54 protein-coding genes (1 of these 54 running past the window's edge) are annotated in these 57,671 nt (G+C 46.5%); 20 read left to right on the top strand and 34 right to left on the bottom strand.

Features of this window, described 5'->3' with window-relative positions:
* Window positions 1-562, bottom strand: the start of a protein-coding gene (locus tag R8N28_RS17425) for a YifB family Mg chelatase-like AAA ATPase (RefSeq protein ID WP_005383862.1). 962 nt of this gene lie to the left of the window's left edge; the window shows 562 of its 1,524 coding nt (coding positions 1-562); the start codon lies at window positions 560-562; the stop codon falls past the left edge of the window.
* 465 nt (window positions 563-1,027) lie between these two features.
* Between R8N28_RS17425 and ilvG the strand changes: the two genes are divergently transcribed.
* Genes ilvG through ilvA form a run of 5 tightly spaced genes read left to right on the top strand, consistent with a single transcriptional unit; the run spans window position 1,028 to window position 7,326 of the window.
* Window positions 1,028-2,674 carry an acetolactate synthase 2 catalytic subunit gene (gene ilvG / locus R8N28_RS17420; RefSeq protein ID WP_005378960.1) on the top strand — a complete coding sequence of 549 codons (1,647 nt, stop codon included), beginning with the start codon at window positions 1,028-1,030 and terminating at the stop codon, window positions 2,672-2,674.
* A gap of 11 nt (window positions 2,675-2,685) precedes the next feature.
* Window positions 2,686-2,970, top strand: coding sequence for an acetolactate synthase 2 small subunit (gene ilvM / locus R8N28_RS17415; RefSeq protein WP_005378958.1), 285 nt, complete (start codon window positions 2,686-2,688; stop codon window positions 2,968-2,970).
* A 12-nt stretch (window positions 2,971-2,982) separates the two neighbouring features.
* A complete protein-coding gene (gene ilvE / locus R8N28_RS17410; protein ID WP_213874944.1) occupies window positions 2,983-3,921 on the top strand; it encodes a branched-chain-amino-acid transaminase in 939 nt (312 codons plus the stop codon).
* 13 nt (window positions 3,922-3,934) lie between these two features.
* Window positions 3,935-5,776: a dihydroxy-acid dehydratase gene (ilvD, locus tag R8N28_RS17405; protein WP_005383859.1), complete on the top strand. Its 1,842-nt coding sequence runs from the start codon at window positions 3,935-3,937 to the stop codon at window positions 5,774-5,776.
* A gap of 2 nt (window positions 5,777-5,778) precedes the next feature.
* Complete coding sequence (ilvA, locus tag R8N28_RS17400) at window positions 5,779-7,326, top strand: threonine ammonia-lyase, biosynthetic (protein ID WP_262635476.1); 1,548 nt, start codon at window positions 5,779-5,781, stop codon at window positions 7,324-7,326.
* A 54-nt stretch (window positions 7,327-7,380) separates the two neighbouring features.
* On the opposite strand, the gene punR is transcribed toward ilvA, so the two are convergent.
* A complete protein-coding gene (punR, locus tag R8N28_RS17395; protein WP_005378948.1) occupies window positions 7,381-8,283 on the bottom strand; it encodes a DNA-binding transcriptional activator PunR in 903 nt (300 codons plus the stop codon).
* A gap of 152 nt (window positions 8,284-8,435) precedes the next feature.
* On the opposite strand from punR, the gene punC reads away from it, so the two are divergent.
* Window positions 8,436-9,641 (top strand): purine nucleoside transporter PunC, encoded by a 1,206-nt coding sequence (gene punC, locus R8N28_RS17390; protein ID WP_005378946.1) that lies wholly within the window; start codon window positions 8,436-8,438, stop codon window positions 9,639-9,641.
* Between the two features lie 44 nt (window positions 9,642-9,685).
* Here the strand turns inward: punC and R8N28_RS17385 are convergent, their stop codons facing one another.
* The gene (locus R8N28_RS17385) at window positions 9,686-10,462 is read right to left on the bottom strand and encodes a transporter substrate-binding domain-containing protein (RefSeq protein WP_005378944.1); all 777 of its coding nucleotides are present in this window, start codon (window positions 10,460-10,462) and stop codon (window positions 9,686-9,688) included.
* A gap of 115 nt (window positions 10,463-10,577) precedes the next feature.
* Here R8N28_RS17385 and R8N28_RS17380 point away from each other — a divergent pair, with 115 nt between their 5' ends.
* The gene (locus R8N28_RS17380; RefSeq protein ID WP_005383852.1) at window positions 10,578-11,318 is read left to right on the top strand and encodes an amino acid ABC transporter permease; all 741 of its coding nucleotides are present in this window, start codon (window positions 10,578-10,580) and stop codon (window positions 11,316-11,318) included.
* Window positions 11,319-11,402: 84 nt separating this feature from the next.
* Here R8N28_RS17380 and glmU read toward each other — a convergent pair whose 3' ends face one another.
* From glmU to R8N28_RS17265, 23 genes are all read right to left on the bottom strand, one after another.
* The gene (gene glmU, locus R8N28_RS17375) at window positions 11,403-12,764 is read right to left on the bottom strand and encodes a bifunctional UDP-N-acetylglucosamine diphosphorylase/glucosamine-1-phosphate N-acetyltransferase GlmU (RefSeq protein WP_053304044.1); all 1,362 of its coding nucleotides are present in this window, start codon (window positions 12,762-12,764) and stop codon (window positions 11,403-11,405) included.
* 149 nt (window positions 12,765-12,913) lie between these two features.
* Window positions 12,914-13,336 (bottom strand): F0F1 ATP synthase subunit epsilon, encoded by a 423-nt coding sequence (locus R8N28_RS17370; protein ID WP_176319949.1) that lies wholly within the window; start codon window positions 13,334-13,336, stop codon window positions 12,914-12,916.
* Between the two features lie 18 nt (window positions 13,337-13,354).
* Window positions 13,355-14,758 carry a F0F1 ATP synthase subunit beta gene (gene atpD, locus R8N28_RS17365; protein ID WP_005383849.1) on the bottom strand — a complete coding sequence of 468 codons (1,404 nt, stop codon included), beginning with the start codon at window positions 14,756-14,758 and terminating at the stop codon, window positions 13,355-13,357.
* Between the two features lie 35 nt (window positions 14,759-14,793).
* Window positions 14,794-15,660 (bottom strand): F0F1 ATP synthase subunit gamma, encoded by an 867-nt coding sequence (gene atpG / locus R8N28_RS17360; protein WP_005378932.1) that lies wholly within the window; start codon window positions 15,658-15,660, stop codon window positions 14,794-14,796.
* A 44-nt stretch (window positions 15,661-15,704) separates the two neighbouring features.
* Window positions 15,705-17,246, bottom strand: coding sequence for a F0F1 ATP synthase subunit alpha (gene atpA / locus R8N28_RS17355; RefSeq protein ID WP_005378931.1), 1,542 nt, complete (start codon window positions 17,244-17,246; stop codon window positions 15,705-15,707).
* 13 nt (window positions 17,247-17,259) lie between these two features.
* Window positions 17,260-17,793: a F0F1 ATP synthase subunit delta gene (gene atpH, locus R8N28_RS17350; protein ID WP_017635596.1), complete on the bottom strand. Its 534-nt coding sequence runs from the start codon at window positions 17,791-17,793 to the stop codon at window positions 17,260-17,262.
* 14 nt (window positions 17,794-17,807) lie between these two features.
* The gene (gene atpF, locus R8N28_RS17345; RefSeq protein WP_005378929.1) at window positions 17,808-18,278 is read right to left on the bottom strand and encodes a F0F1 ATP synthase subunit B; all 471 of its coding nucleotides are present in this window, start codon (window positions 18,276-18,278) and stop codon (window positions 17,808-17,810) included.
* A 74-nt stretch (window positions 18,279-18,352) separates the two neighbouring features.
* The gene (gene atpE / locus R8N28_RS17340) at window positions 18,353-18,607 is read right to left on the bottom strand and encodes a F0F1 ATP synthase subunit C (protein ID WP_002540812.1); all 255 of its coding nucleotides are present in this window, start codon (window positions 18,605-18,607) and stop codon (window positions 18,353-18,355) included.
* A gap of 57 nt (window positions 18,608-18,664) precedes the next feature.
* On the bottom strand, window positions 18,665-19,477 hold the full coding sequence (gene atpB, locus R8N28_RS17335; protein ID WP_005378922.1) for a F0F1 ATP synthase subunit A: 813 nt from the start codon (window positions 19,475-19,477) through the stop codon (window positions 18,665-18,667).
* Between the two features lie 8 nt (window positions 19,478-19,485).
* Complete coding sequence (locus R8N28_RS17330) at window positions 19,486-19,875, bottom strand: F0F1 ATP synthase subunit I (RefSeq protein ID WP_005378921.1); 390 nt, start codon at window positions 19,873-19,875, stop codon at window positions 19,486-19,488.
* A 189-nt stretch (window positions 19,876-20,064) separates the two neighbouring features.
* Window positions 20,065-20,946: a ParB/RepB/Spo0J family partition protein gene (locus R8N28_RS17325; protein WP_262635475.1), complete on the bottom strand. Its 882-nt coding sequence runs from the start codon at window positions 20,944-20,946 to the stop codon at window positions 20,065-20,067.
* 24 nt (window positions 20,947-20,970) lie between these two features.
* A complete protein-coding gene (locus R8N28_RS17320; RefSeq protein WP_005383838.1) occupies window positions 20,971-21,744 on the bottom strand; it encodes a ParA family protein in 774 nt (257 codons plus the stop codon).
* Between the two features lie 10 nt (window positions 21,745-21,754).
* Window positions 21,755-22,390, bottom strand: coding sequence for a 16S rRNA (guanine(527)-N(7))-methyltransferase RsmG (rsmG, locus tag R8N28_RS17315; protein WP_130546159.1), 636 nt, complete (start codon window positions 22,388-22,390; stop codon window positions 21,755-21,757).
* Complete coding sequence (mnmG, locus tag R8N28_RS17310) at window positions 22,390-24,285, bottom strand: tRNA uridine-5-carboxymethylaminomethyl(34) synthesis enzyme MnmG (RefSeq protein WP_206960000.1); 1,896 nt, start codon at window positions 24,283-24,285, stop codon at window positions 22,390-22,392. Before mnmG ends, rsmG begins: the two co-directional genes overlap by 1 nt.
* Window positions 24,286-24,764: 479 nt before the next feature.
* Window positions 24,765-25,199: an FMN-binding protein MioC gene (gene mioC, locus R8N28_RS17305; RefSeq protein WP_005378900.1), complete on the bottom strand. Its 435-nt coding sequence runs from the start codon at window positions 25,197-25,199 to the stop codon at window positions 24,765-24,767.
* Between the two features lie 100 nt (window positions 25,200-25,299).
* Window positions 25,300-26,661, bottom strand: a complete 1,362-nt coding sequence (mnmE, locus tag R8N28_RS17300) for a tRNA uridine-5-carboxymethylaminomethyl(34) synthesis GTPase MnmE (RefSeq protein WP_005383836.1) — start codon at window positions 26,659-26,661, stop codon at window positions 25,300-25,302.
* Window positions 26,662-26,791: 130 nt separating this feature from the next.
* Window positions 26,792-28,414 (bottom strand): membrane protein insertase YidC, encoded by a 1,623-nt coding sequence (yidC, locus tag R8N28_RS17295; RefSeq protein ID WP_005383834.1) that lies wholly within the window; start codon window positions 28,412-28,414, stop codon window positions 26,792-26,794.
* Between the two features lie 2 nt (window positions 28,415-28,416).
* Window positions 28,417-28,674: a membrane protein insertion efficiency factor YidD gene (gene yidD / locus R8N28_RS17290; protein ID WP_005378822.1), complete on the bottom strand. Its 258-nt coding sequence runs from the start codon at window positions 28,672-28,674 to the stop codon at window positions 28,417-28,419.
* The gene (rnpA, locus tag R8N28_RS17285) at window positions 28,641-28,964 is read right to left on the bottom strand and encodes a ribonuclease P protein component (RefSeq protein WP_262635474.1); all 324 of its coding nucleotides are present in this window, start codon (window positions 28,962-28,964) and stop codon (window positions 28,641-28,643) included. Before rnpA ends, yidD begins: the two co-directional genes overlap by 34 nt.
* A 46-nt stretch (window positions 28,965-29,010) precedes the next feature.
* Window positions 29,011-29,145: a 50S ribosomal protein L34 gene (rpmH, locus tag R8N28_RS17280; RefSeq protein ID WP_005378825.1), complete on the bottom strand. Its 135-nt coding sequence runs from the start codon at window positions 29,143-29,145 to the stop codon at window positions 29,011-29,013.
* Between the two features lie 242 nt (window positions 29,146-29,387).
* A complete protein-coding gene (locus R8N28_RS17275) occupies window positions 29,388-30,125 on the bottom strand; it encodes an amino acid ABC transporter ATP-binding protein (protein ID WP_054730019.1) in 738 nt (245 codons plus the stop codon).
* Entirely contained in the window at window positions 30,122-30,793 is a 672-nt protein-coding gene (locus R8N28_RS17270) for an amino acid ABC transporter permease (RefSeq protein ID WP_005378829.1), read from the bottom strand. The genes R8N28_RS17275 and R8N28_RS17270 overlap by 4 nt, the downstream gene beginning before the upstream one ends.
* A 114-nt stretch (window positions 30,794-30,907) precedes the next feature.
* Window positions 30,908-31,654: an amino acid ABC transporter substrate-binding protein gene (locus R8N28_RS17265; RefSeq protein ID WP_005378831.1), complete on the bottom strand. Its 747-nt coding sequence runs from the start codon at window positions 31,652-31,654 to the stop codon at window positions 30,908-30,910.
* Between the two features lie 412 nt (window positions 31,655-32,066).
* Here R8N28_RS17265 and dnaA point away from each other — a divergent pair, with 412 nt between their 5' ends.
* From dnaA to R8N28_RS17235, 6 genes are all read left to right on the top strand, one after another.
* Window positions 32,067-33,473: a chromosomal replication initiator protein DnaA gene (dnaA, locus tag R8N28_RS17260; RefSeq protein WP_005378835.1), complete on the top strand. Its 1,407-nt coding sequence runs from the start codon at window positions 32,067-32,069 to the stop codon at window positions 33,471-33,473.
* A 63-nt stretch (window positions 33,474-33,536) separates the two neighbouring features.
* Window positions 33,537-34,637, top strand: a complete 1,101-nt coding sequence (gene dnaN / locus R8N28_RS17255) for a DNA polymerase III subunit beta (protein ID WP_158157052.1) — start codon at window positions 33,537-33,539, stop codon at window positions 34,635-34,637.
* 9 nt (window positions 34,638-34,646) lie between these two features.
* Complete coding sequence (gene recF, locus R8N28_RS17250; RefSeq protein WP_005378839.1) at window positions 34,647-35,726, top strand: DNA replication/repair protein RecF; 1,080 nt, start codon at window positions 34,647-34,649, stop codon at window positions 35,724-35,726.
* Window positions 35,727-35,739: 13 nt separating this feature from the next.
* Window positions 35,740-38,157, top strand: coding sequence for a DNA topoisomerase (ATP-hydrolyzing) subunit B (gene gyrB / locus R8N28_RS17245; protein WP_005378841.1), 2,418 nt, complete (start codon window positions 35,740-35,742; stop codon window positions 38,155-38,157).
* Window positions 38,158-38,500: 343 nt separating this feature from the next.
* Window positions 38,501-38,917 (top strand): GreA/GreB family elongation factor, encoded by a 417-nt coding sequence (locus R8N28_RS17240; protein WP_025768940.1) that lies wholly within the window; start codon window positions 38,501-38,503, stop codon window positions 38,915-38,917.
* A 533-nt stretch (window positions 38,918-39,450) separates the two neighbouring features.
* The gene (locus R8N28_RS17235; RefSeq protein WP_213898944.1) at window positions 39,451-39,888 is read left to right on the top strand and encodes an Hsp20 family protein; all 438 of its coding nucleotides are present in this window, start codon (window positions 39,451-39,453) and stop codon (window positions 39,886-39,888) included.
* Window positions 39,889-40,014: 126 nt separating this feature from the next.
* Here the strand turns inward: R8N28_RS17235 and R8N28_RS17230 are convergent, their stop codons facing one another.
* From R8N28_RS17230 to glyQ, 4 genes are all read right to left on the bottom strand, one after another.
* Window positions 40,015-41,268, bottom strand: a complete 1,254-nt coding sequence (locus R8N28_RS17230; protein WP_262635473.1) for a valine--pyruvate transaminase — start codon at window positions 41,266-41,268, stop codon at window positions 40,015-40,017.
* Window positions 41,269-41,497: 229 nt separating this feature from the next.
* Window positions 41,498-43,582, bottom strand: coding sequence for an alpha-amylase (locus R8N28_RS17225; protein WP_206960002.1), 2,085 nt, complete (start codon window positions 43,580-43,582; stop codon window positions 41,498-41,500).
* Between the two features lie 217 nt (window positions 43,583-43,799).
* Window positions 43,800-45,866 carry a glycine--tRNA ligase subunit beta gene (glyS, locus tag R8N28_RS17220; RefSeq protein ID WP_005378875.1) on the bottom strand — a complete coding sequence of 689 codons (2,067 nt, stop codon included), beginning with the start codon at window positions 45,864-45,866 and terminating at the stop codon, window positions 43,800-43,802.
* 13 nt (window positions 45,867-45,879) lie between these two features.
* Complete coding sequence (gene glyQ / locus R8N28_RS17215) at window positions 45,880-46,797, bottom strand: glycine--tRNA ligase subunit alpha (protein ID WP_005383818.1); 918 nt, start codon at window positions 46,795-46,797, stop codon at window positions 45,880-45,882.
* Between the two features lie 484 nt (window positions 46,798-47,281).
* Between glyQ and R8N28_RS17210 the strand changes: the two genes are divergently transcribed.
* Together R8N28_RS17210 and R8N28_RS17205 are read left to right on the top strand one after the other, a co-directional pair.
* Window positions 47,282-47,836 carry a TMEM165/GDT1 family protein gene (locus R8N28_RS17210; RefSeq protein WP_005378877.1) on the top strand — a complete coding sequence of 185 codons (555 nt, stop codon included), beginning with the start codon at window positions 47,282-47,284 and terminating at the stop codon, window positions 47,834-47,836.
* A 160-nt stretch (window positions 47,837-47,996) separates the two neighbouring features.
* Complete coding sequence (locus tag R8N28_RS17205) at window positions 47,997-48,257, top strand: hypothetical protein (RefSeq protein WP_005378878.1); 261 nt, start codon at window positions 47,997-47,999, stop codon at window positions 48,255-48,257.
* A gap of 44 nt (window positions 48,258-48,301) precedes the next feature.
* Here the strand turns inward: R8N28_RS17205 and tusA are convergent, their stop codons facing one another.
* Complete coding sequence (tusA, locus tag R8N28_RS17200; RefSeq protein ID WP_005378879.1) at window positions 48,302-48,550, bottom strand: sulfurtransferase TusA; 249 nt, start codon at window positions 48,548-48,550, stop codon at window positions 48,302-48,304.
* Window positions 48,551-48,683: 133 nt separating this feature from the next.
* Here tusA and R8N28_RS17195 point away from each other — a divergent pair, with 133 nt between their 5' ends.
* Both R8N28_RS17195 and R8N28_RS17190 read left to right on the top strand, forming a co-directional pair.
* On the top strand, window positions 48,684-48,866 hold the full coding sequence (locus tag R8N28_RS17195) for a hypothetical protein (RefSeq protein WP_005378880.1): 183 nt from the start codon (window positions 48,684-48,686) through the stop codon (window positions 48,864-48,866).
* 167 nt (window positions 48,867-49,033) lie between these two features.
* Window positions 49,034-49,978 (top strand): LysR family transcriptional regulator, encoded by a 945-nt coding sequence (locus R8N28_RS17190; RefSeq protein WP_005378881.1) that lies wholly within the window; start codon window positions 49,034-49,036, stop codon window positions 49,976-49,978.
* A 52-nt stretch (window positions 49,979-50,030) separates the two neighbouring features.
* Here R8N28_RS17190 and R8N28_RS17185 read toward each other — a convergent pair whose 3' ends face one another.
* From R8N28_RS17185 to fadB, 3 genes are all read right to left on the bottom strand, one after another.
* Window positions 50,031-51,011: an MDR family oxidoreductase gene (locus R8N28_RS17185; protein ID WP_005378882.1), complete on the bottom strand. Its 981-nt coding sequence runs from the start codon at window positions 51,009-51,011 to the stop codon at window positions 50,031-50,033.
* Window positions 51,012-51,263: 252 nt separating this feature from the next.
* A complete protein-coding gene (fadA, locus tag R8N28_RS17180) occupies window positions 51,264-52,439 on the bottom strand; it encodes an acetyl-CoA C-acyltransferase FadA (RefSeq protein WP_005378883.1) in 1,176 nt (391 codons plus the stop codon).
* A gap of 14 nt (window positions 52,440-52,453) precedes the next feature.
* On the bottom strand, window positions 52,454-54,625 hold the full coding sequence (gene fadB / locus R8N28_RS17175) for a fatty acid oxidation complex subunit alpha FadB (protein WP_005378885.1): 2,172 nt from the start codon (window positions 54,623-54,625) through the stop codon (window positions 52,454-52,456).
* Between the two features lie 261 nt (window positions 54,626-54,886).
* Here fadB and R8N28_RS17170 point away from each other — a divergent pair, with 261 nt between their 5' ends.
* From R8N28_RS17170 to hemG, 3 genes are read left to right on the top strand one after another with little or no spacing between them, the layout of a single operon-like run.
* Window positions 54,887-55,510: a YigZ family protein gene (locus R8N28_RS17170; protein WP_005378891.1), complete on the top strand. Its 624-nt coding sequence runs from the start codon at window positions 54,887-54,889 to the stop codon at window positions 55,508-55,510.
* Between the two features lie 46 nt (window positions 55,511-55,556).
* Window positions 55,557-57,014, top strand: a complete 1,458-nt coding sequence (locus R8N28_RS17165) for a TrkH family potassium uptake protein (protein ID WP_005378893.1) — start codon at window positions 55,557-55,559, stop codon at window positions 57,012-57,014.
* 9 nt (window positions 57,015-57,023) lie between these two features.
* On the top strand, window positions 57,024-57,551 hold the full coding sequence (gene hemG, locus R8N28_RS17160; RefSeq protein WP_005378894.1) for a menaquinone-dependent protoporphyrinogen IX dehydrogenase: 528 nt from the start codon (window positions 57,024-57,026) through the stop codon (window positions 57,549-57,551).
* Window positions 57,552-57,671: the final 120 nt, after the last annotated feature.

The following is a 57,671-nucleotide window of genomic DNA, read 5'->3' as shown; positions in this document are numbered from 1 at the left end:
CATGTTTTTCGATCGTTTTTCGCTTAGGCGTTTGAAAAAGATTCAGTCGATGTTGACCACAAAGCTCGGCACATACTTCCAGTAATGATTGGGCCGATTTATGTTGTTCCTTCCCCACTAGCGCCGCCTGATCGCCATTCACATGTGGGACGACCAAATGACGTTGAATCTTACTGGCTTCCAGCGCAGCAGGCAGCACACCTTTTACAGGTCTCAGACCACCAGATAGTGCTAACTCACCAACAAATTCGTAGTTTTTGAGCTTATCTGTCGCGATTTGCTCCGAAGCGGCCAAAATTCCCAATGCAATAGGAAGATCAAAACGCCCTCCCTCCTTGGGTAGATCTGCCGGAGCCAAGTTCACGGTGATCCGCTTAGCAGGAAATTGAAAGTTAGAATTAATGATCGCACTGCGTACGCGATCTTTGGACTCTTTTACCGTTGTCTCTGGCAAGCCTACTAAGGTAAACCCTGGCATGCCGTTGCTGATATGAACTTCTACACTAACCGATGGCGCTTGCACCCCGACGCTTGCTCGACTATGAATGATTGCCAGCCCCATACGTTCCTCAATTTTTTTGAACACTCTGTAAACAAATGTTTTATCTAGTTGGTTATGTTATATACCGCGTCCCAATTGAGAGTTAATGTGAAAAAAGAATGACTTTTTGCTTGTCATGCAGCGGAATTGTGTGATACCACTAATGACGCAAACAATTTCGTAGAACATTACACAACATTTTTTAACGAAAAAAGAACGACAGACAGATGAACCTTTTCGCTCATATCAACGCACTGCTAGCCCTGATTATCGTGGTCATTATTGGCACCGCGCGGGGTATTGTGGGCGAAAGGTAACCACAAATTACAAAAAACCCCCGCACTGAAAAGTCCGGGGGTTTTTTTACAACTACAAGTTGTCATCTGTCTAACCCTCGGACAGTTTAACGGGAAGAATGGGAGTGCACATGAAGTGCAATAAATATGGCAATCGCTACGAGCCACAACGTAGCAAAGGAGGTTTACGATGACTGGTGCACAACTTGTCGTAGCCGCTTTAAGACAGCAAGGCATCGAAACCGTTTTTGGCTACCCCGGCGGGGCCATCATGCCAATCTATGATGCTTTGTATGACGGTGGGGTGGAACACATCCTATGCCGTCACGAGCAAGGGGCCGCTATGGCTGCTATCGGGATGGCTCGTTCCACTCAAGACGTTGCTGTGTGCATGGCAACTTCCGGCCCAGGAGCCACTAACCTTGTTACCGGCCTTGCCGACGCTTTCCTTGACTCCGTACCTCTAGTTGCCATCACAGGCCAGGTAGCTAGCTCTCATATCGGTACCGATGCATTCCAAGAAATGGATGTGATCGGAATGTCCCTAGCCTGTACTAAGCACAGCTATCTCGTGACCGAAATTGAAGATCTAGCTCCGACACTTGCCGAAGCCTTTGAGGTCGCAAAAACCGGTCGTCCGGGTCCTGTCATTGTCGATATCGCCAAAGACGTTCAACTCGCTCAAGCACCTACAGACCTTCTTCCTCCATACATAGCGCCAGCAATCGAAGATGTCAGCGCTGAAGATATCAAACGTGCGCAAGATGTGCTGGCAGCATCTACTCGCCCAGTGTTGTATGTTGGTGGTGGCGTGCAACTTGCGAAAGCAACCGATGCAGTACGCGAATTTCTTCGCTTAAACCCAATGCCTGCAGTTAGCACATTAAAAGGCCTCGGTACCATTGAACGCCATGATCCTCACTATCTTGGTATGTTGGGTATGCATGGCACCAAAGCCGCCAACCTAGTGGTTCAAGAAGCCGATCTATTGATCGTGGTTGGCGCGCGTTTTGATGACCGTGTGACGGGTAAGCTCGATACGTTTGCACCAAATGCGAAAGTGATTCACATCGACATTGATGCTGCGGAGATTCATAAACTGCGCCACGCCAACGCACCATTACGTGGCGACATCAACACCATTCTTCCTCAGCTAGAGCTGACTCAAGATATCTCACCGTGGGTTCATCACAGTGAAAGTCTGCGCAGCGGCTTTAAGTGGCGTTACGACCACCCAGGCGAGTTAATCTACGCACCGCTATTGCTTAAACAACTGTCTGACATGATGCCAGATAGCTCAATTGTCTCGACTGACGTCGGTCAGCATCAGATGTGGGCAGCGCAACATATCCAGCCACGCGAACCACAAAATTTTATCACTTCTGCTGGCCTTGGCACCATGGGCTTTGGCTTGCCAGCAGCGATGGGCGCTGCAGTCGCACGTCCTGATGATCAGTCTATCCTTATTACAGGTGACGGTTCATTTATGATGAACGTTCAGGAATTGGGCACGCTGAAGCGTCGGCAGATTCCAGTGAAGATTGTCCTTCTTAATAACCAACGTCTTGGCATGGTTCGCCAATGGCAGTCATTGTTCTTTGACGGTCGCCACAGTGAAACCATTCTTGATGACAACCCAGATTTCGTGATGTTAGCAAAAGCGTTCGATATCCCGGGCAAAACCATCACCAAGAAAGAAGAAGTCGAACCTGCTCTCAAAGAGATGCTAGCGAGTGAAACTTCTTACATGCTTCACGTTTTGATTGATGAAGAAGAAAACGTGTGGCCATTGGTGCCACCTGGCGCATCAAACAGTGATATGTTGGAAAATACATAGGAGACAATCGCATGGACAGATATTTACTCGACATCAAAGCCGATGACAAACCGGTACTGTTGGAGCGCGTTCTACGTGTGATTCGTCACCGAGGCTTCGTGATCAAACAAGTCGCTGCTACGCAAAACCACGAAAGCAAAGTAGCCAGCGTCGAGATCATCGTCGACAGCGATCGACCAATCTCGTTTTTGATCAATCAAATAGAGAAGTTGTGGGACGTTCGTAAGGTTGAGGTGCTAAAAATCCGCAACGATGAACTGCCAAATCACAACTTACAACAACACGTAAGTGCATAAGGAAGGCAACAAATGGCAACGAAAACTGCAGATTTCATTTGGTTTAATGGTGAGATGGTTCCATGGGCAGAGGCGAACGTTCACGTTCTGACTCACGCAATGCACTATGGCACATCCGTGTTTGAAGGCGTGCGCTGTTACAACACACCAAAAGGCCCAATTGTCTTCCGTCACCGTGAGCATGCACAACGTCTAAAAGATTCTGCCAAGATTTACCGCTTTCCGATTCCATACACAGTAGAAGAAATCATGGAAGCGACCCGCGAAACACTGCGCCAAAACAAACTCGACAGCGCTTACATTCGTCCATTGGGTTTTGTCGGTAATGTTGGCTTAGGCGTATGTCCACCAGTTGGCACTGAGATGGATCTAATCATTGCCGCATTTCCTTGGGGCTCTTACTTAGGCGAAGAAGCGCTAGAAAAAGGTGTCGATGCGATGATTTCAAGCTGGAACCGCGCTGCGCCAAACACCATCCCAACTGCGGCTAAAGCAGGCGGTAACTACCTATCTTCACTACTGGTTGGTGGTGAAGCGCGTCGTCACGGTTACGACGAAGGTATTGCGCTAAGCGTAGATGGTTACCTATCGGAAGGGGCTGGTGAAAACATCTTCGTTATCAAAGATGGCGTAATCACCACACCACCAGCAACTAGCGCGATTCTACCGGGCATCACTCGTGACTCGATCATGACAATTGCACGCGATAAAGGCTACAAAGTACGTGAGGCGAACATTGCTCGTGAAGCCCTTTACCTTGCCGATGAAGTCTTCATGACAGGTACTGCGGCTGAGATTGTACCAGTGGCAACCATCGACAAGATTGAAGTGGGCACTGGTAAGCGCGGCCCTATCACTAAAGAACTACAAGCAGCCTACTTTGGCCTATTTGACGGCACCACGGAAGATAAGTGGGGCTGGTTAGACTATGTGTACCCAGAACAGAAGTAAGAAGGATTAGGAAATGCCAAAATATAGATCAGCTACCACCACACATGGTCGTAACATGGCGGGTGCACGAGCACTGTGGCGTGCAACGGGTGTGAAAGAAGAAGACTTCGGTAAACCAATCATCGCCGTTGTAAACTCGTTTACTCAATTTGTTCCGGGTCACGTACACCTGAAAGACATGGGTCAGCTTGTAGCACGCGAAATCGAAAAAGCTGGCGGTATTGCGAAAGAATTCAACACCATCGCGGTTGATGATGGCATCGCAATGGGTCACGGCGGCATGCTGTACTCACTGCCTTCACGCGAACTGATCGCAGACTCAGTAGAATACATGGTCAACGCGCACTGTGCCGATGCCATGGTATGTATCTCTAACTGTGACAAAATCACTCCAGGAATGTTGATGGCATCTATGCGTCTTAACATCCCGGTTATCTTTGTTTCTGGTGGTCCAATGGAAGCGGGTAAAACCAAGCTTTCTGATCAGATCATCAAACTAGACCTTGTAGATGCGATGATCCAAGGCGCAGATCCAAAAGTGTCTGATGAGCAAAGCGAGCAGATCGAACGCAGCGCATGTCCAACGTGTGGATCGTGTTCAGGCATGTTCACTGCAAACTCAATGAACTGTCTAACTGAAGCACTGGGTCTTTCTCAACCAGGTAACGGTTCTATGCTGGCAACGCACGCAGACCGTGAACAGCTGTTCCTTAATGCAGGTCGTCGCATCGTTGAACTGACTCGTCGTTACTACGAGCAAGATGACGAATCAGCACTGCCACGCAACATCGCTACGTTTGATGCGTTCGAAAATGCGATGGCACTGGATATTGCAATGGGTGGCTCAACCAACACCATTTTGCACCTGTTGGCTGCAGCGCAAGAAGGTGAAGTGGATTTCGATATGGAAGATATCGATCGCCTATCACGCCAAGTACCACACCTATGTAAAGTGGCACCATCTACCCAGAAATATCACATGGAAGACGTACACCGCGCTGGTGGCGTCATGGCAATTCTTGGTGAGTTAGATCGTGCAGGTCTTCTACACAATGATGCGCGCACCGTGCTTGGCCTTTCGATGAAAGAGCAGCTGGCGAAATACGACATCATCCAAACTGAAGACGAAGAAGTACTTAAGTTCTACCGCGCAGGTCCCGCGGGTATTCGTACTACTCAAGCGTTCTCACAAGATTGCCGCTGGGATCGCCTTGATGACGACCGTGCGGAAGGTTGTATTCGTACTATCGATCATGCCTTTAGCCAAGAAGGTGGCCTAGCCGTTCTATCAGGCAACATCGCATTAGATGGTTGTATCGTTAAGACTGCTGGTGTGGATGAGAGCATTCATAAATTCACTGGCCCAGCCGTAGTTTTCGAAAGCCAAGAAGACGCCGTAGAAGGCATCTTAGGCGGCAAAGTAAAAGCAGGCGACGTGGTTGTTATCCGTTACGAAGGCCCTAAAGGTGGTCCGGGCATGCAAGAAATGCTTTACCCAACCACTTATCTAAAATCGATGGGCCTTGGCAAAGAGTGTGCACTTCTGACTGACGGCCGTTTCTCTGGCGGCACATCAGGTCTTTCTATCGGCCACGCCTCTCCTGAAGCAGCAAACGGCGGTGCAATTGGTCTGGTAAAAGAAGGTGATATGATCGCAATTGATATTCCAAACCGTTCAATTTCACTCCAAGTGTCTGAACAAGAACTTGCTGAGCGCCGTGCAAAACAAGACGAACTAGGCTGGAAACCAGTTGACCGCCAACGTGAAGTTTCATTTGCACTCAAAGCGTACGCGAGTATGGCAACCAGTGCTGACAAGGGTGCAGTACGAGACAAGTCGAAGCTAGAGGGCTAGCAATGATGGAAGCTCAACCCGAAAAACAAGTGAACCAAACTGGCGCAGATTATCTGCGCCAAATCCTTCGCGCACCTGTTTATGAAGTAGCAACAGTGACGCCACTGCAAGAAATGCCTCGTTTATCTGCACGTATCGGGAATAACGTGCAGATCAAGCGTGAAGATCGCCAACCCGTACACTCGTTCAAATTGCGCGGTGCATACAACATGGTGGCGAGTTTATCTGAAGCACAAAAAGCCGCTGGTGTCATTGCAGCATCGGCAGGTAACCACGCTCAAGGCATGGCGCTCTCTGGTACTAAGCTAGGCATCAAGACCACCATCGTGATGCCCAAAACCACACCAGACATCAAAGTCGATGCGGTACGTGGCTTCGGTGGCAATGTAGTGCTGCACGGCAGCAACTTTGATGAGGCAAAAGCGGAAGCGGAACGCCTTTCTGATCTGCATGGGTACACATTTGTCCCTCCTTTCGATCACCCACTGGTGATTGCAGGTCAAGGCACCATCGGCATGGAAATGCTGCAGCAAAATGGTCACCTTGATTACATCTTCGTCCCTGTCGGTGGTGGCGGTTTGGCTGCCGGTGTTGCGGTACTCGTGAAGCAGCTCATGCCAGAAATCAAAGTGATTGCGGTCGAGCCAGAAGATTCTTCATGCCTCAAAGCGGCATTGGATGCAGGTGAACCAGTAGTATTAGACCAGGTCAGCATGTTTGCCGATGGCGTTGCAGTAAAACGCATTGGTGAAGAGACGTTTCGTCTATGCCAAAAGTACATTGATGGCCATATTGCAGTCTCTAGCGATGAAATCTGCGCAGCAGTAAAAGACATCTTTGAAGACACCCGTGCGATTGCAGAGCCTTCTGGCGCGCTTGCTCTGGCGGGTTTGAAGAAGTTTGCTGAACAGAACAAGCTGAAAGACAAAGACCTAGGTACGGTATTGTCTGGCGCAAACACCAACTTCCACGGTCTGCGTTATGTTTCTGAACGCTGCGAGCTTGGTGAAAAACGTGAAGGTCTGCTTGCCGTCACCATCCCTGAGCGTCAAGGTGCTTTCTTTGAGTTCTGTAATCTCATTGGCGGCCGTGCCGTGACAGAGTTTAACTACCGCTACAACGATGACGCATTGGCAAATATCTTTGTCGGTGTGCGTTTGCAAGGCGGTCAGGAAGAGCTAGAACATATCATTCACGACTTACGTGATGGTGGCTACCCAGTGGTTGACCTGTCTGATGATGAAATGGCGAAACTGCACGTGCGCTACATGATTGGTGGTAAGCCGTCTAAGCCGCTTAAAGAGCGCCTCTACAGCTTTGAATTCCCAGAGTACCCTGGGGCGCTACTTAAGTTCTTAAGCACACTCGGCACACACTGGAATATCAGTTTGTTCAACTACCGTAACCACGGCGCTGACTACGGACGTGTTTTATGTGGTTTCGAGTTAGATGAAAGCGATTTAGCTCAGTTTTCTGCACATTTACGTGAACTTGGCTATCAATGCAAAGACGAGACAGACAACCCATCGTATAAGTTTTTCTTGTCATAAAACGCCACATTTTAAACATATCAATGAAAACACCTCGCTAATGCGAGGTGTTTTTTATGACTGTAACCAATCTTTATGTAGCTGATTAGGCGACCCAAGATAGTCCACCATCCACTGGATCAATTTATGATTATCATCTTTGCGCCATACTAAGCAGCAGTGACTGAGCGGTTTATCATCCGGCATGACCTTCTCCACCAACACACCATCATTGATTAAGGGTGTTGCAATATGACGTGGCATGTAACCCACGCCCACCCCATTTTTTAAACATTCAATCGCACTATACCAATTGGGCAATAATAATCGGCGTTGTTGCGGATAATGGCCAGTATGGCGTTTTGGCAGCACGTTCGAAGTATCATCAAGACAGATCGCCGGAAATTGACTCACAAACGCTTCAGTAAGCACTTGTTGTCGAACGCAAGGATGAGCGGGTGACATTACAAATGCCCAATCTAATACGCCCATATCTTTGACTTCAAAATCTCCCCCAACGGGAACCGCAGATGTCGCGCCAACGACAATGTCGGCTCGACCTTGTGCTATGGCTTCCCAAGAACCATTGAAGACCTCCATATTGATCTGCAATTCAGCAAATTCAAACTCGCGATAGAAATCTTCCACCAAAGGTTTGAGTTTTTCTAACTTCACCACGTTATCTAAGGTCAGCTTTAACGTGCTTTTCCATCCTTGAGCCGCTCGCCGCGTTTGTGCTTTCACCTCTTCCATTTGACGCAGCAAAGAGCGCGCCTCGGCCATAAAAAGTTCACCCGCTGGAGTTAGCTCGACTTTCCTTGGTAAACGTCGAAACAGCACCACATCTAAATCTTGCTCGACCTGCCTTACTCCATAGCTGATGGCTGAGGGGACTTTATGCAATACCTCAGCCGCAGCGGTGAAACTGCCTAAACGGGCAACCGTATCCAGCATTTCCAAAGACGCTTTAGAGAACATGATTTAACCTTTCAAAAAATTTGATTGATAACCAACAATTTTAGCGTTTTATTTTCTCAAAATCGAAAAATAGAATAATAAGGTAAATAAATCAGGGTTGGCGCCAACTGATGTTGATAAAAAAATGATTAAATAATTTGACTGGTTGAATCATGAAAATCTCAAAACTACAGCTCATTTACCTGGCAGCATTATCGATGCTTGGCTTCGTTGCTACGGATATGTATCTGCCAGCATTCAAAGCGATGGAAATCGACTTTGCAACAGGCCCTGAGCAAATTGCTCTCTCTTTAACGGTATTCCTCGTTGGTATGGCGATTGGCCAACTAATGTGGGGATTGGCATCCGATAAATTTGGCCATCGTAATACACTCGCAGCCGGGTTGGTGCTATTTACTATCGCGTCATTCGGTTTGGCTTTCTGTGATCAAGTATGGCAACTACTCACACTGCGCTTTATCCAAGCTATCGGTGTGTGTGCACCAGCCGTGATCTGGCAAGCTATGGTCATTAAGCGCTACTCAAGCAGTAGCCAACAAATTTTTGCGACAATCATGCCACTCGTCGCGCTATCACCAGCACTAGCACCTCAATTAGGGGTTGTGTTGGCAGATAACTTCGGCTGGCACAGTATCTTTATTACGCTAACACTAGTTGGCGTCTTTTTGGTCTTTGCGACCATGGCACAAAAAGACGAGAAAGCAGAAATCAAACAAACCAGTATGTCTGCCGACATCAAAGCGCTGCTGAGTTCTAAAAAATACCTTGGCAACGTGTTTATGTTTGCGACGGCTTCAGCTGCATTCTTTGCTTACCTAACAGGGATGCCAGAAATCATGGCGCAACTGGGCTACGAAGCAAAAGATATTGGTTTGAGCTTTATCCCACAAACTATCGCGTTTATGGCTGGTGGCTACTTAGGTAAAGTAGGCGTTCGAAAATTTGGTGATGAAAAGGTTCTGCGCCAACTGATTGGCCTATTTAGTGTCGCGGCATTAATGATTTTCATTGCTTCACAGTGGGAGCTGTCATCGATTTGGCCTATTCTTGCGCCATTCTGTTTGATTGCCGTTGCTAACGGCGCACTGTACCCAATCGTGGTAAACCGTGCACTGGCCAGCGCACAACAGAGCCCTGCAACAGCAGCAGGTTTGCAAAACAGCCTGCAAATCTGTGTAAGTAGCTTCTCAAGTGCATTGGTAGCCGCAATGGCAAGCCAAGCTCAGATGGTTACTGGCATCGCAATCATCATCTGTATGGGTGGGCTGTGGATGGGATACATTCTGTCGAATCGCGAATTATCCAAGCACTTTACGACTCCTGACAACGCCCGAGTCGTGAGTGAAGACGAACTTTAATCGTTCAGATAATAAAAAGAGCCGCGCAATGCGGCTCTTTCTGTTTATAAGCTTTTCAACCCCCATTTCTTGGCAGTCTGCTTAAAAAAGCCTTGAGTCTTTTTCAACTCTACCCAGTGATTGATGTAATTAATCCATACTTGATCGTCTTGCGGCAACAACATAGCAATTGGGGTTGGTTTACGCGGTGCGGTCACTGGCACTATCGCCAACTGTTTAAACTTATCCACCAACGTCGCTGCTTCCACATTGGACGTCACCGATACATCGGCCCTGCGAGCTAGTAGTTCTTGGAAGTCGCGCGCTGGCGCTTCAATAACAATATGCTGAGCAGACGGGAAGAACTCTTTCACCATTTTTTCTTGTACCGTACCTAACGTCGCCGCGACTTTTACTTCTGGTTTATTAAAATCCGCCCAATCAGAGAATTTGGCGAGATCTTTCTTTTGCACCACAGGTACAAAGGCAAGGTAGAAATATGGCTGGCTATATCCAGCGACTTTCGCGCGCGACATGTTCAGAGATGCGCTGCCAGTAATATCGTATTTGTTGGCGGTAATGCCATTAACTAGCGTCTTCCAATCCGTGGGAACATACTCCACTTTTACACCGAGATCTTTAGCAAGTTCTGTTGTTACATCGATATCGAAGCCACGATAACTGTTTGTCGCAGGGTCTTTCATCGTCATCGGATTCCAATCTCCCGTCGTTCCAACTCGGAGTACGCCATTGTCTAAAATGGATTGAAGACGGCTTTCAGCGTGAGCGACTTGAGTCGCAGCAAGCAAACACATTCCTAGCACTAGTAAAATCTTTCTCATTTTTATTCCCTTAAAAATAATGACCTTATACGGTTTAATAATTAACCTTTATTAGAGCTCTACTGATAACATAGCAGCAACAAAGGAAGTTTTTTAGTTAATTCAGGGAGTAAATGTGACGTTTCGAACTCTATGGCTGTTTTCACTGCTATTACTCACTGGTTGTTCAGATTATCAATGGGGCTGGTATGTACTTGACCCTTCGACGGATCAAGGGCTCACCAATCTAAAGTTTTTAATCGCTGGGTTTAATGACACCATTCAGGTATCACTCCTCAGTATGTTATTTGCGATGAGCTTGGGCCTGATCGTTGCGTTACCCGCTCTGTCGGACTCAGCCTCTCTGAAGTGGATAAACCGTATTTATGTCGAGGTGATCCGTTCAGTGCCAGTTTTAGTCTTACTACTTTGGGTGTATTACGGCATGCCTACGCTATTGGATGTCTCACTCAATCACTTTTGGGCGGGTGTTATTGCACTGACTATCGCTGAGAGCGCGTTTATGGCGGAAGTATTTCGCGGTGGAATACAAGCTATCAGCCGTGGCCAGCATGAAGCGGCTGAATCTTTGGGCTTAAGCTATTGGCAAAAGATGCGCTTGGTAATTCTTCCCCAAGCGTTTCGGCAAATTCTCCCACCACTGGGCAATCAATTCGTCTACATCCTCAAGATGAGTTCTTTAGTCAGTGTGATTGGTTTAAGCGATCTCACTCGCCGTGCTAATGAGCTGGTGGTGAATGAGTACTTACCCCTAGAAATTTATACCTTCCTCGTTTTGGAGTACTTGTTGCTCATCCTATTTGTATCTCAAGCCGTTCGTTGGCTCGAAAAACGTATTGCTATTCCTAGCTACTAACGATGAAGCCAGAGCTAGAAACAACAAAGCCGCTCTTGTTGAGCGGCTTTGACAGTATAGCGATAGAGTGAGTGCAGGTAATGTTTATTTCTGTTTTACAGGACGCTGCCAGCCAGTAATTTTGCGCTCTTTGACGCGAGTAATTACTAACTCACCTTCTTCAACATCTTTTGTTAGTGTCGTGCCTGCACCGATGGTTGCGCCATCAGCGATAGTGACAGGCGCCACCAGCTGGCTATCAGAACCAACAAAAACATCATTACCGATGATGGTTTTAAACTTGTTCGCACCATCGTAGTTACAAGTGATAGTACCTGCACCGATGTTAGTACGTTGGCCGATCTCTGCATCACCTAAGTAAGTTAGGTGGTTCGCTTTTGAACCTTCTCCGATGCGCGCATTTTTCACTTCAACGAAGTTACCCACATGGGAATCGTTACGCATTTCAGCACCAGGACGAAGGCGAGTAAATGGACCAACCGTACATTCTTCACCAACCGTTGCACCTTCAATCACACTGTAAGGGCGAACGATGGTGTTGTCGTCGATTTCACAATCTTTCAGTACACAACCCGCACCGATAACCACGTTATCACCCAGTGAAACTTTACCTTCGATGATAACATTCACGTCGATTTCACAGTCCATACCGCACTGTAACTCACCACGCAAATCAAAGCGTGCTGGATCGCGTAGCATGACACCTTGCTCTAGTAGTTTCTGAGCTTGCATTGACTGGAAAGCACGCTCTAGACGAGCAAGCTGTGCGCGGTCGTTGACCCCTTCCACCTCAATGGCATTGACTGGGTGTACTGCCTCAACGGCACGACCTTCATCGTGTGCAGCTGCAATAACGTCAGTTAGGTAGTATTCGCCTTGTGCGTTGTTGTTGTTTAAGCCAGACAACCAACGCTTAAGATCCCCACCAGTCGCAACCATCACGCCAGTGTTGATCTCTTTAATTTGTTTTTGTTCTTCTGTTGCATCTTTTTGCTCAACGATCGCCACAACAGGACCATTCTTACGGATAATACGACCGTAGCCTGTCGGGTTATCTAGAATCACTGTTAGTAGTGCAATACCGCCTGTTGGCTGTGCATCTAATAGGTTTTCAATCGTTTCAGCTGAAATCAGTGGAACATCACCGTAAAGCACCAGTACTTTTTCATCGTCTTCAAACTTCGGAGACGCTTGATCAACCGCATGACCTGTCCCTAACTGCTCCGCTTGAAGCACCCAATTTACAGGCTCTTCTGCAAGAGTGGTTTGCATTTGATCACCACCGTGGCCAAAGACCAAGTGGATATTTTGTGCACCTAGACCTGTACATGTATCAATCACATGTTTTGCCATTGGCTTACCTGCCAAAGTGTGTAGCACCTTAGGCATGTTCGAATGCATACGGGTACCTTTACCCGCTGCAAGAATCACAGCACTGAATTTCATTGATAACCTATTGACGTTTTATGTTAATTGGCCGTTATTTTAAACAGCTCTTTTAAAATAGTTAATGGAGTAAGGTAAATTTCCAACTAAAATTAATCAAAAAGGCGACCAATTGGCCGCCTTTTTTCATGCAACGTTGCTAATTGAGCTTAGCGACGCTTTTTTGTCAGCTCGATAACTCGTAGCTGAGCAATGGCTTTAGCCAGTTCACTGGCCGCTTGTGCGAAGTCCATGTCACCATGCTGATTCTGGATTTGCTCCTCAGCGCGGCGTTTGGCTTCTTCTGCCTTCGCTGCGTCTAGCTCTTCACCACGGATAGCTGTATCAGCTAGTACAGTCGCTGTACCAGGCTGAACCTCTACCATACCACCAGAAACATAAATAATTTCTTCGTGGCCGTGCTGTTTCACAATACGCACCATACCAGGCTTGATAGCGGTCAGCAGCGGTGTGTGACCATGGAAAATACCAAGTTCACCTTCGCTACCGGTCACCTGAAACGTTTCAACACGACCAGAGAAGATTTTCTTCTCAGCGCTTACTACGTCTAGGTGAAAGGTTATTGCTGCCATATCGCCTCCTAGTTAGCCTTATAGCTTCTTCGCATTCTCAATAGCATCGTCGATGCTACCGCAGTACATAAATGCCTGCTCAGGAATGTCGTCGTATTCACCAGCTAGTAGACCTTTAAAGCCACGTAGAGTCTCTTTTAGAGGTACGTAAATACCAGGGTCACCTGTAAATACTTCTGCTACGTGGTAAGGCTGAGTTAGGAAACGCTCAATCTTACGTGCACGAGATACAACTTGCTTATCTTCTTCAGATAGCTCGTCCATACCTAGGATAGCAATGATATCTTTCAGCTCTTTGTAGCGCTGAAGAGTCTGCTGAACACCACGAGCAACTTCGTAGTGATCTTGACCAACGACTAGTGGATCAAGCATACGAGATGTTGAATCTAGCGGGTCGATCGCAGGGTATAGACCCATTGCAGCGATGTTACGGTTAAGTACAACCGTTGCATCCAAGTGCGCGAACGTTGTTGCTGGAGACGGGTCAGTCAAGTCATCCGCTGGTACGTATACCGCCTGTACAGACGTGATAGAACCTGATTTCGTTGACGTGATACGCTCCTGAAGTACACCCATCTCTTCTGCAAGAGTTGGCTGGTAACCTACCGCAGAAGGCATACGACCTAGTAGTGCTGATACCTCTGTACCTGCAAGTGTGTAACGGTAGATGTTATCAATGAACAGTAGTACGTCACGACCTTCGTCACGGAAACGCTCTGCCATTGTTAGACCAGTCAGTGCAACACGTAGACGGTTACCTGGTGGCTCGTTCATCTGACCGTAAACCATCGCTACTTTTGATTCTTCAGGCTTCTCAACGTTTACAACGCCCGCTTCCTGCATCTCGTAGTAGAAATCGTTACCTTCACGAGTACGCTCACCAACACCAGCAAATACTGATAGACCTGAGTGCTGTAGTGCGATGTTGTTGATAAGTTCCATCATGTTAACGGTCTTACCTACACCAGCACCACCGAATAGACCGATTTTACCACCCTTAGCGAATGGACAAATTAGGTCGATTACTTTAACGCCCGTTTCTAGAAGTGCAATTTCGTTTGATTGCTCTTCGTAGCTTGGTGCACTACGGTGGATAGAGTAAACCTCTTCCGCACCCACTTCACCACGCTCGTCAATCGCGTCACCTAGGACGTTCATGATACGACCTAGAGTTTTAGTACCTACTGGTACTGAAATTGGAGCGCCAGTGTTAACCACTTCTACTCCACGACGTAAACCATCAGAGCTACCCATTACGATACAACGAACTACGCCACCGCCTAGCTGTTGTTGAACTTCAAGAACTAGACGCTCTTTTGAGTCCGTTACGTTTAGAGCGTCATATACACTAGGTACATTGCTCTGTGGGAACTCTACGTCGACTACCGCACCGATGATCTGTACGATCTTACCTGTAGCCATCGTTAATCCTCTAAACTATTTCGTTTTACCTAAGCTTAAACCGCAGCTGCACCACCAACGATTTCTGATAGTTCTTGTGTAATCGCAGCCTGACGGGCTTTGTTGTACACAAGTTCCAAATCGTCAATCAAACTGGTTGCGTTATCCGTTGCAGCCTTCATCGCAATCATTCGAGCCGCTTGCTCACAAGCAAGGTTCTCAACCACACCTTGGTATACCTGAGACTCTACGTAACGCACTAATAGCGTATCCAGTAGAGGTTTTGGTTCAGGCTCATAGATGTAGTCCCATGAATGCTCACGCTGCATCTCTTCGCTGTCCGATTTAGGCAAAGGTAGCAATTGATCGATCGTTGGTTGCTGAACCATAGTATTAACAAACTTGTTGAATACTACATATAGACGGTCCAGTTCACCTTCATCGTATTTCTTCAGCATTACGCCAACAGAGCCGATTAGGTCTTGTAGGCTTGGATTATCTCCAAGACCAGAAACCTGTGCCGCAACTTTTGCGCCACCATGTTTAAAGAAAGCTGTTGCTTTTGAGCCAACAACGGCTAGCTCAATCTCAGCACCTTTCTCTCTCCATGCTTGCATGTCTGTAACGGCTTTTTTGAACACGTTAATGTTCAAACCACCACACAGACCACGGTCTGTCGAAACGATGATGTAACCAACACGTTTAGCTTCACGCTCTTCTAGGTACGGATGACGGTACTCTAGGTTTGCGTTAGCCACATGACCGATCACTTTACGCATTGTTTCAGCGTATGGACGAGAAGCTTCCATTGCATCTTGAGAACGACGCATTTTTGAAGCTGCTACCATTTCCATCGCTTTCGTAATTTTCTGAGTGCTTTTAACACTACCGATTTTATTACGTATCTCTTTTGCGCCGGCCATCGTTACTCTCCGTTAGTTGGTGGCAGAAACTGCCACCGACCTAATTACCAAGTTTGGGTTGCTTTGAAGTCGTCAGTCAGTTTCTTCAACTGAGCTTCGATTTCATCGTTGTAAGCGCCAGACTTGTCGATCTCAGCTGCTAGTTCAGCGTATTGACCGCGAGCGTACGATAGTAGAGCCGCCTCGAAATCTAGAACTTTGTTAAGTTCTACATCATCAAGGTAACCGCGCTCTGCCGCGAAGATAGTTAGGGCTTGGTCAAATACAGACATTGGAGCGTACTGCTTCTGCTTCATTAGTTCTGTAACTTTTTGACCATGGTCTAGCTGTTTCTTCGTTGCGTCATCAAGGTCAGAAGAGAACTGAGCAAATGCCGCTAGTTCACGGTATGCAGCTAGTGCTGTACGGATACCACCTGATAGTTTCTTGATGATTTTCGTCTGAGCTGAACCACCTACACGAGATACTGAGATACCAGGGTCAACAGCAGGACGAACACCAGCGTTGAATAGCTCAGTTTGTAGGAAGATCTGACCATCGGTAATCGAGATTACGTTAGTCGGTACGAATGCTGAAACGTCACCTGCTTGAGTTTCGATGATAGGAAGAGCAGTCAAAGAACCAGTCTTACCTTTCACTTCACCGTTAGTGAAACGCTCTACGTACTCTTCGTTTACACGAGCTGCACGCTCTAGTAGACGCGAGTGTAAGTAGAATACGTCACCTGGGAATGCCTCACGGCCTGGTGGACGTTTAAGTAGTAGAGAGATCTGACGGTAAGCTACCGCTTGCTTAGATAGATCATCGTAAACAATCAGTGCGTCTTCACCGCGATCGCGGAAGTATTCACCCATCGCACAACCTGCGTAAGGCGCTAGGTATTGAAGCGCTGCAGATTCAGAAGCTGATGCAACTACAACGATAGTATTTTGTAGTGCGCCGTGCTCTTCTAGTTTGCGAACAACGTTAGCGATAGTCGATGCTTTCTGACCGATTGCTACGTAGATAGAGAAAATACCAGAGTCTTTCTGGTTGATGATCGCGTCGATCGCCAGTGCTGTTTTACCAATCTGACGGTCACCGATGATAAGCTCACGCTGACCACGACCGATTGGGATCATTGAGTCAACTGACTTATAACCAGTTTGCACAGGTTGGTCTACCGATTTACGGTCGATTACACCTGGTGCGATCACTTCTACAGGCGAAGTCATTTTCGCTTCGATTGGACCTTTACCATCGATAGGCTCACCCAGCGTATTTACTACGCGGCCTAGTAGTTCTGGACCAACTGGCACTTCAAGAATGCGGCCAGTACCTGTAACTTTCATGCCTTCCTTAAGGTCAGCATATGGGCCCATTACAACCGCACCAACCGAGTCACGCTCAAGGTTAAGTGCCAGTGCATAACGGCCACCCGGTAATTCAATCATTTCACCTTGCATCACGTCCGCTAGGCCGTGGATGCGGATGATACCATCGCTTACCGATACGATAGTACCCTCGTTGCGAGCTTCACTAACAACTTCGAAAGATTCGATACGTTGTTTGATCAGATCGCTAATTTCCGTGGAATTAAGTTGCATGCTCCAATCCCCATTAAGACTGCAATGCATCGCTCAGGCGGTTCAAACGACCACGCGCTGAGTCATCGATGACTAGGTCTCCGGCTCGAATAATAACCCCACCAAGTAGGGTCTCATCTACACTGCAATTCAGCTTCACTTTGCGTTCAAGACGCTTTTCAAGTTTGCTGCCAATGTTTGCAAGTTGTTCATCAGAAAGCTCTGTTGCTGAAATTACTTCAACATCAATTTCTTTCTCATGTTCTTTTTTCAGAGTAAAAAACTCCGTGCAAACATCAGGAAGGGCCGCTAAACGACCATTCTCAGCCATTACCTTCAAAAGGTTTTGACCGTGCGCATCAACTTGTTCGCCGCAAACTGCAACAAAAATTTCTGCCATTTTGTCAGCAGAAACCGAACCCGTTAGTAGTTCGTTCATTTGTTCGTTTTTGGCCACTTCAGCAGCAAAAGATAACATTTGGCCCCATTGGTCCAACTGGTCTTTCTCTAAAGCAAAGTCGAAGGCTGCTTTAGCATAGGGGCGTGCGATAGTAGTCAAATCAGACATATGCGCCCCCAGACTTAAAGTTTTGCAGTAATGTTGTCGAGAATATCTTTTTGCGCATCTTTATCGATAGAACGCTCAAGGATTTTCTCAGCACCAGCTACAGCCAGAGTAGCAACTTGTTTGCGCAGCTCATCGCGTGCACGATTGCGTTCAGCTTCAAGTTCTGCTTCTGCTTGCGCTAGGATTTTCTGGCGTTCTGCCTGAGCTTCCTCGCGAGCTTCATCAAGAATTTGAGACTTACGTTTGTTCGCTTGTTCGATGATCTCAGTTGCTGTGCGCTTCGCTTCTTTCAATTGATCAGAAGCGTTGGCTTGTGCTAGATCCAAGTCTTTCGCAGCACGTTCTGCTGCTTGAAGACCATCAGCAATTTTCTTCTGACGCTCTTCGATCGCTTGCATCAATGGTGGCCATACATACTTCATGCAGAACCACACAAATAGTGCGAACGAGATTGCTTGACCTAGCAGAGTTGCGTTTATGTTCACAACAGCTACCCCTCTATTTGGACTTAGTGTTAATCAGTGACAAGCGATAATCGCCCGTCCCGAGTTAAAGGTGATTAACCTAGTTGACCAACGAATGGGTTTGCGAAAGTGAATAGTAGCGCGATTACGATACCGATCATTGGAACCGCATCAAGTAGACCCGCGATGATGAACATCTTAACTTGTAGCATAGGAGCCATTTCTGGTTGACGTGCAGCACCTTCTAGGAATTTACCACCTAGCAGTGCGAAACCAATCGCTGTACCAAGAGAAGCAAGACCGACGATAATACCTACGGCGATTGCAGAAAAGCTCAGTAAAGTTTCCATTACTATCTCCAATTTATAGTTGTTGGCTTAGTGCCCAAATAAAAAGCTTTAAAAAAATTAATGATCAGGATCTTCGTGTGCCATTGACAGGTAAACAATTGTCAACATCATGAATACGAAGGCTTGAATCGTAATAACCAAGATATGGAAGATTGCCCACGGTAGTGAACCCATCCATTGTAAGTACCATGGTAGCATTGCCGCACAAAGAATGAATACAACCTCACCCGCGAACATGTTACCGAATAGACGCATACCAAGTGATAGAGGTTTCGCTAATAGCGATACCACTTCAATTAGTAGGTTAAACGGAATCATCAGTGGGTGATTGAATGGATGTAGTGCAAGTTCTTTTGCGAATCCACCTAGACCTTTTACTTTGATGCTGTAGTAAATCATCAATGCAAAAACGCCTAGAGCCATAGCCATGGTGATATTCACATCAGCAGACGGTACAACCTTAAGGTAAGGAATACCTAGCCAATGCTCTGCTGGGTATGGTAAGAAGTCGATAGGAACTAAGTCCATCACGTTCATCAAAAATACCCAACAAAAGATAGTCAGTGCTAAAGGCGCGATCAGTGGGTTGCGTCCATGGAACGTGTCTTTGACGTTATCGGCGACAAATTCAACGATCATTTCTACAGCACACTGAAGCTTACCCGGTACACCCGCTGTTGTTCTCTTTGCTACTTTGTAAAAAATTCCGAGGAAGATTAAACCAGTAAACCAAGAAAAAAACAGGCTATCGATATGTACGTTCCAGAAACTTGTCTCCGACCCTACTAAACCCAACTTGTATAGCGATAGGTTAGAAAGGTGGTGGGCAATGTAACCGGACGATGTTAGCGCTTCACCTGGCGCAGCCATAACTCATCCTATTTTTTGTTGTTAATGAATAGCACTGGTGCACAGATATTAATACCTAGTACCAGCAAATAGGTTAGTTTGAGGGGAACAAGTTCCACCTGCATATACATGTAGGCAACATAGAACAGTGCAACCGTGATGAGAATTTTCAGTACTTCACCCGTATAGAAGGAAGCAGCGATGCGCTTGGCAGCGCGAGCTCCACTAAACATGAAAGCACACAGCGCGAATACTGCATTGGCAACAACAAAAATGCCTCCGCCAATCAGCGCTGAAAATCCCCAGTCAGGATTTATGGCTACCGCCATTCCTGCTGCCACAAAAATAACCGCGCCAGACTGGATCATTAACAATTGCCTTGCGAGCTCTCGTCCTGGTCTAGCTAACGCAGCTACCATGTATTCGTACCTCTAGTAATATCCACTTCGCACTTAACTCTCTGTGCTGGGAAATTGGCGAAAATTATACGTTCAGTTCAACGTAAAGCAATTCGATTGCATCAAAAACTTACAGTTTTGTTTACAAAACGACAACTTTCGCACAAAATTCGATTAATTAGATTAATTGACCTAAATCAATTATCTCATCTAGGCCTCAAGCTTGGCAATTAGTTGGTCCAATTTGTGAGGCTCATCAAGACTTATCGTCAATTTCGCTTTTCCGTTTGCAGAACGGGTAAGAGAAACTTTTGCATCAAGCAGCTGACTCAATTTATGCGACATTTGCTCGGCTTCGGTATCCTCTTGTTGCCCTTTTTGCTCATTTTGTGGGGCTAAGCACTTTTTTACTAACTGTTCGGTTTGGCGAACAGTCATTTGCTTCTTAGCCACTTGTTGAGCTACTTCGACTTGCTGTTCGCCTTCTAACGCTAACAGAGCTCGAGCATGACCCATTTCCAATTTTTTATCTGCAACCAGACCTTTTACATCAACTTCCAACTGATTCAGACGTAATAGGTTACTCACCGTCGTTCTTGATTTACCAATCACATCGGCCACTTGCTGATGTGTCAGCGTGAATTCATCTTGTAGACGCTCAAGCGCTTGGGCTTCCTCAATCACATTCAAGTCTTCACGTTGAATGTTTTCAATCAACGCCATGGCGATGGCGGCACGATCTTCAACTTTTTTCACCAAACACGGCACGCGTTTTAAACCCGCCTGCCTTGCAGCACGCCAGCGGCGCTCACCTGCGATGATCTCAAACTGACCATTTTCGACCTGGCGAACCACGATTGGTTGAATAATGCCTTGTGATTGAATCGAAGCCGCTAGTTCTTCTAGCGCTTCAGGCGCAATATCTTTACGCGGTTGGTATACGCCCGGCTGCAATTGACCAATCGCTAAATCGGTTAACTCACCGTCTGCCGATAATTCTTGGCTATGCGATGCAATATGCTGTTTTTCACGAGCAAACGAACTGGTCGACAATAACGCATCCAGTCCTTTTCCGAGACCACGCTTAGACATGGGATTGAATTCCTTAGGTTAGAGTTAAACTGGGATTTCTTCGCGGCGGAGCATTTCGCCCGCTAGAGCAAGATACGCTTTGGCACCTGCGGAGTACTTATCGTAGTACATTGCAGGCTTACCGTGACTTGGCGCTTCAGCCAAACGAACATTACGTGGAATGACAGTACGGTAAACTTTATTCCCAAAGTGTTTTTTAAGTTGATCGGATACTTCATTCGATAAGCGGTTGCGTGGGTCGTACATGGTACGTAGTAAGCCCTCAATTTTGAGGTTCTCATTGACCACGGCCGCTAACTTGCTGATTGTATCCATAAGAGCAGTTAAACCTTCTAACGCAAAGTATTCACATTGCATCGGCACCAGCACAGAGTCAGCTGCCGCCATCGCATTGATTGTAAGAAGGTTTAGAGAAGGAGGACAATCAATAAAGATGAAATCATAGTTATCGCGAACTGACGACAATGCATTTTTTAGACGCACTTCACGAGCGAAAACTTCCATCAATTTGATTTCTGCCGCGGTCACGTCTCCGTTCGCCGCGATCAAATCATACTTCCCTGTTGTTTGGGTACAAACGACTTGATCGAACGGTGTATCTTCAACCAAAAGATCGTATGCGGTGGCGTCGACCATATACTTATCCACGCCACTGGCCATCGTAGCATTGCCTTGCGGGTCGAGATCGATCACCAAAACCTTGCGCTTTGTTGCCGCCATCGAAGCCGCTAAGTTAATGCACGTTGTTGTTTTGCCGACCCCACCTTTCTGGTTGGCGATTGCTACAATTTTACCCACGATTACCTCGCTAATTTTCCTTGCGCGATAAGATTACTAGATGACGATCACCTTCCAACTCAGGAACAGCCAAAGATATGATCTCTGTCACACTGCACCATTCAGGAAGCTGATCCATTTCATCTTTAGGGTGCTGTCCTTTCAGCGCTAGAAACACCCCGTGCTCTTGTTTCGGCAAATGGTGGCACCATTCCACCATGTCTATCATTGAAGCAAAAGCTCGACTCAAAACGCCATCAAATTTTTCTTCAGGTTGGAATTCTTCGACACGACTTTGAATTGGTGTCACGTTTTTCAGCCCTAATGTGTGCACAACTTGCTTGATAAAACGGATGCGTTTGCCAAGACTGTCGAGCAAAAAGAAGGTTTTCTCAGGGTTCATGATTGCCAAAGGGATGCCCGGTAACCCCGGACCAGTACCAACATCAATGAAGCGCTCACCGGGCAGGTGTGCGCTTACAACGATACTATCAAGAATATGTTTCACTAACATATCAAGCGGATCACGTACCGATGTTAAATTGTACGCTTTGTTCCATTTGTCGAGCAGTTCGACATAACCAACTAACTGCTCTCGTTGCTGTTCTGACACTTCCAAATCGGTTTTCGCGATCAGTGAATCCAGCTTTGTTCGCAATGCGCTCATTATTCTTCCTCACCTTTCTTCAGCAAACCATGCTTTTTCAAGTGAACAAGTAGAATAGAAATTGCAGCAGGCGTAATACCAGAAATGCGTGATGCAATACCGATGCTCTCTGGTTTGGCCTCGCTCAGTTTAGCAACGACTTCGTTTGATAAACCTTTTACATCGCGGTAATCCAAATCAGCAGGTAACTTGGTATTTTCGTGACGCAGTGATTTTTCGATCTCTTCCTGCTGACGCTTGATGTAACCATCGTATTTCACTTGAATTTCAACTTGCTCAGCCGCTTGCTGATCTTCAAGAGCAGGAGCAAACGCTTCAAGTTGCGTCAGTTGTGAATAAGTGATCTCTGGACGACGCAGAAGATCCTCACCACTCGCTTCACGGGCCATTGGGGTTTTCAGCAGCTTGTTCAACTCATCAACACCCTCTGACTTCGGATTCATCCACGTTGCTTTCAAACGCTGACGCTCCGTTTCCATATTGTTGATTTTCTCGTTAAAGCGAGCCCAACGAACATCATCAATCAAGCCTAGCTCGCGCGCTTTTTCCGTTAAACGCAAATCGGCATTATCTTCACGAAGTAGCAGGCGATATTCCGCACGAGAAGTGAACATGCGGTACGGCTCTTTGGTACCCATGGTCGATAAGTCATCAATCAACACGCCCATGTAAGCTTGGTCACGACGTGGGCTCCAGCCTTCTTTGTCTTGGCTAAACAAGCTTGCGTTTAGGCCCGCCATCAAGCCTTGCGCTGCGGCTTCTTCGTAGCCAGTCGTACCATTAATCTGGCCAGCAAAGAACAAACCACGGATGAACTTCGTCTCGTACGTTTGCTTCAAATCACGTGGATCGAAGAAATCATATTCAATCGCATAACCTGGGCGAACGATGTGTGCATTTTCAAACCCTTTCATTGAGCGCACGATTTGTACTTGCACATCAAATGGCAAGCTGGTCGAGATACCATTAGGGTATAACTCGTGCGTGGTTAGGCCTTCTGGCTCAATGAATATTTGGTGGCTGTTTTTGTCAGCGAAACGCATCACTTTGTCTTCAATAGACGGACAGTAACGCGGACCAATACCTTCAATCACACCTGCGTACATTGGACTGCGATCCAAGTTACTGCGGATCACATCGTGAGTTTGTTCATTGGTGTGGGTGATGAAACATGGAATCTGACGCGGATGCTGTTCACGTTTGCCCATGAACGAGAATACAGGCGTTGGGTTATCACCGTGCTGAGCTTCTAGCACTGAAAAATCAACAGTACGAGCATCAATGCGCGGTGGAGTACCTGTTTTTAAACGATCCACACGGAACGGCAGTTCACGCAGTCGATCCGCTAATGCGATCGATGGTGGATCCCCGGCACGACCACCAGACGAGCTTTCCATACCTATGTGGATCTTACCACCAAGGAAGGTACCCACGGTTAGCACAACGGCTTTCGCATGGAAGCGAAGTCCCATTTGAGTTACCACACCAATTGCGCGATCTTGTTCAACAATCAGATCATCAACTGATTGCTGGAACAACGTTAAGTTAGGCGCATTTTCTAATGCATTACGAACGTACGCTTTGTACAGAGCGCGATCGGCTTGAGCTCGAGTTGCTCGTACTGCAGGACCTTTGGAGGCATTTAGTGTACGAAACTGAATACCTGCATGGTCGATGGCTTCAGCCATCAAACCGCCCATAGCATCTACTTCTTTTACTAAGTGACCTTTACCAATACCACCGATCGCCGGATTACAAGACATCTGGCCTAATGTATCGATGTTATGGGTAAGGAGAAGCGTTTTTTGTCCTGTGCGTGCAGATGCGAGCGCGGCTTCCGTTCCTGCGTGTCCGCCACCGACAACAATGACGTCAAAGTTTTCGTGATAAAGCATGAACTGACCTCAGGTATTCAAAGGGATTTAATGGGCAGATAAAGGAGCCGTATTTTACCTGCTTTATGCCAGAGAGAAAAACGTTTTCTCGTTTTATCCGTTTTAAGCTTCAAGATAAATATATATAAGATCTATATATATGATCTTTTATTAGATCTACTATTAGGATCGACCGTTTCTGTGGATAACCTAAAAATGATCAACAAGATCATGGATCTTCTTTGGATCATATCTTGTGATCATGATTGGATCAGATCGAGGATTACCTGGGATCAAAAGTGGTGGTTATACACAGGGGGTGAAATTGATCAAAGTTGTTATTGGGATAACTAAAGGAAAATCACTGGATCTTATTGTAGTTATCCACAGTCTGTTTGGTTGGTTTTTGAGCGGTTAAACAAAATAATTTGGTGGGAGAGTTATTCACATGGGAGAAAACAGAGCCGAATTTCGACTCTGTTGAAGGGAAAGTCGTGAGTTTAAAAACGTTCGATATTCTCTTTTAACCACATTTCTGCGGCGTCTTCTGGCACATCATGGCTCAGTACATCGATTTTAAAGCAATCTGCGAGAGGGGTTGCACCAATATCCTCTAATAAATCATAAGCGTGTTGACCAGCGGCACAGAACGTATCGTAGCTAGAGTCACCAATCGCAATCACCGCAAATTTTACATCAGTCATTTTTGGCGGTGTATTTTGTAATGCTGCGATAAAAGGTTGGATATTATCAGGATACTCACCAGCTCCATGTGTAGAGGTGATCACCAACCACGTACCTTGATTTTCGATATCACTGAGGGAAGGCTGGTTGTGGATCGTTGTTTCAAATCCATTCTCGTTGAGTAGATCACTCAGGTGATCCCCTACGTATTCTGCGCCACCTAACGTGCTGCCTGTAATAATGTGGATCATACTTCTTCCTTATTGAATGCGACGGCTAAAGCTCATGGATGGCTTGCCGTACAAAAAGAAACGCGGTGTGAGTTAAGCTCAGCACCGCGCGTTCGATTATTTACTTCCCGATACAGAATGAAGAGAAGATTCGTCCCAGTAAGTCGTCAGAACTGAACTCACCGGTAATCTCATTGAGATGTTGTTGGGTGATACGTAGCTCTTCAGCCAATATTTCACCTGCCATATAGCCTTCAAGCTGCTCCTGGCCTATTTGAAGGTGCTGTGCGGCACGTTCTAATGCATCGAGATGACGACGACGAGCCATAAACCCACCTTCACTGTTGCCAGAGAAGCCCATACACTCCTTGAGATGATCGCGCAGAGCTTCAACCCCTGCACCAGTCTTCGCTGACAAACGGATAAGAGTAGGGTTATTGACGTGGCAGATCCCCATATCTTCACCCGTTTGATCCGCTTTATTACGGATCACAGTTATGCCAATGTTGTCTGGTAGGCGATCCACAAAATCTGGCCAGATATCTTTCGGATCGGTGGCGTCGGTTGTCGTGCCATCCACCATGAACAACACGCGGTCTGCTTGGGCTATTTCATCCCACGCGCGTTCGATACCGATTTTCTCTACTTCATCGGAAGCATCACGCAAACCTGCTGTATCAATGATGTGTAGTGGCATGCCATCAATATGGATATGCTCACGCAGTACATCACGCGTGGTTCCTGCGATGTCGGTTACGATTGCAGACTCTTTACCCGATAGTGCGTTCAGCAGGCTTGATTTGCCCGCATTTGGACGACCCGCAATCACGACTTTCATCCCTTCACGCATAATAGCGCCTTGGTTAGCTTCTTTGCGCACCGCATCTAGGTTGTCGATGATGGCTTGTAGGTCACCAGCCACTTTACCGTCGGCCAAAAAGTCGATCTCTTCTTCAGGGAAGTCGATGGCTGCTTCAACATAGATACGCAAATGAATCAGCGACTCAACTAAGGTATTAATGCGGCCTGAAAATGCGCCCTGTAAGGATTGCAGTGCCGATTTTGCTGCTTCTTCAGAACTGGCATCAATGAGGTCTGCGATCGCCTCGGCTTGAGCGAGGTCGAGTTTATCGTTCAGAAATGCGCGTTCAGAGAACTCACCAGGGCGAGCAGCTCGAATACCATCTATACCTAGAATGCGTTTTATCAGCATATCCATCACGACAGGGCCGCCATGGCCTTGCAGCTCAAGTACGTCTTCACCGGTAAATGAGTGTGGGTTAGGGAAGTACAGTGCGATGCCCTGATCAAGCACAGTGCCATCTTCTGACTTAAACGGCAGGTACTCTGCGTAGCGGGGCTTTAGTGTTTTGCCAGTGACTTCTAACGCCACTTGGTTGGCTTTAGGGCCAGAAACTCGAATAATACCGACACCGCCACGACCAGGCGCGGTCGCTTGAGCGACAATCGTATCTGTAGTCATAATTTTGCCTTTTGAGCTGGGCTATAGGGAAGATACCTAGGGAGCCATCACAATTAATTAGCTGAATTGTAATCAGCCAAAAACAAAAAGGCGACCTTTTGGCCGCCTTTCTCAATCATTTCCTAAAAGGTTACTTGCTGTGTAAGCCTTTTTTCTCTAATCCTTTGTAGATCAGAGTTTGCTGGATAAGCGTTACGATGTTCGACACCAACCAGTACAGAACGAGACCTGATGGGAAGAACAAGAAGAAGAAGGTAAACATAACCGGCATAAAGGTCATGATCTTCTGCTGCATTGGATCCGTTACCGTTGTCGGGCTCATCTTCTGGATTAGGAACATAGACGCACCCATCAATAGCGGCAGGATGTAGTAAGGGTCCTGCGCTGAAAGGTCATGAATCCAACCGAAGAATGGAGAGTGACGTAGCTCTACCGATTCCATTAGTGCCCAGTAAAGCGCGATGAAAATAGGCATCTGTAGGATAAGAGGTAAACAGCCACCTAGTGGGTTCACTTTCTCTTTCTTGTACAGTTCCATCATTTCTTGGCTCATGCGCTGACGGTCATCACCGATACGCTCACGCATAGCTTGCAGCTTAGGCTGAAGCATACGCATTTTCGCCATAGACGTGTATTGCGCTTTTGTTAGTGGGTACATTGCACCACGAACGATGAAGGTCAGACAGATGATTGCCACACCCCAGTTACCAACAAAGCTCTGGATGAATGAAAGCAACATATGAAGAGGCTTCGCAATGAACCATAACCAGCCGTAGTCCACTACTAGGTCTAGGTTAGGTGCCACTTCTGCCATTTCATCTTGCAGTTTTGGACCAACCCAAAGTGTTGCTTCAAACTTAGCCTGATCGCCTGTTGCGATAGTTTTGTTCGGCATACGAACGCCGATGTCGCCGAGGTTGCCAATTACACGAGTGTATAGGTTAGTACCTGGTTCGTTACGTGGGATCCAAGCTGCGGCAAAGTAGTGCTGAATCATTGCTGCCCAACCTTGGCCATCGGCTAGGTTAAGAGACAGGTTGCGATCCTGCATATCATCAAAGCTGTACTTCTTGTAACGCGTATCTTCTGTTGAGTATGCGCCACCACGGTAAGTAGGCATTGTGATGCTACCACCATCGTCCATTAGATTTTGACGTAGGTGAGCGTACATACCAAATGTTGCGTTGTTGCCTGAGTTGTTCACTACATCGTATTCAACATTAAGCGCGTAGCTGCCGCGTTTAAAGATGTAAGTTTTGGTGTATTCGATGCCGTTTGCAGTGAATGTCATCGGAACGCGAAGTTCATCTTGACCGTCAGCCATTGTGAAGCTGTCTGCACTTACGTTGTAGTGAGGGCGATTTGTGCTGCTCAAGTCGATACCTTGAGGACCCACTAGACCGCTTTGAGCGATAAATTGGTGACCTTGAGCGTCTTTAAGCAGAACAAAGGAATCTGATGAATCTAACTCAGCAGAGTATTCGTTAAGGTTGGCATGTACCACATCGCCACCAACGGTGTCGATCGACAGAGTTAAAACATCAGTCGTTACTGTGATAGTTTTTGCAGAAGCTTGCTGTTGACCAGGAACTGGGTCAAGTTCATCAGCAAAAGATGGTGCAGGTAGAGTGCTGCTTGATTGAGCCTGTTCAACTGCTTGAGGTTCTGGATTCTTTGCAACTTGCCATTGTTGAAACAGCAAAAAAGAAACCAGGGCCAAACCGATGAGCAGGATATTACGTTGAGAATCCATCGTTAGTTATCTCTGTCTTGTTTTTGGACTGGTGGAACGGGGTCATACCCCCCTTCATTCAAAGGGTGGCATTTTAATAGACGTTTGCCTGATAACCAACATCCTTTTACAAAACCGTGAGCTCTCAAAGCTTCTAGCGCGTAAGTGGAACAGGTTGGTGTGAACCGGCAACGAGGACCAATCAAAGGGCTGATAAACCAGCGATACAGATAAACGAGCCCAATGGCTATCCACGTGAAGGGTGAGACAGGCGTTGCCATAGCTTATCAAACAACTTAAAAATTTCCTCATTGCTTAAATCTTGCGCGCTTTTCTTCGCAATCACAACAAAATCTTTGTTTGGAAGCTGATGTTGATTGTTACGAAAGCTTTCACGAGCCAAACGCTTAAATCGGTTACGACCGACAGCCGTTTTGATTTGCTTTTTGGGAACCGCTAAACCTAATCGTGGGTGAGAAAGTTTGTTATTGCGAGCAATGATGGTGAAATGAGGCGAGCCAGCTCGATGAGCTTGCTGGAAGACGTTTTGATAATGCTCGGGAGTTAACAAACGTAACTCCCGATTAAACGCGTACGTGTTCAAAATAAACTAGCGATTATTTTGATAGGCGCGCACGGCCTTTTGCACGACGTGCGTTGATAACTTTACGACCGTTCTTAGTTGCCATGCGAGCACGGAAGCCGTGAGTACGCTTGCGCTTTAGAACTGTAGGTTGAAAAGTGCGTTTCATGATAATTACCTTTACTGATCAGTAGTTTTAGGTTCTTGTTAAACCCGGCGTGGGTATTTGCTTTCTTATATAAAGAAGCTCTTTATATAGAGAAGGACAACCGACGCCTCTCAACAAAGAGGCGGAATTGTAATCACACTCACATAATGTGTCAATGACTCAATGAGTACGAAATTCCGGCCGGGCGATTATACGTAGTGTGAGTAAAATCTCAAGGATCAATCGATCCTGATGCTTGATCGTTACTCTATTCCTACTTGGTTAAGGAATTTTTTCAAACGAGGATCTTGTGGATTATCGAAGATATCCTGTGGAGAACCTTGCTCAACGATATTGCCTTCCGCCATGAAGATCACTCTATCAGCGACTTCTTTCGCGAATTGCATCTCGTGCGTCACCACCAGCATGGTTTGATGCTGATTAGCTAACTTCTTCATTAATGAGAGAACTTCACCGACCCATTCAGGATCCAGCGCAGAAGTTGGTTCGTCAAACAACAGCAGTTCTGGTTGCAGCGCCATCGCTCGGCCGATACCCACACGTTGTTGTTGGCCGCCAGATAATGACGCTGGATAACTATCGCCTTTATCCCCAAGGCCGATGTCATCCAGAATTTGTTGCGCTCGTTTGAGAGCATCGGCTTTTTTCCAACCTCGAACGGTCACTAGACCTTCGGCAATGTTCTGGCGCGCATTCATGTGGGCAAACAGGGCATAGTTTTGGAACACAAAGCCAGTTCGACGACGCAGCGCTAATACTTCGGCTTTAGTGTGTTTTTGAGTATCAACGGAGATGTCATCTATCGTGATACGACCTTCATCTGCTTGTTCTAGAAAGTTCACCGTACGCAGCAAGGTTGATTTACCCGTACCACTTGAGCCGATAATCACGATGATCTCACCTTGCTTAATATCGAGGTCGATGCCTTTCAGCACTTCAGTCTCACCAAAACGTTTGTGAATATTTTCTAACTTAATCATCGTACGTACGCCTTATTCAGTTTTGCTTCTGCCCAGATTTGTACGCGAGTCAGAATCACCACCACGCCCCAGTAAATAAGAGCAACCGCAAGGAAAGCTTCAAAGAAACGGAAACTTGATGAGGCTTCCATCTGTGCTTTCGCCATGATTTCGGCCACACCAAGCGTGAAAGCAAGAGACGTTGACTTGATCATATCGATGAAATAGTTCATCAATGAAGGCAGTGCGACACGCGTTGCTTGAGGTAAAATCACTCGGCGCATTGCTTGGGATGTCGTCATACCGACCGATAAGCTCGCTTCCATTTGGCTGCGATCAATGCCAATAATGGCGGCACGAATACTTTCCGCCATATAAGCGGCAAAGTGCAGCGTTAAACCGATAACCGCTGCTGAAAAGGCGTCGATACCGACCATCAATGGAAAAATTTGCGGTAAGCCGTAATAAAGCAGGAAAAGCTGAACCAACAGTGGGGTGCCACGGAAGAAGCTGATGTACAGTTGGCTTAATTGATCCAGAACTGGCAGTTTAAATACGCGAATATTGGCTAAAATGACGGATAAAATCAGCGAAAACACCAATCCCCATGTCGCCATTTCCATGGTTGTGCCAAGATATTTCAGCAATATCGGCAGCAGTTCCAACATGTAATTAAAGTCAAATCCCATACGGCTTACCTAAAGGCTAGAGAAAAGAAAAGGTGGAAAACAAGTTCCACCTTTACGTAAGTTTATTTTAGTCCGAGAGTGATACCACTTTGCGGCCTAAAGTACAAAGAGTTCTTATTTCGTGATGTCAGCGCCAAACCACTTCACGGAAATTTTCTCTACTGTACCATCTGCGCGCATCTCAGCCAGTGCTTTGTTTACTTCTTCTTGCAGCTTACGACCTTTCTCGTTGTCCACGAAAGGCCATGCGTTTTGAATGGTCTCAAACGGTTCGCCTGCCAATTCCAAAGGAAGACCAGTTTTCTTAATCAGTTCTAAAGCAGAAAGACGATCCATTACAAATGCATCTGCACGACCGAGCGCCACGTCATGTTCGATACCTGTGTCGTACGTTTTAATATTGATCTTGCCGTCTTTGTCGTATTGACGCAGCAGTTGCTCAAAGTTAGAGCCTAGGTTCACCGCAACGGTTTTGCCCGCAAGATCGTCAACACCTTTGATGCTGTCGTTGCCTTTACGCACGGTAATTTGTGCGCCATCTACAACGTAAGGGTCAGCAAATAGGTATTTAGCTTTACGCTCATCAGTCATGGTGATTTGGTTGGAGATCGTATCGATACGACCAGTTTCTAAAAGACCAAATAAACCAGAGAAGTTGGCTGTTACGTATTCGATTTTGTAATCGTTACGTTTACCGATTTCATCCCACATGTCGACTTCAAAGCCTTGTAGCTTGTCTTGCTTTACAAAAGTAAACGGGAAGTAGCGACCTGACATACCAACTTTGACTTCAGTAGCGGCTTGTACGGTTGCTGCCGACAGTGCAATGGCTGCAACGGCAACCTTAATCCAGTTTTTCATAATACATCTCCATAATTTTATGGTTGGAAATACTACTGTTAGTTAGCTCAATTAAATAAATAACCAAGAGCAATAACCTAGACCTGTGAGTTATTAGATAATAGAAGAAGAATGTTAAATGTGACGAAAATGCGAACTGAACCTAGCGAAATGATCGACAAAATCAGCATTGGGAATAAAATAATACACAGACTTATCACCAATCGCTCGATCTTGTGAATTTTGCCCAATTGTGGATCGTTGTGTGGGCAAATTTGGGGCAAGGTGTGTTGATCTCATCAAGTTTGCAGAAATAATTGTGAATAACTTGGATCTTATTCACTGGATCGTCGATCAATCGCTGGCGATCTTGGTTATCAACAGGTAAAATTGCCAGTCTTTTCCGATAATTCAATTACTCAGTGGGGGCACCGTGTCATCTTCGCTTTGGCTGCAATGTTTGCAGCAGCTTCAAGAAGAGCTACCAGCTACAGAATTCAGCATGTGGGTTCGTCCGCTACAAGCGGAGCTCAATGACAATACTCTCACTCTATTCGCGCCAAACCGCTTTGTGTTGGACTGGGTGCGTGATAAGTATCTGAACAATATTACTCGCTTACTGCAGGAATACTGCGGTGGCGATATTCCTAACTTACGTTTTGAAGTGGGGAGCCGACCTGTCTCTGCACCAAAACCAGCGCCGACACGTACGCCTGCAGATGTGGCTGCGGAGTCATCTGCACCTGCGCAATTACAGGCGCGTAAGCCAGTACACAAAACCTGGGATGACGACGCTCAAGCGATTGCGGCTATCAATCACCGCTCAAACATGAACCCAAAACACAAATTCGACAACTTTGTTGAAGGTAAGTCGAACCAACTGGGTTTGGCTGCGGCGCGTCAGGTATCGGATAACCCAGGTGCAGCTTACAACCCACTATTCCTATACGGCGGCACGGGTTTGGGTAAAACCCACTTATTGCATGCGGTGGGTAACGCGATTGTGGATAACAACCCGAACGCAAAAGTGGTCTACATGCACTCAGAACGTTTTGTGCAAGACATGGTGAAAGCGCTGCAAAACAATGCGATTGAAGAATTCAAACGCTACTACCGCAGCGTGGATGCGCTCCTTATCGATGACATCCAATTCTTTGCTAATAAAGAACGTTCACAAGAAGAATTCTTCCATACCTTCAACGCACTATTGGAAGGTAATCAGCAGATCATTCTAACGTCTGACCGTTATCCTAAAGAAATTAATGGCGTTGAAGATCGTCTTAAATCTCGCTTTGGTTGGGGTCTTACTGTTGCGATCGAGCCACCTGAGCTTGAAACGCGTGTGGCGATCTTGATGAAAAAAGCCGAAGATCACCAAATCCACCTTGCTGATGAAGTGGCATTCTTCATTGCCAAGCGTCTGCGTTCGAACGTTCGTGAGCTCGAAGGTGCACTGAACCGTGTTATCGCGAACGCGAACTTTACTGGTCGTCCAATTACGATTGATTTTGTTCGTGAAGCGCTGCGCGATCTGCTTGCTCTACAAGAGAAGCTGGTGACGATCGATAACATTCAAAAGACCGTGGCGGAATACTACAAGATTAAAGTGGCGGACTTGCTGTCTAAGCGTCGTTCTCGTTCTGTAGCGCGTCCTCGTCAGCTGGCCATGGCGTTAGCAAAAGAACTAACCAACCATAGCTTGCCTGAAATTGGCGATGCGTTTGGGGGCCGCGATCATACGACCGTACTTCATGCGTGTCGCAAGATTGAGCAGCTGCGTGAAGAGAGCCACGACATTAAAGAAGATTACTCTAACTTGATTCGCACCCTGTCTTCGTAATCGGTTAGAATAACGGTATTCTAAGCAAATCATTTATTGAGCTGACAGCGTAAAGAGCCAAGCATGAAATTTACCATTGAACGTAGTCATTTAATCAAACCGCTACAGCAGGTTTCGGGCGCTTTAGGTGGCCGACCAACTCTGCCAATCCTGGGTAACCTACTTCTTAAAGTAGAAGAGAACGTATTGTCGATGACGGCAACCGATCTTGAAGTAGAGTTAGTAAGCAAAGTGACGCTAGAAGGTGATTTTGAAGCGGGCAGCATTACCGTTCCTTCGCGTAAGTTTCTCGATATCTGTCGTGGTTTACCGGACGATGCGATCATCACATTTGTATTAGAAGGTGATCGCGTACAAGTTCGCTCTGGTCGCAGCCGTTTCTCGTTGGCAACGCTTCCTGCGAACGATTTCCCTAATATTGAAGATTGGCAAAGCGAAGTGGAAGTATCACTGAGCCAAGCTGATTTACGTACGCTGATCGACAAAACTCAGTTCTCGATGGCGAATCAAGACGTTCGTTACTACCTCAACGGCATGTTGTTTGAAATTGACGGCACCACGCTACGCAGCGTGGCGACGGACGGCCACCGTATGGCGGTATCGCAAACTCAGCTAGGTGCGGACTTTGCGCAGAAGCAAATCATCGTGCCACGCAAAGGTGTGCAAGAATTAGTAAAGTTGATGGATGCGCCAGAGCAGCCCGTAGTACTTCAGATCGGTAGCTCCAATGTTCGTGCTGAGGTGAATAACTTTACTTTTACCTCTAAGTTGGTTGATGGTCGTTTCCCTGATTACCGCCGTGTATTGCCTCAGAGCACCAATAAGACCCTAATAGCAAGTTGTGACGAGTTGCGCCAAGCCTTCTCTCGTGCTGCGATTCTTTCCAACGAAAAATTCCGTGGCGTGCGTGTGAATCTGGCTGATACTGAAATGCGCATTACTGCCAATAACCCAGAGCAAGAAGAAGCAGAAGAAATGCTAGACGTGACCTTTGAAGGTGACGCTATCGAGATCGGCTTCAACGTTAGCTACGTGCTTGATGTGCTTAATACACTGCGTTGCGATAACGTGCGTGTGTCGATGTCAGATGCGAACGCAAGTGCGTTGATTGAAAACGCAGACGACGACAGTGCCATGTACGTGGTGATGCCAATTCGTCTATAAGCCATCTGAATGCCACTTTCTCGCCTCATCATTCAGCAGTTTCGAAACATTAAAGCCTGTGATATTGAGTTATCAGCAGGCTTTAACTTTCTTATCGGGCCGAACGGCAGCGGTAAAACCAGTGTCTTAGAAGCGGTTTATCTGCTCGGGCATGGCCGCTCATTCAAGAGCTCTCTCACCGGACGAGTGATACAAAATGAGTGTGACGAACTGTTTGTTCATGGTCGTTTTTTGAACTCGGATCAATTTGAGCTACCTATCGGCATTAATAAGCAGCGTGATGGCTCAACAGAGGTTAAAATAGGCGGTCAATCTGGACAAAAATTAGCGCAGTTGGCACAAGTTCTGCCTCTGCAGTTGATACACCCAGAAGGGTTTGATTTACTGACAGATGGCCCTAAACATCGTCGTGCGTTTATTGATTGGGGCGTGTTTCATACCGAGCCCGCTTTTTATCAAGCATGGGGAAGGTTCAAGCGCCTGAACAAGCAGCGCAACGCGTTGTTGAAAACCGCCAATAGTTATCGTGAGCTCAGTTATTGGGATCAGGAAATGGCAGGATTGGCTGAAAACATCAGCCAATGGCGAGCAAGTTACATCGAGCAGATGAAAACTGTCGCAGAAACTATCTGTCAGACATTTTTGCCAGAATTTGAGATCCAATTGAAGTATTATCGTGGCTGGGATAAAGACACTCCATACCACGAGATACTAGAAAAGAATTTTGAGCGTGATCAGGCATTGGGATACACCTTTAGTGGCCCAAACAAAGCTGATTTGCGCATTAAAGTGAACGGAACGCCCGTTGAAGATGTTCTGTCACGCGGTCAATTAAAACTCATGGTGTGTGCATTGCGTGTAGCGCAAGGGCAACACCTGACAGAGATGGCCGGTAAACAATGCATTTACCTAATTGATGACTTCGCGTCGGAATTAGATAGCCAACGTCGCAAGCGTCTTGCTGACTGCTTAAAAGAGACGGGCGCACAAGTATTTGTAAGCTCTATCACTGAAAGCCAAATCGCCGATATGTTGGACGATAACGGTAAATTGTTTCATGTGGAACATGGCAGGATAGAGTCAAACTAGAAGAGAGAAACTCATGTCTGAAAATTACGATTCATCGAGTATTAAGGTACTGAAGGGTCTGGATGCGGTACGTAAGCGTCCAGGAATGTACATCGGCGATACGGACGACGGCACCGGCCTTCACCACATGGTTTTCGAGGTGGTGGATAACTCAATTGATGAAGCGTTGGCAGGTCACTGTAAAGACATCGTTGTGACAATTCATGAGGATAACTCGGTTTCCGTTAGCGATGATGGTCGTGGCATTCCAACAGAAATCCACTCTGAGGAAAATGTCTCTGCAGCAGAAGTAATCATGACGGTTCTTCACGCGGGTGGTAAGTTCGACGATAACTCATACAAAGTATCGGGTGGTCTTCACGGGGTAGGTGTTTCAGTAGTAAACGCACTATCAGAGAAAGTTGAGCTAACGATTCATCGTGGTGGTCATATCCATACGCAAACCTACCGCCATGGTGAGCCTCAAGCGCCACTAGCCGTTGTGGGTGATACGGATAAAACCGGTACACAAATTCGTTTCTGGCCAAGTGCCGAGACGTTCTCTAACACTGAGTTCCACTATGACATTCTGGCGAAACGCCTGCGTGAACTGTCATTCCTGAACTCTGGTGTGTCGATCAAATTGGTTGATGAACGTGAAGCGGACAAACATGATCACTTCATGTATGAAGGTGGTATTCAAGCGTTCGTTGATCACCTAAACACCAACAAAACGCCAATCATCGAAAAAATCTTCCACTTTAATTCTGAGCGTGAAGACGGCATTTCAGTTGAAGTGGCGATGCAATGGAACGATGGTTTCCAAGAGAATATCTTCTGCTTTACCAACAATATCCCACAGCGTGATGGTGGTACTCACCTTGCTGGTTTCCGTGCTGCGCTAACACGTACATTGAACAGCTTTATGGATAAAGAAGGTTTCTCGAAGAAAGCGAAAACAGCGACTTCAGGCGACGATGCGCGTGAAGGTCTAACTGCGGTTGTTTCGGTGAAAGTGCCTGATCCTAAATTCTCAAGCCAAACAAAAGACAAACTGGTTTCTTCTGAAGTGAAATCAGCTGTTGAGTCTGCAATGGGTGAAAAACTGTCTGAGTTCCTGATTGAGAACCCGACAGAAGCGAAGATGGTTTGTTCGAAAATCATCGATGCAGCACGTGCTCGTGAAGCAGCGCGTAAAGCTCGTGAAATGACGCGCCGTAAAGGTGCACTAGACCTAGCTGGCCTTCCAGGTAAACTTGCAGACTGTCAGGAAAAAGATCCGGCACTCTCTGAACTATACATAGTGGAGGGTGATTCGGCAGGCGGCTCCGCAAAACAAGGCCGTAACCGTAAGAACCAAGCGATCCTACCGCTAAAAGGTAAGATTCTTAACGTAGAAAAAGCACGTTTCGACAAGATGCTATCTTCTCAAGAAGTAGCAACACTGATCACCGCACTAGGTTGTGGTATCGGTCGTGACGAGTACAACCCGGACAAGCTTCGTTACCACAACATCATCATCATGACCGATGCCGATGTCGATGGTTCGCACATCCGTACGCTACTGTTGACCTTCTTCTACCGTCAAATGCCAGAGCTTATCGAGCGTGGTTATGTCTACATCGCTCAGCCACCACTATACAAAGTGAAAAAAGGCAAACAAGAGCAGTACATCAAAGATGAAGAAGCGATGAACCAATACCAAGTATCATTAGCTCTGGATAATGCATCGCTACACGTAAACGCAGAAGCACCTGCACTGGCTGGTGAAGCACTAGAGAAGCTTGTTCAACAGTACAATGCGGGTATTAAACTGGCGGAACGTATGAGCCGTCGCTACCCAAGTGCTTTGGTAAACGAGTTGATTTACACTCCTCGTCTAACGCCAGAGCAATGCCATGACGCATCAGTTGTGGAAGCGTGGACGAAGCAGCTTATTGAGCAGCTGAATGCGAAAGAAGTGGGTGCAAGCCAGTACAGCTACGAAGTTGAGCAGCACGAAGAGCTAGGCTTAAACTTGCCTAAGATTGTGGTTCGTACTCACGGAGTGACGCACGAACATGCAATTAGCATCGACTTCCTAAACTCGAAAGAGTACGGCAAGTTGGCTGATCTATCAGAAGCACTTGATGGACTTCTGGAAGAAGGCGCGTACATCAAACGTGGTGAGCGTACTATGCCAGTGGCAAACTTTGCAGAAGCGCTTGACTGGTTAGTGAAAGAGTCAATGCGTGGCTTAAGCCGTCAGCGCTACAAAGGTCTAGGTGAGATGAACCCAGACCAACTTTGGGAAACCACCATGGACCCAGAAACTCGTCGTATGATGCAGGTAACGATTGAAGATGCGGTAGGCGCAGATCAACTGTTCACTACGCTAATGGGTGACCAAGTAGAACCTCGTCGTAACTTCATCGAAGAGAACGCACTGAAAGTAGCGAACCTAGACGTATAACGACACTGTTCGTGATAGTAAAAAGCAGCGAGAAATCGCTGCTTTTTTTGTTTTACCACCAGCTAAAATCGCCACTTTCTGCCAAAGCTGATGTTTTTCTGGTACTAACTGCCAACAACCCGATCAAGCCTGCCATTTTATTTCTGTTTTCTTTTTTTCTCGCCATTTTGTTCGCTTGAGCGTTTTTGCTTTCTTTTTTCTGCTCGCTATAGTGCTGAAGAACTGATGAATAAGGAGACTAAGAAAATGGTGATGATTTTCCTGAACTAAGCCGGAAGTGATGCACTTCCGGTTCAATGCACTGAATTTATTTGTAAGACAAGGCATTAAGAAGGAAATAATCATGTTTGAACGCTGGTTCTCGGCGTACTGCTTGGCGCTGCGAACTTGGTGGTTAACCAGTCGCTTTTTAACCTATCAATCACCACTAAGGTTGTTATCGCTATTTGAAACCTGCGAGCAACAAGCCCATTGCCGTAACCGAGCTCGTATTGCGGTTGGAGACACGGTTCGCTTAGTGGATGTTGAACGCGCCTATCAATATCGCATGACATTGGTCAGCTCGCGCAAGGGGCAACCCATGACAGGTATGCTCGCGGTCGATTCTTATTTGGGGTCTCGACTGTTAGGTCGAGCTAAAAATGATGCGCTCGAAGTGGAAATTTTTAATCAGCGACGCTGCTTTGTGATTACTGAAATTGTTCATCAATCGCAGCCACCAGCTCAGAAAATGCTGTGTGGTTGTCTGTTGTGCCAATAAATAGAGGTGAAGTCATGAGTAAGAAAGAAAAGAAACAACCGCAGTTGAGTCTAAAAGAAAAGCGCAAACTAAAGCAGGAAAAGGCGGCAGAAAAGGGCGTTGTAAAAGCGCGTAAATCCTCCCGCAAGTAAAGTGTAGATTGAGCCCTCCAGAACGGCGGGCTTTTTATCACTGATCGCGAAGTGATGAGGAACTAAGCTGTTCAAGGGGATAGTGGATGCTTTAAAAATTTTTTATTTTTTCCCTTGAAAGTCATTTTTGACGACCTTATATCTAGTTGTGAAGAGGGTGACTGGCTTGCTAGAGACTAGAAGACCAGCCCTCTGGAATCGCTAAAACGAGATCGCTCAGAAGAGGATATGGCGTTTTGGCACACAACTTAAACCTTTAGATTCAATATCATGTCTCCGAGCCAAACCAAGGCCAGTGGAATGATAAGAATCTCTTAGTTCGGCGTTGGTTTTTGCATAAACACGCCAGTAGGATGAAACTCATCTGAACTAAGACTATTGCTTAATTAAGAGGATAGATTTATGCGTAATGTAGACTTCTCACCACTATACCGTAATGCAATTGGCTTTGATCGTCTGCTAAACCTGATGGAAGCGAATACAGCGAAAAATACTTCTGGCGGTTACCCTCCATACAACATTGAGCAAAAAGACGAGCACAACTACCGTATTACTATGGCCGTTGCTGGCTTCTCTGAAGACCAACTCGATCTGACTCAAAACGAAAACATGTTGATTGTGAAGGGCGAACGTAAAGCCGAAGAAGGCAAAAACTATGTTTACCAAGGTATTGCAGAACGCGATTTTGAACGTAAATTCCAGCTAGCGGATTACGTAAAAGTCGTGGGTGCATCAATGGAAAACGGTCTGCTTCATATCGATTTAGTTCGTGAAATCCCTGAAGCCATGCAACCACGTAAGATTGCTATCGGTGGTAACAACCTGATTGAGAACAACTAATCAGTTAACCACCCGGTTATAGAATGAGAAAGAGCGCCATATGGGCGCTCTTTTTAGTTTGGGGTTTTCAAATCCGCTATTTTAAAGCCGTAATTTCAAAGAGAAGAACGGCTGAGTTCAATCCGTCTATTTACCTTCGCGGTAAGCCTTTTCCACTTCTTCAGCGATAATCGCAATGCCTTTTTGCATCATCTCATCATCTTGAACGTAGTTCATACGCAGGCATTGGTGCGCGTGATCCCACTCGTCTTGCTGACCAATAAAGAAATATTCACCAGGGACAATCAATACGCCACGCGCTTTCAAGCGTTGGTACAGTTCCATTGTTGTGATTGGCAGTTCATCAAACCATAACCACAAGAAGATAGCGCCTTCCGGCTTGTGGATGCGGAATCGCTCATCGGTAATTGCTTGTTGGAGCAGTTCAACCGCACGTTGTGATTTTTGCTTGTAGAACGGCTTAATCACCTCTGAACTCAGTTTAAGAAGATCGCCTTTGCCAATTATATGGTTTGCCAGCGCTGGACCAACACTGCCCGGCGCTAGGCTGATGATGCCGTTCATATTGGTTAACGCTTGAGTGATTTCTTCACTCGCAATCACAATGCCACAACGCACGCCCGGCAAGCCAAGTTTAGATAGGCTCATGCATAGGATGGTGTTTTCATTCCAGAACGGTTCGACATCTTCAAAGATGATGTTCGGGAAAGGTAGACCGTAGGCGTTATCGATGAACAGTGGGATGTTGTTCTCACGTGCTAGCTTGTCCAGCTTACGTACTTCTTCGTCTGTCAGTACATTACCCGTTGGGTTGGTTGGACGAGATGCACAGATTGCCGCAACAGAGTCGTCGACGGTTAGCTGCTCAAAATCGACGTGGTATTTAAACAGACCGTTATCTAACAGCTCGATTTCTGGGTGGTAAGAGATAAAGATATCTTCATCAATGCCAGCATCACCATAACCGATGTATTCAGGCGCGATAGGCAGTAGCACTTTCTTGTGCGAACCGTCTGGCTGTTTACCTGCCAACAAGTTGAACAAGTAGAAAAAGCCACTTTGGCTACCGTTAGTTAGGCTGATGTTTTTTTCGGAAATATCCCAGCCGTAAGTTTCACGGAATAACTGAGCTAGCGCTTTGACGAACGCGTCTTTACCCTGCGGGCCATCGTAGTTGGCGAGGGCGGCGACGAGCTCCCCACTGGCGAGCATTTCCTCACTGGCTTGGTGAAAGTAATCGAGCATGGCAGGAATGGCGGCAGGATTACCTCCACCGAGCATGATGGCACCTGGTGTGCGCAGACCATCATTCAAATCGTCCATTAACTGCGTAATACCTGAATACTGATTAAATTTTTCACCAAACTTTGAGAACTGCATGCTGACTTATACCTAATTCATTGTGATTGCTTTGTGTATGTTTATGCCGATGTTTTATCGGCTTATCGAGTAATCCTTGACCTTACCTCAATGTGTAATTAACGCAAAGTGTGAATTAAGCCGAAAAAGAAAAAAGTGCGTCATCAGACCAGAGGAACGAGACAAAAGGGCAAAAAGAACAATAAAAAAGGGAAGCTTATGCTTCCCTTGCTGGTGGAGAGAGTGTGATTTACTCACCGGTGTAAACAATCAGCACCTTGTCGTCTTGGTATTGGCGTTCGAACGCGTAGTAACCTTCTTGGTTGCGAGTGATGTGCTTACCTTGAGCTACCGCTGGGTGGCGTTTACGGAATTCGCCCAACTTTTGCCAATGTTGCAGTAGATCCTCACGCTCGCCATGAATCTTATCCCATGGCATATCTGAGCGTGTGCCTTGGTGGGCGTCTGAACCAGTAATGCCAAAATCACGAGCTATCTCATCGCCATAGTAGATTTGTACTGCACCCGGTGCCAGCATTAACGCATTGGCGGCGCGAGCTTGGTCATCAAAGCTGCGGCTGCGTGCCGACCAAAACAGTTGAGTATCGTGCGAAGACAGGTAACTCAACACGTTGAACTCAGGATCGGAGTTAATACGTTCTGCATAGCGGCGGTAATCATTATCAAGTTGAGCGAAACACTTTAGCGCTTTTGGAGCCACGTCAGATTGGAACTCGAAGTTGATGATCGAATCGAAGCCGTTATCGAAATACGGGCTCTTCACCACGCTGTGTGCCCACACTTCGCCGGTCATCCAAAATGGCAGATCGTCTAGTGCTTTGTCGGGGTGGTTTTGTTTCCATTCGGCGAGGGCTTGAGTGGTACTTGCTTTGAGCTCTGCCCACGCTTCCATCTCAACGTGTTTGGCGGTATCGACGCGGAAGCCATCAATGCCGTAATCACGTACCCAGTCGGATAACCACGTAATCAGATGCTCACGCGGGGTTTGCAGTTCATCTTGCGCATTGGTGTATTTATTGCGGAAGAAGTTTGGTAGTCCGGTTTTCTGCGTCGATTCGGTTTTGAGATCCGGTAGGTAGTTCAAAGACATGGTGATGTCGTTGTAGCCCGGCGCATCGTAATCGCCAATGTCGGTGCGAATCCAATCTTTGCCCCACCATTTTTCCCACGCTTCGCTATCACCGTATTTGATGTAGTCGTTAAAGCTGTGCCAGCTTTGTCCTGATTTTGGTTGCCAGTCGGTCCATTTTTCACCAAGTACTTGTTTGGCTTCTTGGTCATCAAGGTAAAGTTGACCAAATCCGAATTCCTGCATGTCTGCTAGTGTCGCATAACCTGTGTGGTTCATGACCACATCCCAAATCACGCGGATACCTTTCTTATGGGCAGTATCGACGAAGGTTCTGAGTTCATCTTCGGTACCCATGTTGGCATCAAGCTTGGTCCAATCTTGGTGATAGTAGCCGTGGTAGCCGTAGTGCTTAAAGTCGCCTTTATCGCCGCCGCCAACCCAGCCGTGGATTTGTTCCAGTGGTGAGGTTATCCAGATAGCATTGACACCAAGTGATTCGATGTAATCGAGTTTTTTCGTTAGACCCGATAAGTCACCACCGTGGAAGGTACCAATCTCATATTTTCCGTCTTTGCTGCGACCGTAGCTGTTGTCGTTGTCTGGGTTGCCATTGTAGAAGCGGTCGGTCATGACGAAGTACACCGTCGCATTGTCCCAACTGAACGGTTTGTCGGCTTGCTGTTCAACTTCTTCTAGCAGCAATAGACCTTGGCTCATAGGACTCGGCTGCATGGTGACGCTGCCATTGGCGACTGTGGTTTCTTGTCCGGTTAAGGCATCGCGAACGACAGTGCCATCATTAAAGGTTTGAGCAACATTGATGGTTTTTGGCGCGTCAGTTGCGACAGGGCAAGAGTAGGTGATGTCCTGACTCTGTTTTGGTTTGATTTTTACAGTTAGCTCATTGGTGGTTGGATTGAGCGTAAATTGATAGGTATTGGCTTTGAAGATGCGCAGTGGCATTTGTACATCAGTGGCGCAGTTATCCATTTTTAATGGACGATTGAACTTGATGCGACCTTCTTCTGCTAGGGCAAAGCTACTGCCACAGCTTTGCTTGCTGTCAGCAATGGTAAAGGTGTAACTGCCTTTTTCGAGTTTTTGCTCGGCGACAAGTAAGCCTTGTGAGTTTTCTTCAAAAACAGCGGTGTCATCACCAACGCTTAATACGATGGCATTTTCTGGAATCTGGCTGCAGGCGCTCAGTAGACCGATAGAGAGTGCGAGAATTGTTTTTTTCATTGTGTCCTTCCCCCGAATAAACAGTCCAGTTATAGCAAAACTGTGCCTCTACAATCCGAGCTCTACACCAACAAGTTAAACGCGTCTCACCCTACAAATTTTAGTCTTGTTCACAAAATGAATAATAAGCGTCACCTTCATCGGTTTGAAGGCAACAAAAAAGGGAAGCATCTGCTTCCCTTTTACTTATTTCTTAATCACTTCGAAGAGTAATGAATTACTTTTGAAGCAAAGAAATGTCTGCGATCTGTAGGAACAGGTTACGCAGGTTGTTCAGTAGTGTCAGACGGTTCTTCTTAAGTGCTTCGTCGTCTGCCATTACCATTACGTTATCGAAGAACGCATCAACTGGTTCACGTAGGTCAGCTAGCTTGCTTAGGGCTTCTTGGTAGTTACCAGTAGCAAATGCTGGCTCTAGCGCTTCTGTCATTACTTCAACGCTTTCTGCTAGTGCTTTCTCTGCGTCTTCTTGTAGAAGTGCTAGGTCGATGTCTGCTGCTAGTTCACCGTCGAATTTCGCTAGGATGTTACCTACACGTTTGTTCGCTGCTGCTAGAGACTCAGCTGCTTCTAGTTCACGGAAGTGAGAAACCGCTTTAACTCGTTGGTCGAAGTCTGCTGGTTTCGTCGGACGACGAGCTAGAACCGCTTGGATGATGTCTACGCTGAAGCCTTCGTCTTGGTACCAAGCACGGAAACGACCAAGCATAAACTCGATAACGTCTTGTTCAACGTTGTCGTTGGTTAGGCGGTCGCCAAACAGTGACTTCGCTTTCGCTACTAGGTCAACAAGATCTAGGTTGTAGCCGTATTCAACGATGATACGTAGTACACCTAGAGATGCGCGGCGTAGTGCGAATGGGTCGCTGCCTTTAGGCGCTTGACCAATACCGAAGATACCTACGATAGTGTCTAGCTTGTCTGCCATTGCAACTGCAGTTGAAACACCGTTTGATGGCAGTTCATCACCTGCGAAACGAGGCATGTATTGCTCGTTCAGTGCGACTGCAACTTCTTCTGCTTCACCGTCGTGACGAGCATAGTGCATGCCCATAACACCTTGAGTATCCGTGAATTCGAATACCATTGAGGTCATTAGGTCACATTTTGCTAGTAGACCAGCACGCTTTGATTTCTCAACGTCAGCACCGATTTGTTCAGCAATGTAGCCAGCAAGTTCTGTGATGCGGTCTGTTTTGTCTTTGATCGTACCCAGTTGCTTTTGGAAGATCGCTTGCTCTAGTTCAGGTAGACGGTCGATAAGCGGACGCTTACGGTCTGTGTTGAAGAAGAACTCTGCGTCAGCAAGACGAGGGCGAACTACTTTCTCGTTACCTTCGATTACGTAACGAGGCTCTTTTGATTCGATGTTCGATACGAAGATGAAGTTAGGTAGTAGCTTCTTGTTTTCGTCATAAACAGGGAAGTACTTCTGGTCACCTTTCATGGTGTAAACCAACGCTTCAGAAGGCACTTTTAGGAACTCTTCTTCGAACTTCGCTGTTAGTACTACTGGCCATTCAACCAGAGACGTTACTTCTTCTACTAGGTCATCTTCTAGGTCAGCGATACCGCCAACCGCTGCTGCTGCTTTTTGTGCGTCAGCTAGGATGATTGCTTTACGCGCTTCGTAATCTGCCATTACTTTACCGCGCTCTTCTAGGATCGCAGGGTATTGTTCAGCAGAATCGATAGTGAACTCTTGCTCACCCATGAAGCGGTGACCACGGATAGTGCGGTCAGAGGCTACGCCTAGGATCTCGCCTTCGATTAGGTCGCTGCCCATTAGCATGGTTAGCGTCTTAACTGGACGGATGAACTGAGTTGTTTTGTTACCCCAGCGCATTGGTTTTGCGATAGGTAGGTTTGCTAGTGCTTTCGCTGCAAGTTCAACGACGATCTCAGACGTTGGCTGACCTTTCACTTCTTGTTTGAACAGTAGCCATTCGCCTTTGTCCGTAACCATGCGTTCTGCTTGGTCAACCGTGATGCCACAACCGCGTGCCCAGCCTTGAGCTGCTTTTGTTGGGTTGCCTTCCGCGTCAAACGCTGCAGAAACCGCAGGACCACGCTTTTCAACAACTTTGTCAGACTGGCTGTCTGCTAGTGCTGCTACTTTAAGTGCAAGACGACGAGGCGCCGCGAACCATTTCACGCCTTCGTGAGCAAGCTCAGCGCCTTTTAGTTCTGCTTCGAAGTTTGCTGCGAATGCTTCAGCTAGAGTGCGAAGTTGCGTTGGTGGTAGCTCTTCTGTACCTAGCTCGATTAGAAATTCTTTTGCCATGTTGCTCTACCCCTTACGCTTGTTCTTTCTTACACATTGGGAAGCCAAGAGCTTCACGCGATGCGTAGTATGCTTCTGCAACTGCTTTAGTCAGGTTGCGGATGCGTAGGATGTAACGTTGGCGTTCAGTTACTGAGATCGCTTTACGTGCGTCTAGTAGGTTGAATGCGTGACCGGCTTTTAGGATGCGCTCGTAAGCAGGTAGTGGCAGTGGCTTTTCAAGCTCAAGTAGCTCTTTACACTCTTTTTCACACTGTTCGAAGAAGCCAAATAGGAATTCAACGTCTGCGTGCTCGAAGTTGTAAGTTGATTGCTCTACTTCGTTTTGGTGGAAGATGTCACCGTAAGTCACTTTGCTGCCGTCTGGTGCGATGTTCCAAACTAGGTCGTAAACAGAGTCTACTTCTTGGATGTACATTGCTAGACGTTCGATACCGTAAGTGATCTCACCAGTTACTGGCTTACACTCAAGACCACCAACTTGCTGGAAGTAAGTAAACTGAGTCACTTCCATGCCGTTTAGCCAAACTTCCCAGCCCAGACCCCATGCGCCTAGTGTTGGGTTTTCCCAGTTGTCTTCTACGAAACGGATGTCGTGTACAAGAGGGTCAATACCAAGAACTTCAAGGGAGCCAAGGTACAACTCTTGAATATTGTCAGGCGATGGTTTTAGCGCTACTTGGAATTGGTAGTAGTGCTGAAGACGGTTAGGGTTTTCACCGTAACGGCCATCAGTAGGACGACGTGAAGGTTGTACATAAGCTGTCGACATTGGCTCTGGGCCAAGCGCTCGTAGACAGGTCATTGGGTGAGAGGTACCCGCACCCACTTCCATATCTAGCGGTTGAACAATGGTACAACCATTTTGAGCCCAATAATCCTGCAGCGCGAGGATCATTCCCTGGAAGGTTTTGATATCGTATTTTTGCATAAGTCAGGTTCGCGCGATTCTCTTGTTACTCGTTAATTCGTCATCTATGCCGAGTTTTTCAACTCTAACAACGGCGATAAAGAGTAATTACGGTTGAATAAATTAACAATCTAGTATAACCAGATATTGAGCATGGGAGTAGAGCTAATCTTGATTAATTCGTGGGCGATTTTCTCCTTTAATGAATTTTTACCGCGTTATCTGCTGTATTTTTCCTAAAAGGGAGTTTTTGCCTGCTTTGGCTCTTGAGAAGCGCAACAAAGGTGGCTAGAATTGCGCCTGTCTTTGGGGAGTAGCTTACCTGATGAAGTTTCTGTTTCATCTGGTTCGTCCGTCAACATAATTGGTGCAAAATCACCATGGCGTTCGAGACTTGAAGCCTTTCAAGTTTAGCAAGACCTTAGACAAATCATCACGAACCGGGGTAGGGGCGTGAGGTTTGTCTTCGGTTAAAAATAATAATCCCTGCCCCAATGAGCATGTCGTGAGCGTTTTAGCTATTTCAATTACTACTGTAGCGTTAGCAGAAATTGGCGATAAGACCCAATTGCTATCTCTATTACTCGCAAGTCGTTACCGAAAACCAATCCCAATTATTGCAGCAATCTTTTTGGCAACTATTGCCAACCACGCTTTGGCTGCATGGTTAGGTGTGGTTGTCGCAGACTATCTATCACCTGAGATTTTAAAGTGGGTGCTGGTGGTCAGTTTTGTCGCGATGGCGGCTTGGGTTCTGATCCCGGACAAACTGGATGATGACGAGCAGATTTCTAATCGAGGCCCATTTATTGCCAGCTTTATCGCGTTCTTCGTTGCGGAGATAGGCGATAAAACTCAGATCGCCACTTCCATCTTAGGGGCGCAATACGCGGATGCGTTAAGTTTGGTGATTATCGGTACCACAATCGGTATGCTGCTGGCGAATGTACCTGTGGTCCTGATTGGTAAATTGTCGGCCGACAAGATGCCTTTAGGGCTGATCCGTAAAATCACCGCATTTTTGTTTATTGCTCTGGCAATAGGGGCTGCACTGTTCTGATTTTTTGCACGTGAAATGATGTGAGTTATCAATCATTAGTGGCGTGCTGCGCGAGTTCAAACTCTGACTCTAAATCGTTCCGTTGCGTGACGGATGACATATAAGTGTCATACTTGTCATGGTAGTTTAATGGTGTGAATGATAGCGAGAGGGCAAGTTTATGCTTACACGTTACATGGGGATGTCCCCGAAGAGTCAGAGTTATTTATTCACTTTTGGTTTAGCGCTGTGTTTACTAGCGATGGTGCTAACTGATATGTGGTTACCGATTGTAGCAGGATCGTTCGTTCTTACTGGATTGACAGTAGAAGCGTGGATTCGTGTCGCTCACATCATTCCTATGCATGAAGAGATGCGGGCAATGAAGAAACAACTTAACAAGCTCCAATCAGAAGTTCGCACACTCGAATACGACGAATAAACAAACGGCAGCCAATATAGGCTGCCGTTTTTAGTTCGACCAGATTATTCCAATCCTTTCTTGATCAGGTACTGATACGGAACTTGCTCCGTTTGTGCCGCAACTAACTGGTGGTCCATAAAGCGGCAGAAACTCGGAATGTCTCGAGTCGTGGATGGATCGTCTGCTTTGACCAGCAAAATCTCACCATCTTGCATGTTGCGAATTGTCTTCCTGACCATCATCACTGGCTCTGGGCAGCGCAGTCCTTCCGCCTCTAATGTCTTGTTTGCCAGTTCAGGATTAAAGCTCATAGTGTGATTCTCGTAACTAACTGAGCGTTGAATTTTACTTTCGTTGAAAAAATATTCAATAACCACTTGGCAAACCGAATTTTTTGTTTTACCTTAAATTAACAATTTGGTAACAACTGACAAGGGAGAGGCAATGTTAACAGCGTTAGACAGACTTACGATTTACTCAGTGCTGTGTTTTATCTCGTTTTGTGCATTGGTACTCAGGACGCCAGCTGACACCTCTTTGACGCCTCTAGTAGGCATGGTTGCCACTATTATTGGGATTTGGATCGAGATGCGCAGATGGTCTGGCGCATCTGAGCAAGAAAATTAGCGCTTCTTGCTTGGATCAGAATGCTTTTAATAACGCTCATCTATTTTTACCGACACTTCATTCCGACACTATCCCCATTTTTCTTGGGCTTCCCCGCTGAAAGGCGGGATTTTTTTTGCCTAAAGAGTACAATTTACCCAAACACATACAAAATAAGTGGCTAATTCGTGGAACTGGAAGACATCTATCGCCGAGATTTAAATTTACTGGTTGCGTTGCGAGTACTGATAGAGGAAAACAGTGTCAGTAAGGCGGCAACACGTCTGAACTTGAGTCAATCGGCAATGAGTCGTGTGCTTGGTCGTCTACGCGACTTATTGGGAGACCCGCTGTTTACTCGTCAGGGACAGCATTTGATCCCAACTCAGAAAGCGTTAGAGATCGATCGCTCATTGGGCGAGCCATTAGAGTCTTTACGTCAGTTGTTATCTCCGGTTGAGTTTGACCCATTGCAATGCGTGCAGACTTTCAACATCGTGACCACCGACTATGCCATGCAAACAATCTTACCGTTCGCTTTGCCGAGAATTTACCAAGAAGCGCCAAACGTGTCTTTCAACTTCTTACCACTGCAACACGACCGTTTATCAGATCAGCTCACTTATGAAGGTGCAGACTTAGCGATTTGTCGCCCGACAGGCCCGGTGGAGCCTCTACGCAGTGAAGTGTTGGGGCGAGTGGGGGTGCTGTGTATGCTTTCAAAACAGCATCCATTAGCGGATAAAGAAATGAGTTTGGATGATTATCTGAGTCATCCACATGCCATGATCGCCATCAGTGATGGTGTTAAGGCACTGATCGAACAAGCTTTGATGGAGAAACCTAAGCGTAAAATGGTTCTGCGGGCTTATCATTTAGAAGCCGCATTGGCGATCATGGATACCTTGCCAATTATCATCACAGTGCCAGCGGACTTGGCGTATCTGGTTGCCGAGCGTTATGACTTGGTGGTGAAACCGTTACCATTCCAATTCACGCCGTTTGAATACTCGATGATTTGGCATGCGCGTTGCGAGCATTCTCCCGCTCAAGAATGGTTAAGAACGATTGTGCGTGAAGAGTGTAGCCGTCTGATAGCTAAACGTATCGAAGATATGGGACTGAACTGCTAACAAAAAAGAGCCAGCAATGCCGGCTCTTCGTCTGTTTACACTGAGTCAGTGTTTATAGCTTGATAACCACACGACCCGTTACTTGACCGTTGGTGATGTCTTCTGCATATTTCGGTGCTTCAGCAAGAGCAACTTCAGTACACGCTTGCTCGAAGTAGCTGTCTGGTAGTAGCTCGACCAGCTTTTCCCATGCTGCGATACGTTTCTCTGTTGGGCACATTACTGAGTCCACACCTTGTAGGCGAACATTACGTAGGATGAACGGCATCACTGTGGTTGGTAGATCAAAACCACCTGCAAGACCACAAGCTGCAACTGCACTGTTGTAATCCATTTGCGCCAATACTTTAGCCAGTACTTTGCTGCCTACAGTATCAACCGCACCTGCCCATACTTGCTTTTCAAGTGGACGTGCTGGTTCTTCAAATTCAGTACGGTCGATGATGCGGCTAGCACCTAGTTTTTCAAGTAGCGGGCCATTTTTTTCTACACGACCTGTCACTGCAGCAACTTTGTAGCCAAGCTGTGCTAGAAGCGTTACTGCGACTGAGCCTACACCGCCACTTGCGCCAGTTACAAGGATTTCACCATTTTCAGGTTTGATGCCTGCATCAAGCAGTGCTTGAACACATAGCATGCCTGTGAAACCAGCAGTACCAACCATCATTGCTTTCTTGCTGTCTAGACCTTTTGGTAGTGGTACTAGCCAATCTGCTTTTAGACGAGCACGCTGAGACATACCACCCCAGTGGTTTTCACCCACGCCCCAGCCAGTAAGGACAACTTTGTCACCAGCTTGGTAGCGGTCGTCTTCTGAGCTTACTACCGTACCTGCTAAGTCAATACCTGGCACCATCGGGAAGTTACGGATGATTTTACCTTTACCTGTGATCGCAAGGCCGTCTTTGTAGTTTAACGATGAGTAATCAACGTCAATCAGAACGTCGCCTTCAGGCAGTTGTGTTTCATCGATTTGCTCGATGTTAGCGATAGTACGTTTGTCTTCTTGATTTAGAACTAGAGCATTAAACATAAGGTTCTCCGATTGTGCGGTAGCATGACTCTGGGTCACATGCAGCAAGATATCAACTGGTCTAAGTGTATGTCTTCTTTGTCTATGAATAAAATGAAACTTGAGCATTTAATGTATGCTTTTCATGCATGTTTGATGTAAAACAAAAAGGGCGACATCAATTGTCGCCCTTAAGTGTAATACTAAAAATTTTAGTACTAGTTCATTTGCTTATGATTGTTGGCTCGATCACTGCAACAACGTCTTGAACTGTTATGGTCGTTCAAATACTGTCGCAATGCCCTGACCCAAACCGATACACATGGTGGCCAGACCGTATTTCGCGTCTTTCGCTTCCATTAGGTTGATCAACGTTGTTGAGATACGTGAACCAGAACAGCCTAGTGGATGACCCAATGCTATCGCACCACCGTTAAGGTTGACCTTCTCATCCATAACATCAAGCAGGCCTAAGTCTTTAGCACACGGCAGAGACTGCGCGGCAAATGCTTCGTTTAGCTCAACCACATCCATGTCTTCAATTGAAAGACCGGCACGCTTGAGCGCTTTTTTCGTCGCAGGTACAGGACCGTAACCCATAATAGAAGGATCGCAGCCCGCAATGGCCATGCCTTTAATACGTGCACGAATCTTCAAGCCAAGTTCATTAGCTTTCTCTTCACTCATGATCAACATCGCTGATGCACCATCGGACAGAGCCGATGATGTACCGGCTGTTACTGTACCGTTTGCAGGGTCGAACACTGGGCGAAGTTGAGATAGACCTTCAACGGATGTTTCAGGGCGAATCACTTCGTCGTAATCCAGAGTGAACAGTGTGCCGTCTGCTGCGTGGCCTTCAATTGGTAGAATTTCGTTTTTAAAACGACCCTCTACGGTTGCTGCGTGCGCACGAGCGTGAGAGCGAGCGGCAAACTCGTCTTGTTGCTCACGGCTAATACCATGTAATTTACCAAGCATTTCAGCCGTTAAGCCCATCATGCCCGCAGCTTTTGCTACGTTCTTTGACATACCTGGGTGAAAGTCTACACCGTGGTTCATTGGCACATGACCCATGTGCTCAACACCACCAATTAGGCAGATTTCAGCATCGCCAGTCATGATGGCACGTGTACCATCGTGAAGCGCTTGCATTGATGAGCCACACAAGCGGTTCACCGTCACGGCGCCAATTTCAATCGGCAGACCAGCAAGCAGCGCCGCATTACGTGCAACGTTAAAGCCTTGCTCTAGTGTTTGCTGTACACAGCCCCAGTAGATGTCTTCAATCTCGCTTGGGTTCACTTGTGGGTTACGCGCAAGAATGCCTGTCATTAGGCGCGCAGATAGATCTTCTGCTCGTGTATGACGGAAAGCACCACCTTTAGAGCGACCCATTGGAGTACGTAGACAATCGACTACGACAACATTTCTTGTTTGATTAGTCATTTTAGAATCCCTCCTTAGATAGAACCTTGCTGTTGTGCACCGTAAAAGCTTTCACCTTTCGCCGCCATATCAATCAGCATTTGCGGTACTTGGTACATCGCACCTAGCTCGGCGTGTTGTTTTGCCATTTCAACGTATTCAGCAATACCCACGCTGTCTAGATAGCGGAATACGCCACCGCGGAATGGAGGGAAACCAAGACCATAAACCAATGCCATATCTGCTTCCTGCGGAGTGGCGATGATGCCTTCTTGTAGGCACAGCACCACTTCGTTGATCATTGGAATCATCATACGTTGAATGATGGTCTGATCGTCAAAGTCCTGCTTATCGGCACAAACGTCAGCAAGTACCGGTAAGATCGCTTCGGAGAAGGCTTTCTTCGGCTTACCTTTTTTATCTATGGTGTAGCTGTAGAAGCCATTACCATTTTTCTGACCATATTTGTCTGCTTCGAACAGTGCATCAATCGCATCACGACCTTGTTTACCCATACGCTCAGGGAAACCGTCAGCCATCACAGCTTGTGCGTGGTGCGCGGTATCAATGCCGACTACGTCAAGCAAGTACGCCGGTCCCATCGGCCAGCCAAACTTACGCTCCATTACTTTGTCGATTTTCGTAAAGTCAGCACCATCACGAAGTAGCATGCTGAAGCCGCCAAAGTATGGGAACAATACGCGGTTAACGAAGAACCCTGGGCAGTCATTAACGACAATTGGTGATTTGCCCATTTTCGCAGCATACGCCACAACACGATTGATGGTTTCATCAGAGGTGTGCTCACCACGGATGATCTCAACAAGAGGCATACGATGCACTGGGTTGAAGAAGTGCATACCACAGAAGTTTTCTGGGCGTTTTAGTGATTTTGCCAATAGGTTGATAGGAATCGTCGAGGTGTTTGAGGTGATAACGGTGTCGTCACCGACATGGGACTCAACTTCACTCAAAACTGCTGCTTTTACTTTCGGGTTTTCAACGACAGCTTCAACAATCACATCAGAGTTTTCAATACCTGCGTAATGTAGGCTCGGTGTGATTGACGCTAAAATACCCGCCATCTTAAAGCCATCAATACGACCGCGAGATAAGCGTTTATTCAGCAGCTTAGATGCTTCAGTCATGCCTAGGTCGAGCGACGCTTGCGCGATGTCTTTCATTAAGACTGGCACACCTTTTAGCGCTGATTGGTAAGCAATGCCGCCACCCATGATACCTGCACCTAATACGGCTGCACGTTGCGTGTCTTTACTTGCTGACTTCGCTGCTTTTTTCGCAATGCCTTTGATGTATTGATCATTAAGGAATAGGCCAACGAGTGATTTTGCTTCTTCCGATTTAGCCAGTTTCACGAAGTGCTTACGTTCAATGTCTAACGCTTCATTACGTGCAAAGCGAGCACCTTCTTCAATCGTGATAACGGCTGTCATTGGGGCAGGGTAGTGAGGACCTGCTTTTTGTGCCACCAGCCCCTTCGCCATGGTGAAGCTCATCATTGATTCAAGCTTACTCAGCGTTAGCGGAGATGTTTTCTGTGCTCGGCGTGCTTGCCAGTCAAGTTTCTCGTTAATTGCAGAGTTAAGAGTTTGTAGTGCTGATTCGTATAAAGCATCAGTCTCTACAACAGCATCGAGTAAGCCAATTTTCAATGCTTCATCAGCTCGGCATGCTTTACCTTGGGTGATGATTTCCATTGCGCTGTCTGCGCCAATAACGCGAGGTAAGCGTACACAACCACCAAAGCCCGGCATGATTCCCAGTTTCGTTTCTGGTAGGCCGATGCTGGTGGTTTTGTCACCAATACGCATGTCTGTTGCTAGCACACATTCACAACCGCCACCAAGAGCGTGGCCTTTGATCACTGAGATGGTCGGAACGGGTAAGTCTTCTAATTTGTTAAAGATGCTATTAGCAAATTGCAGCCATTGGTCGAGCTCGGCATCCGTTTTAGCAAACAGACCTAAAAACTCGGTAATGTCTGCGCCTACAATGAATGCGTCTTTATCTGAAGTGAGCAACAACCCCTTGAGGCCTTGATGGGCAATGAGCGCATCAAGAGCTTTATCTAGCGATTCTAATGTCGCTAGGTCGAGTTTGTTGACGGATTTTGGAGAGCAGAAGCTTAGCTCTGCAATACCATCTTGTATTTCCTTTACCTGTAGGGTTTCGGCTTGGTAAATCATTGTCTATCTCCATGACATACAATCGTGGATTGTCTGTATACCTATTTCAACGACGCCGTGTACCTCGGCAAATAGGTATCGAGGAAGTCGTTTTATTTTTGTTCTGGTTTGACCAGTAAAGTTAGTTTGGATCGTGGATTGTTTAATTTCAATACATTTTTTAAACAAGTGTTTAACATTGTGCGCTGTGGCAGATCTTATGCGACGGGTAAATCACACTCGTGATAGACTTCAGGCAAATAGACATGAATCCATAATCCTATGAATGACAAGCCTTATCTGATTCCAGCAGAGCCCGCTCAATTTGAAGAAGAAATTAAAAAGAGCGTCTTCATTACTTATTTGGCACACACGCCAAGTATCGAAGCAGCAAAAGCATTTGTTGATCAAATCAAAGCTAAACACGCTGATGCCAGACATAACTGTTGGGGCTTTGTTGCTGGTCGCCCGGAAGATTCAATGAAATGGGGCTTTAGTGATGATGGGGAGCCGTCCGGAACAGCAGGCAAACCAATCCTGGCGCAGCTGTCTGGATCTGGGGTGGGGGAGATCACGGCTGTGGTCACGCGATACTCTGGTGGAATCAAGTTAGGTACAGGCGGCTTGGTTAAAGCGTATGGGGGTGGGGTTCAACAAGCGCTCAAGCTGCTTCAAACTATTGAGAAAAAAATAACCACAAAGCTCAGACTAACGTTAGACTATGGGTTTATGCCTATCGCACAATCAATCATGCCGCAATTTGGCGCGATAGAAGTCGAGGCTGAATACAGCGATCAGGTCGTATTAGTGGTGGAAATTGAGCTTCGAGAAGTGAGCGCGTTTACCCAAGCAATCATCAATAAAAGCGGGGCAAAGGCAATTGTCACTCCGCTAGACGGACAATAATGAAAAACAGGAAGCAACAGGGACAGCTTCGCTAGTCAATTTATCCATGCAATTTCGTTCAATTATTCGAATCGTCGGGCTACTGCTCGCACTCTTTAGTGTCACTATGCTTGCGCCAGCACTCGTTGCGCTGATCTATCGAGATGGTGCTGGTGTGCCTTTTGTCACGACATTTTTTGTTCTGCTGTTTTGTGGGGCCGTTTGTTGGTACCCAAACCGCAGGTATAAGCACGAGCTTAAAGCTCGAGATGGCTTTCTTATTGTCGTCTTATTCTGGACAGTACTTGGCAGTGCAGGCTCGATCCCCTTTCTCATTGCTGACAACCCGAACGTCTCAGTGACAGATGCGTTTTTTGAATCGTTTTCTGCTCTCACTACGACCGGGGCGACCGTTATTGTTGGTTTGGATGAGTTACCTAAAGCGATTCTATTCTATCGACAGTTACTGCAGTGGTTCGGCGGTATGGGAATCATCGTATTAGCGGTGGCGATTTTGCCAGTACTTGGCATCGGTGGTATGCAGCTTTACCGCGCCGAGATCCCTGGTCCAGTCAAGGACACTAAAGTGACGCCGCGCATAGCAGAAACTGCTAAGGCGCTTTGGTACATCTATTTGAGCCTGACTATCGCCTGTGCTTCGGCTTTTTGGTTAGCTGGTATGACGCCATTTGACGCCATCAGTCACAGCTTTTCCACCATTGCTATCGGTGGCTTCTCTACCCACGATGCCAGCATCGGATACTTTGATAGTTACGCGATTAACCTGATTACGGTGGTTTTTCTGCTTATATCTGCATGTAATTACACACTGCACTTTGCTGCATTTGCATCAGGTGGCGTACATCCCAAGTATTACTGGAAAGATCCTGAGTTTCGTGCCTTCTTGTTTATTCAAGTGCTGCTATTTATCATTTGCTTTCTATTATTACTGAAACATCACTCTTACACATCGACATACGATGCTTTCGATCAGGCTCTGTTCCAAACCGTATCAATATCCACAACAGCGGGCTTTACGACAACAGGTTTTGCGGATTGGCCGCTCTTCTTACCTGTGCTGTTATTGTTCTCTTCCTTTATAGGTGGTTGTGCTGGTTCAACAGGCGGCGGCATGAAAGTGATCCGTATCCTGCTTCTTACCTTACAAGGTGCGCGTGAACTAAAACGTTTAGTCCATCCACGCGCGGTTTACACCATCAAAGTAGGTGGCAGTGCCCTACCGCAACGTGTTGTCGATGCGGTTTGGGGCTTCTTCTCCGCATACGCATTGGTATTTGTGGTTTGTATGTTGGGGTTGATTGCAACAGGAATGGATGAGCTCAGTGCGTTCTCGGCGGTGGCTGCGACTCTGAACAACCTCGGTCCTGGCTTGGGAGAAGTAGCGCTGCACTTTGGTGATGTTAACGACAAAGCAAAATGGGTATTGATAGTTTCTATGCTGTTTGGTCGTTTGGAAATCTTTACCTTACTTATTCTACTTACGCCGACGTTTTGGCGTAGCTAAGGGGAAATCGTGGCAAAAGCATTATTTCTATACTCTTCCCGCGAAGGGCAGACTAAAAAAATTCTCCACTATATAGATGAACAACTTCCAGATTTCGATTGTGAGCTGGTGGATTTACATAATGTTGAGACGATTGACTTCAGCCAATACGACAGAGTATTGATAGGCGCCTCTATTCGCTATGGCCATCTTAATAAAAAGCTATACCAGTTTATTGAGCGAAACCTCAATCAATTGGAGCAAAATAAAGTGGCATTTTTCTGCGTAAACTTAACCGCTCGTAAAGAGGACCAAGGAAAGGATACACCTGAAGGTAGTGCCTACATTCGCAAGTTCCTAATTAAGTCCCCTTGGAAACCAACGCTAATCGGTGTTTTTGCTGGTGCACTTTATTACCCACGTTATAGCTGGTTCGACAGAACTATGATTAGGTTCATTATGTCGATGACGGGTGGCGAAACCGATACGACCAAAGAGGTGGAGTACACCAATTGGGAAAAAGTGGCTCTTTTCGCAGATAAATTTAGAGAACTGTAGAAATAACGTGCTCTTTTGACCGCTTTTGATGCAAATTTATCCGAACGATAAAAAAATCAAAAAAAACGAGAAAAAGGGCTTGCCAATGTGATCGCAATCTCTATAATGCCACCTCGCTGA

This window comes from Vibrio sp. Vb1554 (assembly GCF_033344235.1).
The sequence above is the reverse complement of the archived record's forward strand: the minus strand, read 5'-3'. Positions and strand labels throughout refer to the sequence as shown.

Excerpts from the sequence above, each read along its gene's own strand:
- ilvG (WP_005378960.1), top strand. The coding sequence starts at position 1,028 with ATGACTGGTGCACAACTTGTCGTAGCCGCTTTAAGACAGCAAGGCATC.
- ilvM (WP_005378958.1), top strand. The coding sequence starts at position 2,686 with ATGGACAGATATTTACTCGACATCAAAGCCGATGACAAACCGGTACTG.
- ilvE (WP_213874944.1), top strand. The coding sequence starts at position 2,983 with ATGGCAACGAAAACTGCAGATTTCATTTGGTTTAATGGTGAGATGGTT.
- ilvD (WP_005383859.1), top strand. The coding sequence starts at position 3,935 with ATGCCAAAATATAGATCAGCTACCACCACACATGGTCGTAACATGGCG.
- ilvA (WP_262635476.1), top strand. The coding sequence starts at position 5,779 with ATGATGGAAGCTCAACCCGAAAAACAAGTGAACCAAACTGGCGCAGAT.
- punR (WP_005378948.1), bottom strand. The coding sequence starts at position 8,283 with ATGTTCTCTAAAGCGTCTTTGGAAATGCTGGATACGGTTGCCCGTTTA.
- punC (WP_005378946.1), top strand. The coding sequence starts at position 8,436 with ATGAAAATCTCAAAACTACAGCTCATTTACCTGGCAGCATTATCGATG.
- R8N28_RS17385 (WP_005378944.1), bottom strand. The coding sequence starts at position 10,462 with ATGAGAAAGATTTTACTAGTGCTAGGAATGTGTTTGCTTGCTGCGACT.
- glmU (WP_053304044.1), bottom strand. The coding sequence starts at position 12,764 with ATGAAATTCAGTGCTGTGATTCTTGCAGCGGGTAAAGGTACCCGTATG.
- R8N28_RS17370 (WP_176319949.1), bottom strand. The coding sequence starts at position 13,336 with ATGGCAGCAATAACCTTTCACCTAGACGTAGTAAGCGCTGAGAAGAAA.
- atpD (WP_005383849.1), bottom strand. The coding sequence starts at position 14,758 with ATGGCTACAGGTAAGATCGTACAGATCATCGGTGCGGTAGTCGACGTA.
- atpG (WP_005378932.1), bottom strand. The coding sequence starts at position 15,660 with ATGGCCGGCGCAAAAGAGATACGTAATAAAATCGGTAGTGTTAAAAGC.
- atpA (WP_005378931.1), bottom strand. The coding sequence starts at position 17,246 with ATGCAACTTAATTCCACGGAAATTAGCGATCTGATCAAACAACGTATC.
- atpH (WP_017635596.1), bottom strand. The coding sequence starts at position 17,793 with ATGTCTGATTTGACTACTATCGCACGCCCCTATGCTAAAGCAGCCTTC.
- atpE (WP_002540812.1), bottom strand. The coding sequence starts at position 18,607 with ATGGAAACTTTACTGAGCTTTTCTGCAATCGCCGTAGGTATTATCGTC.
- atpB (WP_005378922.1), bottom strand. The coding sequence starts at position 19,477 with ATGGCTGCGCCAGGTGAAGCGCTAACATCGTCCGGTTACATTGCCCAC.
- R8N28_RS17330 (WP_005378921.1), bottom strand. The coding sequence starts at position 19,875 with ATGGTAGCTGCGTTAGCTAGACCAGGACGAGAGCTCGCAAGGCAATTG.
- R8N28_RS17325 (WP_262635475.1), bottom strand. The coding sequence starts at position 20,946 with ATGTCTAAGCGTGGTCTCGGAAAAGGACTGGATGCGTTATTGTCGACC.
- rsmG (WP_130546159.1), bottom strand. The coding sequence starts at position 22,390 with ATGAGCGCATTGCGAACAAAGCTGGATTCACTGATCGCGAAAACCGAT.
- mnmG (WP_206960000.1), bottom strand. The coding sequence starts at position 24,285 with ATGCTTTATCACGAAAACTTTGACGTCATTGTTGTCGGTGGCGGACAC.
- mioC (WP_005378900.1), bottom strand. The coding sequence starts at position 25,199 with ATGATCCACATTATTACAGGCAGCACGTTAGGTGGCGCAGAATACGTA.
- mnmE (WP_005383836.1), bottom strand. The coding sequence starts at position 26,661 with ATGACTACAGATACGATTGTCGCTCAAGCGACCGCGCCTGGTCGTGGC.
- yidC (WP_005383834.1), bottom strand. The coding sequence starts at position 28,414 with ATGGATTCTCAACGTAATATCCTGCTCATCGGTTTGGCCCTGGTTTCT.
- yidD (WP_005378822.1), bottom strand. The coding sequence starts at position 28,674 with ATGGCAACGCCTGTCTCACCCTTCACGTGGATAGCCATTGGGCTCGTT.
- rpmH (WP_005378825.1), bottom strand. The coding sequence starts at position 29,145 with ATGAAACGCACTTTTCAACCTACAGTTCTAAAGCGCAAGCGTACTCAC.
- R8N28_RS17275 (WP_054730019.1), bottom strand. The coding sequence starts at position 30,125 with ATGATTAAGTTAGAAAATATTCACAAACGTTTTGGTGAGACTGAAGTG.
- R8N28_RS17270 (WP_005378829.1), bottom strand. The coding sequence starts at position 30,793 with ATGGGATTTGACTTTAATTACATGTTGGAACTGCTGCCGATATTGCTG.
- R8N28_RS17265 (WP_005378831.1), bottom strand. The coding sequence starts at position 31,654 with ATGAAAAACTGGATTAAGGTTGCCGTTGCAGCCATTGCACTGTCGGCA.
- dnaN (WP_158157052.1), top strand. The coding sequence starts at position 33,537 with ATGAAATTTACCATTGAACGTAGTCATTTAATCAAACCGCTACAGCAG.
- recF (WP_005378839.1), top strand. The coding sequence starts at position 34,647 with ATGCCACTTTCTCGCCTCATCATTCAGCAGTTTCGAAACATTAAAGCC.
- gyrB (WP_005378841.1), top strand. The coding sequence starts at position 35,740 with ATGTCTGAAAATTACGATTCATCGAGTATTAAGGTACTGAAGGGTCTG.
- R8N28_RS17240 (WP_025768940.1), top strand. The coding sequence starts at position 38,501 with ATGTTTGAACGCTGGTTCTCGGCGTACTGCTTGGCGCTGCGAACTTGG.
- R8N28_RS17235 (WP_213898944.1), top strand. The coding sequence starts at position 39,451 with ATGCGTAATGTAGACTTCTCACCACTATACCGTAATGCAATTGGCTTT.
- R8N28_RS17230 (WP_262635473.1), bottom strand. The coding sequence starts at position 41,268 with ATGCAGTTCTCAAAGTTTGGTGAAAAATTTAATCAGTATTCAGGTATT.
- R8N28_RS17225 (WP_206960002.1), bottom strand. The coding sequence starts at position 43,582 with ATGAAAAAAACAATTCTCGCACTCTCTATCGGTCTACTGAGCGCCTGC.
- glyS (WP_005378875.1), bottom strand. The coding sequence starts at position 45,866 with ATGGCAAAAGAATTTCTAATCGAGCTAGGTACAGAAGAGCTACCACCA.
- glyQ (WP_005383818.1), bottom strand. The coding sequence starts at position 46,797 with ATGCAAAAATACGATATCAAAACCTTCCAGGGAATGATCCTCGCGCTG.
- R8N28_RS17205 (WP_005378878.1), top strand. The coding sequence starts at position 47,997 with ATGCTTACACGTTACATGGGGATGTCCCCGAAGAGTCAGAGTTATTTA.
- tusA (WP_005378879.1), bottom strand. The coding sequence starts at position 48,550 with ATGAGCTTTAATCCTGAACTGGCAAACAAGACATTAGAGGCGGAAGGA.
- R8N28_RS17195 (WP_005378880.1), top strand. The coding sequence starts at position 48,684 with ATGTTAACAGCGTTAGACAGACTTACGATTTACTCAGTGCTGTGTTTT.
- R8N28_RS17185 (WP_005378882.1), bottom strand. The coding sequence starts at position 51,011 with ATGTTTAATGCTCTAGTTCTAAATCAAGAAGACAAACGTACTATCGCT.
- fadA (WP_005378883.1), bottom strand. The coding sequence starts at position 52,439 with ATGACTAATCAAACAAGAAATGTTGTCGTAGTCGATTGTCTACGTACT.
- fadB (WP_005378885.1), bottom strand. The coding sequence starts at position 54,625 with ATGATTTACCAAGCCGAAACCCTACAGGTAAAGGAAATACAAGATGGT.
- R8N28_RS17170 (WP_005378891.1), top strand. The coding sequence starts at position 54,887 with ATGAATGACAAGCCTTATCTGATTCCAGCAGAGCCCGCTCAATTTGAA.
- R8N28_RS17165 (WP_005378893.1), top strand. The coding sequence starts at position 55,557 with ATGCAATTTCGTTCAATTATTCGAATCGTCGGGCTACTGCTCGCACTC.